The organism is Cedecea sp. AS113 (assembly GCF_037152415.1).
In the GTDB taxonomy this organism is placed as follows: Bacteria; Pseudomonadota; Gammaproteobacteria; order Enterobacterales; family Enterobacteriaceae; genus Cedecea.
In genome coordinates this window covers 1-57,671 of sequence record NZ_JBBCMI010000011.1, presented here as the reverse complement: position 1 = coordinate 57,671, position 57,671 = coordinate 1, and the positions used below count along the sequence as shown (strand labels likewise).

At 54.2% G+C, this 57,671-nt stretch carries 47 protein-coding genes, 1 tRNA gene and 2 pseudogenes (1 of these 50 running past the window's edge); 23 read left to right on the top strand and 27 right to left on the bottom strand.

Translation table 11 applies throughout. The features are described from left to right. The 6 genes from mukF to WFN87_RS14365 all read left to right on the top strand — a co-directional run. On the top strand, positions 1 to 597 hold the 3' portion of the coding sequence (gene mukF / locus WFN87_RS14390) for a chromosome partition protein MukF (protein WP_008461196.1). The gene continues 726 nt to the left of window position 1, outside the view; only the last 597 of its 1,323 coding nucleotides appear in the window; its start codon lies off the left edge, out of view; its stop codon occupies positions 595 to 597. Continuing rightward, positions 578 to 1,294, top strand: coding sequence for a chromosome partition protein MukE (mukE, locus tag WFN87_RS14385; protein ID WP_008461197.1), 717 nt, complete (start codon positions 578 to 580; stop codon positions 1,292 to 1,294). The genes mukF and mukE overlap by 20 nt, the downstream gene beginning before the upstream one ends. After that, positions 1,291 to 5,748: a chromosome partition protein MukB gene (gene mukB / locus WFN87_RS14380; protein WP_008461199.1), complete on the top strand. Its 4,458-nt coding sequence runs from the start codon at positions 1,291 to 1,293 to the stop codon at positions 5,746 to 5,748. Before mukE ends, mukB begins: the two co-directional genes overlap by 4 nt. 182 nt (positions 5,749 to 5,930) lie before the next feature. Then, entirely contained in the window at positions 5,931 to 7,769 is a 1,839-nt protein-coding gene (gene ldtD / locus WFN87_RS14375; protein WP_166995508.1) for a L,D-transpeptidase, read from the top strand. Positions 7,770 to 7,953: 184 nt separating this feature from the next. Further along, positions 7,954 to 8,502: a YcbK family protein gene (locus tag WFN87_RS14370; RefSeq protein WP_008461203.1), complete on the top strand. Its 549-nt coding sequence runs from the start codon at positions 7,954 to 7,956 to the stop codon at positions 8,500 to 8,502. Between the two features lie 39 nt (positions 8,503 to 8,541). Beyond that, positions 8,542 to 9,189 (top strand): MBL fold metallo-hydrolase, encoded by a 648-nt coding sequence (locus tag WFN87_RS14365; protein WP_008461206.1) that lies wholly within the window; start codon positions 8,542 to 8,544, stop codon positions 9,187 to 9,189. A gap of 57 nt (positions 9,190 to 9,246) precedes the next feature. On the opposite strand, the gene WFN87_RS14360 is transcribed toward WFN87_RS14365, so the two are convergent. The 5 genes from WFN87_RS14360 to WFN87_RS14340 form a co-directional block, all read right to left on the bottom strand. Beyond that, entirely contained in the window at positions 9,247 to 10,437 is a 1,191-nt protein-coding gene (locus WFN87_RS14360) for an amino acid aminotransferase (RefSeq protein WP_336983272.1), read from the bottom strand. 185 nt (positions 10,438 to 10,622) lie between these two features. After that, positions 10,623 to 11,717: a porin OmpF gene (gene ompF, locus WFN87_RS14355; protein WP_336983271.1), complete on the bottom strand. Its 1,095-nt coding sequence runs from the start codon at positions 11,715 to 11,717 to the stop codon at positions 10,623 to 10,625. Between the two features lie 596 nt (positions 11,718 to 12,313). Beyond that, positions 12,314 to 13,714: an asparagine--tRNA ligase gene (asnS, locus tag WFN87_RS14350; RefSeq protein WP_008461212.1), complete on the bottom strand. Its 1,401-nt coding sequence runs from the start codon at positions 13,712 to 13,714 to the stop codon at positions 12,314 to 12,316. A gap of 177 nt (positions 13,715 to 13,891) precedes the next feature. Continuing rightward, the gene (pncB, locus tag WFN87_RS14345) at positions 13,892 to 15,094 is read right to left on the bottom strand and encodes a nicotinate phosphoribosyltransferase (RefSeq protein WP_166875399.1); all 1,203 of its coding nucleotides are present in this window, start codon (positions 15,092 to 15,094) and stop codon (positions 13,892 to 13,894) included. A 263-nt stretch (positions 15,095 to 15,357) separates the two neighbouring features. Continuing rightward, positions 15,358 to 16,602 carry a hypothetical protein gene (locus tag WFN87_RS14340; RefSeq protein WP_336983270.1) on the bottom strand — a complete coding sequence of 415 codons (1,245 nt, stop codon included), beginning with the start codon at positions 16,600 to 16,602 and terminating at the stop codon, positions 15,358 to 15,360. 213 nt (positions 16,603 to 16,815) lie between these two features. Here WFN87_RS14340 and pepN point away from each other — a divergent pair, with 213 nt between their 5' ends. Next, positions 16,816 to 19,428 (top strand): aminopeptidase N, encoded by a 2,613-nt coding sequence (gene pepN / locus WFN87_RS14335; RefSeq protein WP_336708478.1) that lies wholly within the window; start codon positions 16,816 to 16,818, stop codon positions 19,426 to 19,428. Positions 19,429 to 19,465: 37 nt separating this feature from the next. Here pepN and ssuB read toward each other — a convergent pair whose 3' ends face one another. From ssuB to ssuE, 5 genes are read right to left on the bottom strand one after another with little or no spacing between them, the layout of a single operon-like run. Next, a complete protein-coding gene (gene ssuB, locus WFN87_RS14330) occupies positions 19,466 to 20,236 on the bottom strand; it encodes an aliphatic sulfonates ABC transporter ATP-binding protein (protein WP_166995518.1) in 771 nt (256 codons plus the stop codon). Next, entirely contained in the window at positions 20,233 to 21,024 is a 792-nt protein-coding gene (gene ssuC / locus WFN87_RS14325) for an aliphatic sulfonate ABC transporter permease SsuC (RefSeq protein ID WP_166995520.1), read from the bottom strand. Before ssuC ends, ssuB begins: the two co-directional genes overlap by 4 nt. Positions 21,025 to 21,033: 9 nt before the next feature. Then, complete coding sequence (gene ssuD / locus WFN87_RS14320) at positions 21,034 to 22,179, bottom strand: FMNH2-dependent alkanesulfonate monooxygenase (RefSeq protein ID WP_336983269.1); 1,146 nt, start codon at positions 22,177 to 22,179, stop codon at positions 21,034 to 21,036. Then, entirely contained in the window at positions 22,176 to 23,153 is a 978-nt protein-coding gene (locus tag WFN87_RS14315) for an aliphatic sulfonate ABC transporter substrate-binding protein (protein WP_166995524.1), read from the bottom strand. Before WFN87_RS14315 ends, ssuD begins: the two co-directional genes overlap by 4 nt. Next, on the bottom strand, positions 23,146 to 23,721 hold the full coding sequence (gene ssuE, locus WFN87_RS14310; protein WP_008461226.1) for an NADPH-dependent FMN reductase: 576 nt from the start codon (positions 23,719 to 23,721) through the stop codon (positions 23,146 to 23,148). Before ssuE ends, WFN87_RS14315 begins: the two co-directional genes overlap by 8 nt. A gap of 247 nt (positions 23,722 to 23,968) precedes the next feature. Between ssuE and pyrD the strand changes: the two genes are divergently transcribed. After that, positions 23,969 to 24,979 (top strand): quinone-dependent dihydroorotate dehydrogenase, encoded by a 1,011-nt coding sequence (gene pyrD, locus WFN87_RS14305; protein ID WP_213715925.1) that lies wholly within the window; start codon positions 23,969 to 23,971, stop codon positions 24,977 to 24,979. A gap of 153 nt (positions 24,980 to 25,132) precedes the next feature. After that, positions 25,133 to 25,675: a cell division protein ZapC gene (locus WFN87_RS14300; protein ID WP_336983268.1), complete on the top strand. Its 543-nt coding sequence runs from the start codon at positions 25,133 to 25,135 to the stop codon at positions 25,673 to 25,675. On the opposite strand, the gene WFN87_RS14295 is transcribed toward WFN87_RS14300, so the two are convergent. Further along, positions 25,672 to 26,787: a YcbX family protein gene (locus WFN87_RS14295; protein ID WP_336983267.1), complete on the bottom strand. Its 1,116-nt coding sequence runs from the start codon at positions 26,785 to 26,787 to the stop codon at positions 25,672 to 25,674. The genes WFN87_RS14300 and WFN87_RS14295 overlap by 4 nt on opposite strands. Positions 26,788 to 26,890: 103 nt before the next feature. Between WFN87_RS14295 and rlmKL the strand changes: the two genes are divergently transcribed. From rlmKL to rmf, 6 genes are all read left to right on the top strand, one after another. Next, complete coding sequence (gene rlmKL / locus WFN87_RS14290; RefSeq protein WP_336983266.1) at positions 26,891 to 29,014, top strand: bifunctional 23S rRNA (guanine(2069)-N(7))-methyltransferase RlmK/23S rRNA (guanine(2445)-N(2))-methyltransferase RlmL; 2,124 nt, start codon at positions 26,891 to 26,893, stop codon at positions 29,012 to 29,014. A 5-nt stretch (positions 29,015 to 29,019) separates the two neighbouring features. Then, complete coding sequence (locus WFN87_RS14285) at positions 29,020 to 30,927, top strand: ABC transporter ATP-binding protein (protein WP_008461239.1); 1,908 nt, start codon at positions 29,020 to 29,022, stop codon at positions 30,925 to 30,927. A 16-nt stretch (positions 30,928 to 30,943) separates the two neighbouring features. Beyond that, positions 30,944 to 32,212 (top strand): membrane integrity-associated transporter subunit PqiA, encoded by a 1,269-nt coding sequence (gene pqiA / locus WFN87_RS14280; RefSeq protein ID WP_008461241.1) that lies wholly within the window; start codon positions 30,944 to 30,946, stop codon positions 32,210 to 32,212. Further along, positions 32,202 to 33,842: an intermembrane transport protein PqiB gene (gene pqiB / locus WFN87_RS14275; RefSeq protein ID WP_008461242.1), complete on the top strand. Its 1,641-nt coding sequence runs from the start codon at positions 32,202 to 32,204 to the stop codon at positions 33,840 to 33,842. Before pqiA ends, pqiB begins: the two co-directional genes overlap by 11 nt. Then, a complete protein-coding gene (pqiC, locus tag WFN87_RS14270) occupies positions 33,839 to 34,405 on the top strand; it encodes a membrane integrity-associated transporter subunit PqiC (RefSeq protein ID WP_336983265.1) in 567 nt (188 codons plus the stop codon). Before pqiB ends, pqiC begins: the two co-directional genes overlap by 4 nt. Before the next feature lie 259 nt (positions 34,406 to 34,664). Further along, positions 34,665 to 34,832, top strand: coding sequence for a ribosome modulation factor (rmf, locus tag WFN87_RS14265; RefSeq protein ID WP_008461244.1), 168 nt, complete (start codon positions 34,665 to 34,667; stop codon positions 34,830 to 34,832). A 71-nt stretch (positions 34,833 to 34,903) separates the two neighbouring features. Here rmf and WFN87_RS14260 read toward each other — a convergent pair whose 3' ends face one another. The 5 genes from WFN87_RS14260 to WFN87_RS14240 all read right to left on the bottom strand — a co-directional run bounded on the left by WFN87_RS14260 (position 34,904) and on the right by WFN87_RS14240 (position 41,487). Next, positions 34,904 to 35,974 (bottom strand): ABC transporter ATP-binding protein, encoded by a 1,071-nt coding sequence (locus tag WFN87_RS14260; RefSeq protein ID WP_312744035.1) that lies wholly within the window; start codon positions 35,972 to 35,974, stop codon positions 34,904 to 34,906. After that, complete coding sequence (locus tag WFN87_RS14255; RefSeq protein ID WP_008461246.1) at positions 35,967 to 37,736, bottom strand: ABC transporter permease; 1,770 nt, start codon at positions 37,734 to 37,736, stop codon at positions 35,967 to 35,969. Before WFN87_RS14255 ends, WFN87_RS14260 begins: the two co-directional genes overlap by 8 nt. 88 nt (positions 37,737 to 37,824) lie before the next feature. After that, positions 37,825 to 38,913: an ABC transporter substrate-binding protein gene (locus WFN87_RS14250; RefSeq protein WP_166875364.1), complete on the bottom strand. Its 1,089-nt coding sequence runs from the start codon at positions 38,911 to 38,913 to the stop codon at positions 37,825 to 37,827. Between the two features lie 232 nt (positions 38,914 to 39,145). After that, on the bottom strand, positions 39,146 to 39,664 hold the full coding sequence (gene fabA / locus WFN87_RS14245) for a bifunctional 3-hydroxydecanoyl-ACP dehydratase/trans-2-decenoyl-ACP isomerase (RefSeq protein ID WP_008461248.1): 519 nt from the start codon (positions 39,662 to 39,664) through the stop codon (positions 39,146 to 39,148). Between the two features lie 68 nt (positions 39,665 to 39,732). Then, positions 39,733 to 41,487, bottom strand: coding sequence for a Lon protease family protein (locus tag WFN87_RS14240; protein ID WP_336983264.1), 1,755 nt, complete (start codon positions 41,485 to 41,487; stop codon positions 39,733 to 39,735). A 176-nt stretch (positions 41,488 to 41,663) separates the two neighbouring features. Here WFN87_RS14240 and matP point away from each other — a divergent pair, with 176 nt between their 5' ends. Then, on the top strand, positions 41,664 to 42,116 hold the full coding sequence (matP, locus tag WFN87_RS14235) for a macrodomain Ter protein MatP (protein ID WP_008461251.1): 453 nt from the start codon (positions 41,664 to 41,666) through the stop codon (positions 42,114 to 42,116). 92 nt (positions 42,117 to 42,208) lie between these two features. On the opposite strand, the gene ompA is transcribed toward matP, so the two are convergent. Both ompA and sulA read right to left on the bottom strand, forming a co-directional pair. Further along, positions 42,209 to 43,264, bottom strand: coding sequence for a porin OmpA (ompA, locus tag WFN87_RS14230; protein ID WP_336983263.1), 1,056 nt, complete (start codon positions 43,262 to 43,264; stop codon positions 42,209 to 42,211). 357 nt (positions 43,265 to 43,621) lie between these two features. Further along, positions 43,622 to 44,131, bottom strand: a complete 510-nt coding sequence (sulA, locus tag WFN87_RS14225; RefSeq protein ID WP_008461253.1) for an SOS-induced cell division inhibitor SulA — start codon at positions 44,129 to 44,131, stop codon at positions 43,622 to 43,624. A gap of 217 nt (positions 44,132 to 44,348) precedes the next feature. On the opposite strand from sulA, the gene WFN87_RS14220 reads away from it, so the two are divergent. After that, complete coding sequence (locus tag WFN87_RS14220) at positions 44,349 to 44,978, top strand: TfoX/Sxy family DNA transformation protein (protein WP_336983262.1); 630 nt, start codon at positions 44,349 to 44,351, stop codon at positions 44,976 to 44,978. Here WFN87_RS14220 and yccS read toward each other — a convergent pair. Together yccS and WFN87_RS14210 are read right to left on the bottom strand one after the other, a co-directional pair. Further along, positions 44,963 to 47,104 carry a YccS family putative transporter gene (yccS, locus tag WFN87_RS14215; protein WP_336983261.1) on the bottom strand — a complete coding sequence of 714 codons (2,142 nt, stop codon included), beginning with the start codon at positions 47,102 to 47,104 and terminating at the stop codon, positions 44,963 to 44,965. The two genes, WFN87_RS14220 and yccS, sit on opposite strands and share 16 nt — an antisense overlap. 9 nt (positions 47,105 to 47,113) lie before the next feature. Beyond that, positions 47,114 to 47,560, bottom strand: coding sequence for a YccF domain-containing protein (locus WFN87_RS14210; protein ID WP_008461256.1), 447 nt, complete (start codon positions 47,558 to 47,560; stop codon positions 47,114 to 47,116). Between the two features lie 130 nt (positions 47,561 to 47,690). Between WFN87_RS14210 and helD the strand changes: the two genes are divergently transcribed. Continuing rightward, positions 47,691 to 49,745 carry a DNA helicase IV gene (helD, locus tag WFN87_RS14205; RefSeq protein WP_336983260.1) on the top strand — a complete coding sequence of 685 codons (2,055 nt, stop codon included), beginning with the start codon at positions 47,691 to 47,693 and terminating at the stop codon, positions 49,743 to 49,745. Here the strand turns inward: helD and mgsA are convergent, their stop codons facing one another. Next, entirely contained in the window at positions 49,746 to 50,204 is a 459-nt protein-coding gene (gene mgsA, locus WFN87_RS14200) for a methylglyoxal synthase (RefSeq protein ID WP_008461260.1), read from the bottom strand. Between the two features lie 99 nt (positions 50,205 to 50,303). Further along, the gene (csgI, locus tag WFN87_RS14195; RefSeq protein ID WP_336983259.1) at positions 50,304 to 50,951 is read right to left on the bottom strand and encodes a curli synthesis inhibitor; all 648 of its coding nucleotides are present in this window, start codon (positions 50,949 to 50,951) and stop codon (positions 50,304 to 50,306) included. Between the two features lie 168 nt (positions 50,952 to 51,119). Here csgI and WFN87_RS14190 point away from each other — a divergent pair, with 168 nt between their 5' ends. Further along, a complete protein-coding gene (locus tag WFN87_RS14190; RefSeq protein WP_336983258.1) occupies positions 51,120 to 51,533 on the top strand; it encodes a CoA-binding protein in 414 nt (137 codons plus the stop codon). Between the two features lie 29 nt (positions 51,534 to 51,562). Here the strand turns inward: WFN87_RS14190 and hspQ are convergent, their stop codons facing one another. Together hspQ and rlmI are read right to left on the bottom strand one after the other, a co-directional pair. After that, entirely contained in the window at positions 51,563 to 51,880 is a 318-nt protein-coding gene (gene hspQ, locus WFN87_RS14185; protein ID WP_008461265.1) for a heat shock protein HspQ, read from the bottom strand. 61 nt (positions 51,881 to 51,941) lie between these two features. Next, positions 51,942 to 53,132: a 23S rRNA (cytosine(1962)-C(5))-methyltransferase RlmI gene (gene rlmI / locus WFN87_RS14180; protein WP_008461267.1), complete on the bottom strand. Its 1,191-nt coding sequence runs from the start codon at positions 53,130 to 53,132 to the stop codon at positions 51,942 to 51,944. A 161-nt stretch (positions 53,133 to 53,293) separates the two neighbouring features. Between rlmI and yccX the strand changes: the two genes are divergently transcribed. Further along, the gene (gene yccX, locus WFN87_RS14175) at positions 53,294 to 53,584 is read left to right on the top strand and encodes an acylphosphatase (protein WP_166995548.1); all 291 of its coding nucleotides are present in this window, start codon (positions 53,294 to 53,296) and stop codon (positions 53,582 to 53,584) included. Here yccX and tusE read toward each other — a convergent pair. Then, positions 53,581 to 53,910: a sulfurtransferase TusE gene (gene tusE, locus WFN87_RS14170; RefSeq protein WP_008461270.1), complete on the bottom strand. Its 330-nt coding sequence runs from the start codon at positions 53,908 to 53,910 to the stop codon at positions 53,581 to 53,583. The two genes, yccX and tusE, sit on opposite strands and share 4 nt — an antisense overlap. 136 nt (positions 53,911 to 54,046) lie before the next feature. Then, complete coding sequence (gene yccA / locus WFN87_RS14165; protein ID WP_039291604.1) at positions 54,047 to 54,706, bottom strand: FtsH protease modulator YccA; 660 nt, start codon at positions 54,704 to 54,706, stop codon at positions 54,047 to 54,049. 228 nt (positions 54,707 to 54,934) lie between these two features. On the opposite strand from yccA, the gene WFN87_RS14160 reads away from it, so the two are divergent. After that, a complete protein-coding gene (locus WFN87_RS14160) occupies positions 54,935 to 56,560 on the top strand; it encodes an ABC transporter substrate-binding protein (protein ID WP_336983257.1) in 1,626 nt (541 codons plus the stop codon). Positions 56,561 to 56,716: 156 nt separating this feature from the next. After that, positions 56,717 to 56,804, top strand: a tRNA-Ser gene (locus tag WFN87_RS14155). A gap of 97 nt (positions 56,805 to 56,901) precedes the next feature. On the opposite strand, the pseudogene WFN87_RS14150 reads toward WFN87_RS14155, so the two are convergent. After that, positions 56,902 to 57,162, bottom strand: a pseudogene (locus WFN87_RS14150) (integrase); the annotation flags it as partial. 205 nt (positions 57,163 to 57,367) lie between these two features. On the opposite strand from WFN87_RS14150, the pseudogene WFN87_RS14145 reads away from it, so the two are divergent. Beyond that, a pseudogene (locus WFN87_RS14145) lies at positions 57,368 to 57,671 on the top strand (hypothetical protein); the annotation flags it as partial.

Below are 57,671 nucleotides of genomic sequence, written 5' to 3'. Positions count from 1 at the left end.
CGCGACGATCTTCACTTTGTAGACCGCCTTGTGTTCGACCTGCAAAGCAAACTCGACCGCATTATCAGCTGGGGCCAGCAGGCTATTGACCTGTGGATTGGCTACGACCGCCACGTGCATAAATTTATCCGTACCGCTATCGATATGGATAAAAACCGCGTCTTTGCTCAGCGTCTGCGCCAGTCGGTGCAAAGCTACTTCGATGCGCCATGGGCGCTGACCTACTCCAGCGCCGATCGCCTGCTGGATATGCGTGACGAAGAGATGGCACTGCGGGATGAAGAGGTCACCGGCGAGTTGCCAAGTGAACTCGAGTTTGAAGAATTTAACGAAATTCGTGAACAGCTGGCGGCGCTGATTGAAGCGGCGCTGCAGGTCTACAAAACCCAACAAGCTCCTCTTGATTTGGGCGTTGTGGTACGTGACTACCTCGTGCAATACCCGCGCGCGCGTCACTTCGACGTGGCGCGTATTGTTGTAGACCAGGCGGTGCGTCTGGGCGTAGCGGAAGCGGATTTCACAGGATTGCCGGCTAAGTGGCAAACCATTAACGATTACGGAGCCAAGGTACAGGCGCATGTCATCAACAAATATTGAACAAGTGATGCCGGTTAAACTGGCACAGGCGCTGGCTAACCCTCTTTTTCCTGCGCTCGACAGCCAGCTGCGCGCCGGGCGTCATATTGGCCTCGAAGAGCTGGACAACCACGCCTTCTTGATGGATTTCCAGGAATATCTGGAAGAGTTTTACGCGCGCTATAACGTGGAACTCATCCGTGCGCCAGAAGGATTTTTCTATCTGCGTCCACGTTCCACCACGCTAATCCCTCGTTCTGTGCTCTCCGAGCTGGATATGATGGTAGGCAAAATTCTGTGCTACCTCTACCTCAGCCCGGAACGCCTGGCCAACGAAGGGATCTTCACCCAGCAGGAGCTTTATGACGAGCTGCTAACGCTGGCGGATGAAAACAAGCTGCTGAAGCTGGTGAACAACCGCTCCACCGGGTCCGACCTTGACCGACAAAAGCTGCAGGAGAAAGTGCGTGCTTCACTGACTCGCCTGCGCCGTCTCGGCATGATCTGGTTTATGGGCCACGACAGCAGTAAATTCCGCATCACCGAATCGGTCTTCCGCTTCGGCGCCGATGTGCGCACCGGCGATGACCCGCGCGAAGCTCAGCTGCGCATGATTCGCGACGGCGAAGCCATGGCGGTCGAAAGTCGCCTGCAGCTCAATGATGAGAGCGATGAGCCACAACCAGGACTGGATAACGCGGAGGATGAACAAGAATGATTGAACGCGGAAAATTTCGCTCGCTGACGCTGGTTAACTGGAACGGTTTCTTCGCGCGTACCTTCGATCTCGATGAGCTGGTCACCACGCTTTCCGGGGGCAACGGGGCGGGTAAGTCCACCACTATGGCGGCTTTCGTCACGGCGCTTATCCCGGACTTAACCTTGCTGCACTTCCGTAACACCACGGAGGCGGGGGCCACCTCAGGCTCTCGCGATAAAGGTCTTCACGGCAAGCTGAAAGCCGGCGTGTGTTACTCCACGCTGGACGTCATCAACTCGCGCCATCAGCGCGTTGTGGTGGGGGTTCGTCTGCAGCAGGTCGCAGGGCGCGACCGTAAAGTCGATATTAAACCCTTTGCAATTCAGGGCTTGCCAACCTCGATTCAGCCGACGCAGTTACTGACTGAAACGCTGAATGAACGTCAGGCTCGCGTACTCAGCCTGCAGGAGCTTAAGGATAAAGTTGAAGCCATTGAAGGCGTGCAGTTCAAACAGTTCAACTCCATTACCGACTACCACTCGCTGATGTTCGATCTGGGCATTGTTGCCCGTCGCCTGCGCAGCGCCGCAGACCGTAGCAAATACTATCGCCTGATTGAAGCCTCGCTGTACGGCGGTATTTCCAGCGCGATCACCCGTTCCCTGCGTGATTACCTGCTGCCGGAAAACGGCGGCGTGCGTAAAGCCTTCCAGGACATGGAAGCGGCGCTGCGTGAAAACCGCATGACGCTGGAAGCGATTCGCGTCACCCAGTCCGACCGTGATTTGTTTAAGCACTTAATCTCGGAAGCGACTGACTATGTGGCGGCAGACTACATGCGCCACGCCAACGAACGACGTATCCACCTGGATAAAGCGCTGGAATTTCGTCGCGAACTGTTGATTAGCCGCCAGCAGCTGGCCGCCGAACAATATAAGCACGTTGATATGGCGCGCGAGCTGGGTGAACACAGCGGTGCGGAAGGCGATCTGGAAACGGATTACCAGGCCGCAAGCGATCACCTGAATCTGGTGCAAACGGCGATTCGCCAGCAGGAAAAGATCGAGCGCTACGAAGCTGACCTCGACGAGCTGCAAATTCGTCTTGAAGAGCAAAATGAGATCGTTGCCGAAGCGCACGAGCAGCAGGAAGAAAACGAGGCCCGGGCCGAAGCCGCCGAGCTGGAAGTGGATGAGCTGAAGAGTCAGCTTGCCGATTATCAGCAGGCGCTGGATGTGCAGCAGACCCGTGCGATTCAGTATCAGCAGGCGCTTCAGGCGCTGGAGCGTGCTCGTGAGCTTTGCCATCTGCCGGATTTAACCGCCGACAGCGCAGATGAATGGCTGGACACTTTCAAAGCGAAAGAGATCGAGGCAACCGACAAGCTGCTGTCTCTTGAACAGAAAATGAGCGTAGCTCAGGCGGCGCATAGCCAGTTCGAACATGCTTACCAACTGGTAACGGCGATCAGTGGCCCGGTGAGCCGCAGCGAAGCCTGGGACACCGCGCGTGAATTACTGCGCGACAGTAGCAACCAGCGCCATCTGGCCGAACAGGTCCAGCCGCTGCGTATGCGCCTCAACGAGCTGGAACAGCGCCTGCGAGAACAGCAGGAAGCTGAGCGCTTGCTCGCTGACTTCTGTAAACGCCAGGGCAAACAGTTCGATCCGGAAGAGCTTGAAGCGCTGCATGAGGAGCTGGAAGAGCGCATCGGCGCGCTGCAGCAAACCGTAGCCGAAGCAAGCGAGCAGCGCATGGCGCTGCGTCAGGAACTGGAACAAATTCAGGCCAGCATCAAAACGCTGAACCTGCGCGCGCCAAGATGGATTGCGGCGCAAACCAGCCTGACTCAGCTGTGCGAGCAAAGCGGCGAGCAGTTCGAAGCCAGCCAGCAGGTGACTGAGTACATGCAGCAACTGCTGGAGCGCGAGCGCGAATCCACCGTTGAGCGTGACGAAGTCGGGGCGCGTAAACGTGCCGTAGATGACGAAATTGAACGCCTCAGCCAGCCTGGCGGTGCCGAAGACCCGCGCCTCAACGCGCTGGCCGAACGTTTTGGCGGCGTGCTGCTGTCTGAAATTTATGACGATATCGGTCTCGAAGATGCACCGTACTTCTCCGCGCTGTATGGTCCATCCCGTCACGCCATCGTGGTGCCCGATCTTTCTTTAGTACGCGAACAGCTGGAAAATCTGGAAGATTGCCCGGAAGACCTGTACCTGATTGAAGGGGACCCGTCTTCGTTCGATGACAGCGTGTTTACCGTTGAAGAGATGGGTACGGCGGTACTCGTCAAAACCGCTGAACGCCAGTGGCGCTATTCGCGTCTGCCGGAGCTGCCGCTGTTTGGCCGTGCCGCGCGTGAAAACCGCCTTGAAGCGCTGCATAACGAACGTGAGTCACTGGCCGAGCGCTTCGCCACGCTTTCTTTCGATGTGCAGAAAAACCAGCGCCTGCACCAGTCGTTTAGCCGCTTTATCGGCCAGCATCTGGGCGTGGCGTTTGAAGACGATCCTGAGGCGGAAATTCGCCACCTCAACAGCCGTCGCGGCGAGATTGAGCGGGCGATCAACAACCACGAAAATGACAATCAGCAGCAGCGCCAGCAGTTTGAGCAGGCAAAAGAGGGCGTGGCCCAGCTTAACCGCCTGTTGCCGCGCATTAGCCTGCTGAATGACGAAACGCTGGCCGATCGCTGCGATGAAATCCAGGAGCGCCTGGATGAAGCCGAAGAATCCGCTCGCTTTATTCACCAGCACGGCAACCAGTTAATCAAACTGGAAGGCGTTGCCAGCGTGCTGCAGAGCGACCCTGAACAGTTCGAGCAGCTTAAAGACGACTACGCTCACGCGCAGCAAATACAGCGTGATGCACGTCAGCGCGCGTTTGCGCTGACCGAAGTCGTGCAGCGTCGCGCCCACTTCAGCTACAGCGATTCTGCCGCTATGCTGGACGGCAACAGCGACCTGAATGAGAAGCTGCGCCAGCGTCTGGAACAGGCTGAAGTGGAGCGGACGCGTTCCCGTGAAGCGCTGCGCCAGCATGCCCAGCAGCTGGGTCAGTACAACCAGCTTCTGGCGTCGCTGAAAAGTTCGTTTGATACCAAAAAAGAACTGCTGACGGATCTGCATAAAGAGCTGCAGGATATCGGCGTTCGTGCAGATACCGGGGCTGAGGAAAGAGCACGCGCGCGCCGCGATGAGCTGCATACCGCGCTCAGCAACAACCGCTCGCGCCGTAATCAGCTTGAGAAGCAGCTGACTTACTGCGAAGCGGAGATGAACAACCTGACCCGCAAGCTGAAGCAGCTGGAGCGTAGTTACTTTGAAATGCGCGAGCAGGTTGTGACGGCGAAAGCAGGCTGGTGCGCGGTCATGCGTATGGTGAAAGACAACGGCGTTGAGCGCCGCCTGCATCGTCGTGAGCTGGCTTATCTCTCCGGGGACGATCTGCGCTCCATGTCGGATAAGGCGTTGGGTGCACTGCGCCTGGCGGTGGCCGACAACGAACATCTGCGTGACGTGCTTCGTCTGTCGGAAGATCCTAAGCGCCCTGAACGTAAGATTCAGTTCTTCGTCGCGGTTTATCAGCATCTGCGCGAGCGTATTCGCCAGGACATCATTCGTACCGACGATCCGGTTGAAGCCATCGAGCAGATGGAAATCGAACTGAGTCGCCTGACGGAAGAGCTGACTTCACGCGAGCAGAAACTGGCGATCAGCTCCCGCAGCGTGGCGAACATCATTCGCAAGACGATCCAGCGCGAGCAGAACCGTATTCGCATGCTCAACCAGGGCCTGCAAAGCGTCTCCTTCGGTCAGGTGAAGAGCGTTCGTCTGAACGTCAACGTGCGCGAGGCTCACGCAACGCTGCTGAACGTACTTTCCGAGCAGCATGAGCAGCATCAGGATCTGTTCAACAGCAATCGTCTGACCTTCTCCGAAGCGTTGGCGAAGCTTTATCAGCGCCTTAACCCGCAGATCGACATGGGCCAGCGCACGCCGCAGACCATCGGCGAAGAGCTGCTGGATTACCGTAACTACCTGGAAATGGAAGTTGAGGTAAACCGTGGTTCAGACGGCTGGCTGCGTGCAGAGAGCGGGGCGTTGTCCACCGGGGAAGCTATCGGGACCGGGATGTCTATCCTGGTGATGGTTGTTCAGAGCTGGGAAGATGAGTCGCAGCGCCTGCGTGGGAAAGACATTTCCCCTTGCCGCCTGCTGTTCCTGGACGAAGCTGCGCGACTGGATGCCAAGTCCATCGCCACGCTGTTTGAGCTGTGTGAACGTCTGGAAATGCAATTAATTATTGCGGCTCCAGAAAACATCAGCCCGGAAAAAGGCACCACCTATAAGCTGGTGCGTAAGGTCTTCCAGAACAGCGAGCACGTTCACGTTGTTGGCCTGCGTGGCTTTGCGGCTCCGGCGCTGCCAGAGCCGCAGCAGGGTTCGGAAACGGCTGACGCCTCGTAAACCAGCGCTACTGGATACGATATTATCAAGCGGGCTAAGGCCCGCTTTTTCTTTGTCGCGAACAGTCTTAATCTTTAATTTTCTTTACATTTTGTCAGGCAAATGGTTTTTACTGTTTATATACTAGTGGTGAATACTTCCCGCCTTTGACGGTGAGCACAGTAATAAACAGGGGGCAAGGGATGTTGCTTAGAAAAGCTAAAGATTTTCGATTATCGGCAGTCGGTTACTGCCTGGCGCTCAGTTTCGCTCCGCTGTTTGTGGCCAAGGCCGACGAGCCTGCCGTCGTTCCCTCCGACAGTTCTGCTTTCCAGACCGATCGGCCCACGGAACTCAATCAGCCTTTGGCGCAGTCTACGGCGACGGCCACGATGGCCGGAACTTTGCCAACAAACACCTCCACGATGTCGGCGGCACAAAGCCGGTCGCAGCTTATTGCGGGCCTGCCTGCGGGCTACACGCCGGTTTATCTCAACGCCCTGTCGGCCTTCTATGCTGCGCGTGACATGAAGCCGATGTGGGAAAACCGCGATGCGGTTAAAGCCTTTCAGCAACAGCTGGCGGAAGTGGCCATTGCCGGAATACAGCCGCAGTTTAACCAGTGGGTTGAGCTGTTGACCGATCCCGCAGTGACCGGTATGGCACGCGATGTGGTGCTTTCCGACGCCATGATGGGTTACCTGCAGTTCGTTTCGGGCATCCCGATTGACGGCAATCGCTGGCTTTATAGCAGCACGCCTTACAAGTTAAAAACGCCGCCCCTGTCGGTGATTAACCAGTGGCAGGTCGCCGTTGATCAGGGTTCTCTGGTGAACTTTATCGACAGCCTTGCGCCTCAGCATCCGCAGTATGCCCAGCTGCATCAGTCGCTGATTCATCTGTTGGCTGATACCCGTCCGTGGCCGCAGATGGCCGGCAAAGAGACCTTAAGACCAGGGCAGTGGAGTAACGATGTGGGGGCGCTGAGAGAAATTCTTGCCCGAACCGGCATGCTTCAGGACAAGCCATCGGGGGTGACCAGCGTGGCTGATGTCACCGTAAGCCCGTCCGCGATTAACGTCGAGGACGCGTCTCCTCAGGCTGGCAAGAAAAAATCTCAGGTTGCCGCCCGCGGCGTTTATAGCCGAGATCTGGTCGATGGCGTGAAACGCTTCCAGCAATGGCAAGGGTTAGGCTCGGACGGTGCGATTGGCCAACTGACGCGCGACTGGCTTAACGTCACGCCTCAGCAGCGTGCAGCCCTGGTAGCATTGAATATTCAACGTTTACGCCTGCTGCCGGACAAACTTGAAACCGGCATTATGGTGAACATTCCTAACTATTCGCTGGTGTATTACCTCAACGGCAATGAAGCCCTGGCTTCTCGCGTTATCGTTGGGCGTCCGGATCGTAAAACCCCGATGATGAGCAGCGCGCTGAACAACGTTGTGGTTAACCCACCGTGGAACGTGCCGCCAACGCTGGCGCGAAAAGATATTTTGCCAAAGGTTCGCCAGAATCCGGGTTACCTGGAACAGCACGGCTATAGCGTGATTCGCGGCTGGAGCAACAATGCGGAGATGATCGATCCGTGGCGCGTAGACTGGTCGACGATCACCGAGAATAATCTGCCGTTCCGCTTCCAGCAGAAGCCCGGCACGCAGAACTCGCTTGGGCGCTACAAGTTCAATATGCCGAGTTCTGACGCCATCTACCTGCACGACACGCCCAATCATAACCTCTTCCAGAAGGATGCAAGGGCGCTGAGTTCAGGCTGTGTACGCGTCAACAAGGCGTCTGAGCTGGCAAATATGCTGTTGCAGGATGCCGGATGGAATGATTCCCGTATATCCAGTACCTTGCAGGAAGGGAACACTAAATACGTCAATATCCGTCATAACATTCCGGTTAATCTGTACTATCTGACCGCTTTTGTCGGAAAAGATGGCCGCACCGAATTTCGTACAGATATTTACAATTATGATCTCACCGCGCGATCTGGCGCACAAAACCTCGCAAAAGCCGGGTTATTAATCCGCTAAACGCAACATTTCTAATGAATTAGTGGTCGTAGAAAATGTAAAACGCAGCCGGGCCCTCTGCAGGGCCCGCCGTTGCTGGGTTTTATCGTGCCTTGACTCCCCGGATTCGGGCAGCTATGGTGCGATGGCTGTGCGCAAAAGTGCATATTAAACCATCATTTTATTACCTGTAGACCTGGATATCATGGACAAATTTGACGCTAATCGCCGCAAGCTACTGGCTTTGGGGGGCGTGGCTTTCGGTGCCGCTCTCATGCCTTTGCCGTCGTTTGCCACCCTCTCGACACCACGCCCGCGTATTTTGACTCTCAATAACCTGCATACTGGAGAGTCACTGAAAGCTGAGTTTTTTGATGGCAGAGGCTATATTCAGGATGAATTAGCAAGACTTAATCATTTCTTCCGGGACTACCGGGCGAACAAGATTAAATCCATCGATCCTTCCCTGTTCGACCAACTCTATCGCCTGCAGGGGCTTTTGGGGACTAACAAACCGGTCCAGCTGGTTTCCGGCTACCGTTCCATCGACACCAATAATGAACTCCGTGCTCACAGCCGCGGTGTGGCGAAAAAAAGCTACCACACTAAAGGCCAGGCGATGGATTTCCATATTGAAGGCGTTTCGTTAAGCAATATTCGCAAAGCAGCATTATCTATGCGGGCAGGTGGTGTAGGATACTACCCCAGCAGCGACTTTGTGCATATTGATACCGGGCCGGTAAGGCACTGGTAAAACAACGGAATCCGGCTTTGTTGTCGGTAATGGAGCAGCATGAACTATCACATTATTCCGGTCACGGCTTTTGCCCAGAACTGTTCTCTTATTTGGTGCGAGGAAACGCAGCAGGCGGCGCTGGTGGATCCCGGCGGCGATGCGGCGCGCATTAAGCAAGAAGTGGCGCAAAAAGGCGTGCAGATTAGCCAAATTCTGTTGACGCATGGTCATCTCGATCACGTCGGCGCGGCGGCTGAGCTGGCGGCACATTACGGCGTGCCCGTTGTGGGGCCGGAAAAAGAAGATGAGTTCTGGCTGCAGGGACTGCCGCAGCAAAGCCGGATGTTTGGCCTCGACGAGTGTCAGCCTTTGACGCCGGACCGCTGGTTAAACGAAGGGGAATGTGTTTCCGTAGGGAATGTAACTTTACAGGTGTTGCATTGTCCGGGGCATACGCCTGGTCATATCGTTTTCTTCGATGCGGCCTCTCGTTTACTGGTTTCGGGCGATGTTATCTTTAAAGGCGGAGTGGGGCGCAGCGATTTCCCGCGTGGTGACCATGCGGCGTTGATTGATTCGATCAAACGTAAGCTGCTGCCGCTGGGGGATGATGTGACCTTTATTCCCGGCCACGGCCCAATGTCTACGCTGGGCTATGAACGCCTGCATAATCCGTTTTTGCAGGATGAGCAGCCGGTCTGGTAAAACGGGTTTCCAATAAACAAAGAGCCGCTTATGCGGCTCTTTTACTATGCGTGGTGATTACAGCACGGCAACGATGGCTTCGCACAGTGGCGCCATGTTATCCGGCGTCATGCCCGCCACGTTAACGCGGCCAGATGCGACGGCGTAAACGCCAAACTCTTCACGCAGGCGGAGAACCTGTTCTTTGGTCAGGCCGCTGAACGAGAACATCCCGTTCTGGTTAATGATGAAGCTGAAGTCGCGGTTGGCGCCTTTCTCCTGCAGGGTATTCACAAACAGCTGACGCATGCGGTGAATGCGCTGACGCATATCGGTCAACTCTTGTTCCCACATGGTACGCAGCGCGTCGTTGCTCAGAATAGTCGCCACAACGGAGGCACCGTGTGCCGGTGGGTTGGAGTAGTTGGCACGAATAACCGATTTCACCTGGCTGAATGAACGGTCAGCGGTGTCGGCATCGGCGGCAACCAGTGTGAATGCACCCACGCGTTCGTTATACAAACCGAAGTTCTTGGAGTAGGAGCTGGCCACCAGCAGTTCTTTGTGGCCGGCTGCGAAAAGACGCAGGCCTTCGGCATCTTCTTCCAGACCACGAGCAAAGCCCTGGTAAGCAAAGTCAAACAGCGGCAGCCAGCCTTTGGCCAGCGACATCTCCGCCAGCGTTTTCCACTGGTCGGCGGTAGGATCGATCCCGGTTGGGTTATGGCAGCAGCCGTGGAACAGCACCACGTCGCCGGCTTCCGCCGCCTGCAGGCTGGCCACCAGGCCATCAAAGTCCAGGCTGTGATTTTCCGCATCATAGTAGGCGTACTCTTTCACTTCCAGGCCAGCGGCGTTAAACACGCTTTTGTGGTTAGGCCAGCTTGGGTTACTCACCCAGACGCGTTTTGCTGAGGTGTTTTTCGCCAGGAAATCAGCGGCAACGCGCAGCGCACCGGTCCCGCCTGGGGTTTGCGCCGTACGGGCGCGTTTGTCGGCAATAAGCGCGTTGTTTTTACCGAACAGCAGCTCTTGCGTGCAGCGGCCAAACTCTGGAATACCATCAATGCCCAGATAGTTTTTGGTGGTCTCATTTTCCAGCAGATAAAGTTCAGCTTTCTTCACGCTGGTCAGGACAGGGGTTTTACCGGTTTCGTCCTTATAGACCCCGATGCCGAGGTTAATTTTGGTTGGACGGTCGTCGGCGCGAAACAGGTCAGCCAGACCAAGAATAGGATCGGCAGGGGCAGCGGTAATGTTCTCAAACATGACGGGTTCCATTAGTGATATCGGGGGAAATCGCTTTCAGGTTAACTGCAGTTTTACGAATTGCCAACCGTTTGCGACAAAAAGAGACGGTTAGCGATAACATCGGGTTTATTCTACTTTTTTGCCATAAAAAAACAGGGCCGAAGCCCTGTTTTTAAACATTTCAGACAAACAAATGGCTGAAATTAGAACTGGTAAACGATACCAACCGCAACGGTGTCGTCGTCGCTCAGGCCCAGCTTGTTGTTTTTGTCCAGCTGGTTAATCTGGTAGTCAACGTAGGTAGACATGTTTTTGTTGAAGTAGTAGGTTGCGCCGATATCAATGTAGTTGATGTAGTCTTCGCTGCCGATACCTTCAACATCTTTCGCTTTAGATTTGTAGTAAGCGATGGATGGACGCAGACCGAAATCGAACTGGTACTGTGCCACAACGGAGAAGTCCTGAGTTTTGTTCAGGTAGCCTTTTGTGCCGTTGATTTTCAGACGAGTTGCGTTGTGGGTTTCACCGTACAGCGCGGCCAGGTAGATGTTGTTCGCGTCATATTTCAGGCCGGTTGCCCACTGCTCAGCTTTACCGTTGCCGTTGCCGTATTTCAGGTTGTTCTGCGTTGCCAGACGGTTAGCCGCGCCGTATGCGCCGACAACACCGAAACCATCAGCGGTGTAGCTCGCGGAGGTCGCCCAGCCGTCACCGTTTGAACGGATGACATCGTCAGTGCTGTTGTTTCCACGATCGTTTTTACCCAGGTACTGAACGCCGAAGTCCAGACCGTCAACCAGGCCGAAGAAGCTGTGGTTACGGTAAGTGGCCAGGCCACCGTTACGACCGGAGAAGAAGTTGTCGCTTGCGCCAGTATCGCCACCGAACTCTGGCAGCATGTCGGTCACGCCGATTGCGTCGTAAACCAGGCCGTAGTTACGACCGTAGTCGAAGGAGCCTGCGTCACCGAATTTCAGACCTGCGAAGGCCAGACGGGTTTTATTACCAGCCTGAGAGTCAGAACCGCCCTCAGAGTTGCTGCCGCTGAATTGATATTCCCACTGGCCGTAACCGGTCAGCTGGCTGTTGATCTGGGTTTCGCCTTTGAAGCCCAGACGAGCGTAAGTCTGGTCACCGGTGCCATTTGGGCCGTCGGTTTTACCGAAATAGTGCAGACCTACAGCTTTGCCGTACAGGTCTACTTTATTGCCGTCTTTGTTATAGATTTCTGCAGCGTTAGCTGCACCGGCTACCAGCAGAGCAGGGATAACCACTGCCAGAATATTGCGCTTCATCATTATTTATTACCCTCATTGTGGTTTTTATGGACACCTGCCACTGCCGTCAATAATTCTTTACGGAACTATTGATGATAGTTTGGTGTCTTTCTGTATCTGTCTGGCATCTTTCCATCCATGAAACCGTTTCGCTAGCCTGAAAGTGCTACAAATGCGCACATTGAGTTTCAAAAAGAAAATATGTGTAACTAAGTATTAATTTCAGGGAACTTTGTGAACCATTTCAAATTTCATTCTTAGCGCAACAAAAATGCTTCGTTTGTTAACATATATATATGAATTACTTATGTTTAATCCGCATAAGCTTAATGGGTGGGGGTTTTTTGTTCACATTTGTTCATTTTTTGACTTGTTTTTGGATGTCCAGATGTCTGTGTGAAAAGTGAACGATTGTGCTATGCCCAGCACCGATTTGAAATGCGAGCAAACTTAAGCGCAATTTTTGTTAAAGAGTGTGAGATAGAAACAGTTGGTAACCGGGCAGTCGGGAATGGAGGTTGAAATTGACGTTTGCTTAATGAGCGTTGAAGAAAATAGACCTTTTATTCTCAAATGTAAAAAAGGCCAGCGAAAAGCTGGCCTTTGGTTTTGTTGGCTTAGAAGCTGGCGTTACGTGGGGTTCGTGGGAACGGAATCACGTCGCGCACGTTCTGAACGCCGGTAACATAGGCGATCAGACGCTCAAAGCCCAGGCCGAAACCGGAATGCGGCACGGTGCCGTAGCGGCGTAGGTCGCGGTACCACCAGTAATCTTCTTTATTCAGACCCATTTCAGCCATGCGCGCATCCAGCACATCCAGACGTTCTTCACGCTGGGAACCACCGATGATTTCACCGATGCCTGGCGCCAGGACGTCCATCGCGGCAACGGTCTTACCGTCCTCGTTAAGGCGCATATAGAAAGCTTTGATGTCTTTCGGGTAGTTTTTCACCACCACCGGTGCCTTGAAGTGCTGCTCGGCCAGGTAACGCTCGTGCTCGGAGGAGAGATCGACGCCCCAGTAAACCGGGTTTTCGAACTTATGCCCACAGTTCAGCAAGATGTCGACCGCATCGGTGTAGTTCACCTGCGCGAAGTCTGCGGAGATGAAACGTTCGAGACGCTCAATGGCCTCTTTGTCCACGCGCTCGGCAAAGAACTTCATGTCATCCATGCGTTCTTCCAGAACAGCCTTAAAGACGTACTTGAGCATCGCTTCGGCCAGACCGGCAACGTCGTCCAGATCGGCAAAGGCGACTTCCGGTTCCAGCATCCAGAATTCCGCCAGGTGGCGGCTGGTGTTGGAGTTTTCCGCGCGGAAGGTTGGCCCGAAGGTATAAACTTTGGACAGCGCGCTCGCGTAGGTTTCGCCGTTCAGCTGGCCGGAAACGGTCAGGAAGGCTTCTTTCCCGAAGAAGTCTTTATCAAAATCGACTTTGCCTTCTGCGGTGCGAGGCAGGTTTTCCAGATCCAGCGTTGAAACGCGGAACATCTCACCAGCACCTTCGGTGTCCGAAGCGGTGATCAGCGGAGTAGAGACCCAGAAATAACCGTTTTCATGGAAGAAGCGATGCAGCGCCTGAGCCAGCGTGTGACGAACGCGAGCCACGGCACCAATCATGTTGGTACGCGGACGCAGGTGAGCAACTTCGCGGAGGTATTCGATGCTGTGGCGTTTGGCCGCCATCGGGTAAGTATCCGGATCGTCAACCCAGCCGGTCACTTCAACTTTGGTAGCCTGAAGTTCGAATGCCTGGCCCTGGCCCTGAGACTCGACCACCTTGCCGGTCACAATCACGGAGCAGCCGGTGGTCAGGCGCAGCACGTCTTCATTGTAATTGGGCAGAGAATTATTAATGACGGCCTGTACAGGATCAAAGCAGGAACCGTCGTAGACGGCGAGGAAGGAGATACCAGCTTTTGAATCTCTTCGAGTACGTACCCACCCGCGCACGGTGACTTCGCTGTCAACGGCGGCACGGCCCTGGAGTACGTCGGCTACAGGCACAACGCTCATAGTTTTCTCTCTATTAAATGGTCAATGACAAAAAAAATAGTAACCCACAGATGGGGGTTATCTATGTTACCTGTCGCGCGCCATCAGACAAGCAGAATTCGCGTTGCTGATGAAGAAATAAAGGAATGAGAGAAGGGCGGTGAATAGCGAAGCGGCTATTCACCGATTATCGCTGAATCAGCTGGCTTTTTTAACCAGCGGAAGGTCAAAGGCTTTGCGCAGTGCCCGAACAAAGGCTTTGTCGTGGCATATGGTTTTTCCCGGGCTATCCGAAAGCTTAGCCACCGGCTTACCGTTGCACTCCACGAGCTTAATCACGATGTTCAGCGGCTTAACCTGCGGAATGTCGCAGGTCAGGCGGGTGCCGATACCAAAGCTGAGGTTAACCCGGGATGAGAAGCGGCGGTACAGCTCCACGGCTTTGTTTAAATCCAGGTTATCGGAAAATACCAACACTTTGCTTAACGGATCGATACCCAGCTTCTGGTAGTGGGCAATGGCTTTTTCTCCCCACTCAACCGGGTCACCTGAATCGTGGCGTAGCCCCTGGTAGCGCGTGGCAAACTCCTTGCCGAAATCACGCAGGAAGGCATCCATGGTGATGCAGTCAGTCAGGGCTATTCCTAGCTGGTCGGGATATTCGTCCAGCCAGGCCTGCAGCGCCGCGCGCTGGCTGTTAGCCAGGTCCGGGCTTATCTGCTGATGCGCCTGGAACCACTCGTGGGCCTGGGTGCCCATCGGCGTAAGATCAAGCCGGCGGGCCAGATCGTAGTTGCTGGTGCCGATAAACCACGGCTCCTGCTTGAGGCGCTCGACAATCGCCTGCTGCACTTCCCGAGAGAAACGGCGGCGGGTGCCGAAGTCCATCAGGCGGAAATGGGAAAGATCCAGCCCGGCGGTCAGCGTGTTAAATTCCTGCAGCTTAGTTTCCAGGTGATCCAGCGCCATTTTTGGCGTCACGCCGGGGGCGCGATGCTGGTGAACGACTTCACTGATTACCGCCAGCAGGGGAACTTCCCACATGATGACTTCCCGCCAGGGGCCGCTTAGGCGGATATCCAGGTGACCATGATTATTGGTCACCTGAACCTGAGCAGGGTCATAGCGGAAGTCACGCAGCCAGTCGAGGTAATCGGCTTTGAAAAAGGGCAGGCTTTTCAGCCAGTGAAATTCTTCGTCGCTGAGGCGCAGGTGCTGCATAGCCGCGACCTGCTCACGAATAGCCTCGGCATGAATGCCCAGCAGGTCGTCGCCGCGGCAGCGGAATTCCGCTGCGACATTTACGTCGTAATAGCGGTGATAAACCGCTTGCTGCATATGAAGCTTGTAGGCGTCAGTATCCAGAAGCGTTTGCAAAATCGGGGAAGCGTGTCGTGTCATGGCGCGTTTCAGCATCCTCTCACAGGAGCGTTTCCATCAGTCCGGGCAAATTAAGACGCGGGAGTATACCCTGATTATCTGTTTATTGAAGCAGGATCACAACAATAGGGGGGCAGCCTCTGGAGGGGTTTATGGCGTGATTAACGCCATAATACAGTTCAATGCATTGAATTAAATGGTGTTTAGAGTACTAAACAAAACGTGCGACATCCTTTTCTCGGTGAAATCACCGGCGGCGAATGGCCGCCGATGTTGACTGGCAGCTAACGAATGCGAAGACTGCCGTTCTCCGCTTTTTCACGCAGAGTGTGATTCAGCGATTGAAGTTGCTCGAGCGTCATCCTGCCCATATTCGTTGTGCCCGACCCCAGCAGCGCGTGACTGAATCTGGCGAGTGCGGATGCATCCAGATACAGCGCCTTCAGCCCGTGCTGTTTTTTTTCATTCGGGGTTGGGTTGATACGAATCAGCGCGTCTTTCGGTAACGCGACGTTTTGTACCTTACAGGCAAGCGTGAGCGTGGCAAGATCGGCCAGGGATTTCACTTCAATTTCTTTGAGCTTGCCGCCGTTAGCTGTCCCGCTCAGGGGATGGTTTTCAGCCTGGTAGTTAAACATCGAGGCGGTGTTGCTCAACGAATTATGGATGGTATGGGTTTTCAGGTTGTTCACTTTACTGAAGCCAAACACCAGCGGCAGGGTTTGCCCATCGTTGAGCAGATTCAGGAACGGTAATTTTCCGCCGATCATTTCATTTTCAATGCGCTTAAAGGCGCTACCGATCAGTTTCCGCGTTTGTTCCCCGGAAGGCGGGTGGCTGTTATCCACGAATTTGATATGCGCCGGGACGCCGGTTTGCTGCAGGATTTGCTCCGGCGTTTCCTTTTTTAGGCGATAGCCGTTATTCGACAAAAGACGCACCAGGCTGTCATACACCGCCTCTTCCAGATTATTGCTGCTTTTTAGCGTCAGCGTTGAGGCCGGGAAATGGCTGGCAGAAGAAGCATGATTGATGGCTTTGCTCAGCACGTACAGGTTCGAGCGCGTCTCCACCGTGGTGGGCTTGATGCCCAGTCCTTTGGCGTACACGCGCGGTTTCTGGCGAAGATTCTCACGCGTTTCAAATTTGTTGCTCGACTCCCGAGTTCGATCTGAGAAAAACACTTTTCCCTCCAGCGACTGTGAACCGCCTTTAGGATCGTTCACGCCGCCTTTCAGCGCGCCGCTGCGCAATATTTCAAAGCCCCAGGGAGAGCCATGAAAAGCTTCCGGCTTGATATAGCCCGACGGCGCACTGGGATTCAGCGAAGCCAAAAGGCTGTGGTAAAGCCGCGCCCGCGTAGCGCCGTCAATATCACGGCGGTTAGCCAGCGCATCCAGCGGTGAGTTTCCGTGCTGGTCCAGAGCGACGGGTTTATAACCCTGCTGCCTTAGCTTCTGGATGGTAGCAATATCGTTTTGGGCAACGGCCTGATGAAAAGCCATAGGGCCGGAAGGAGGAATACGCATATTAAGTTCTCTCAGGAGGAAGGGGCTGCATTGAGTGGCGTAGGAAAAGGAAGAGTTCCGTGCCGGAAGGTGCAGGAGAGAAGCGTAATACCGCATAAAGCGGTAAAAAATTTGGGCTATCGGCCGCCAAAGATGAAGATTCTGCGTAGCAACATTCCGGCAACAGGAATAGACTGAAGTTCGTTATCTTACGGACGATGTATAAGGTTTTTTATGACACAACAGCCACAAGCCAAATATCGCCACGACTATCGCGCGGCGGATTATACGATAACCGATATCGATTTGACCTTTGACCTTGATGCCGCAAAAACTCAGGTCACCGCAGTCAGCAAAATTGTCCGTCAGGGCGAAGCGGGCGCTCCGCTGCATCTTGATGGTGAAGACCTCACGCTGGTTTCCATTGCCGTAAACGGTAGCGCCTGGCCGCACTATCGCCAGGAAGATGGCGCGCTCATTCTGGAGCAGGTTCCTGACGCCTTCACGCTGACGATTGTGAACGAAATTAGCCCGGCAACCAACACCGCGCTTGAAGGGCTGTATCAATCCGGGGAAGCGTTATGTACCCAATGTGAAGCTGAAGGCTTCCACCACATCACCTGGTACCTGGACCGCCCGGACGTCCTGGCGCGCTTCACGACCAAAGTCATCGCCGACAAAAACAAATATCCGTATCTGCTGGCTAACGGCAACCGCATTGCCGAAGGCGAGCTGGAAAATGGCCGTCACTGGGTGCAGTGGCAGGATCCGTTCCCAAAACCTTGCTACCTGTTTGCGCTGGTGGCGGGTGATTTTGACGTCCTGCGCGACAGCTTCAAAACCCGTTCCGGCCGTAACGTTGCGCTGGAGCTGTTTGTTGACCGCGGGAATCTGGATCGCGCTGACTGGGCGATGACCTCGCTGAAGGCGTCCATGAAGTGGGATGAAACCCGTTTTGGCCTGGAGTATGACCTCGACATCTATATGATCGTCGCCGTCGACTTCTTCAATATGGGGGCGATGGAAAACAAAGGGCTGAATATCTTCAACTCGAAGTATGTCCTGGCCCGCGCCGAAACTGCGACTGACAAAGACTATCTCGACATTGAACGCGTCATCGGCCACGAGTATTTCCACAACTGGACCGGTAACCGCGTCACCTGCCGCGACTGGTTCCAGCTGAGCCTGAAAGAGGGGTTAACCGTCTTCCGTGACCAGGAGTTCAGCTCCGACCTGGGGTCTCGCGCAGTTAACCGTATTCAGAACGTGCGTACCATGCGCGCGATGCAGTTCGCCGAAGACGCCAGCCCGATGGCGCACCCGATCCGCCCGGACAAAGTTATCGAAATGAATAACTTCTATACCCTGACGGTGTATGAGAAGGGCTCAGAAGTGATTCGTATGCTGCACACGCTGCTGGGCGAAGAAAACTTCCAGAAGGGCATGCAGCTTTACTTTGAACGCCATGACGGCAGCGCGGCGACCTGCGATGACTTCGTGCAGGCGATGGAAGATGCGTCCAACGTTGACCTGTCTCATTTCCGCCGCTGGTACAGCCAGGCCGGGACGCCGGTTGTCACCGTGCGTGACGACTACAACCCGGAAACTGAGCACTACACGCTGACTATCAGCCAGATGACGCCGCCGACCGCTGAACAGCAGGAAAAACACCCGCTGCATATCCCGTTTGATATCGAGCTTTACGATAACGAAGGGAAGGTCATTCCGCTGCAGAAGGACGGTCACCCGGTGCACCACGTGCTGAACGTGACCCAGGCCGAACAGACCTTTGTTTTCGACAATGTCTACTTCCAGCCGGTGCCGTCTTTGCTGCGCGAATTCTCTGCGCCGGTGAAGCTCGAGTACAAATGGAGCGACCAGCAACTGACGTTCCTGATGCGCCACGCGCGGAACGACTTCTCCCGTTGGGATGCGGCGCAAAGCCTGCTGGCAAACTACATCAAGATCAACGTGAACCGCAGCCAGCAAGGGCAGCCGCTTTCTCTGCCGCTGCACGTGGCTGACGCATTCCGCGCCATTCTGCTGGATGAGAAGATCGATCCGGCGCTTGCCGCGGAGATCCTGACGCTGCCTTCGCAGAATGAAATTGCCGAGCTGTTCCAGACCATCGATCCTATCGCCATTGCTGAAGTTCACGGGGCGCTGACCCGCACCCTCGCAGCAGAGCTGGCCGACGAGTTCCTGGCTATCTATAACGCCAATAAGCTCGACAGCTATCGCGTGGATCACGGTGATATCGGCAAGCGCGCGCTGCGCAACACTTGCCTGCGCTATCTGGCGTTTGGTGACGTTGAACTTGCTGAGCAACTGGTACGCGAGCAGTATCAGCAGGCGGACAATATGACCGATTCTATTGCCGCACTGTCCGCCGCGGTGGCCGCGCAGTTGCCATGCCGTGAAGCGCTGCTGGCTGAGTACGATGAGAAATGGCACAAAGATGGCCTGGTCATGGATAAGTGGTTTGTGCTGCAGGCGACCAGCCCGGGCAGCAACACGCTGGCGAAGGTTCGCGAGCTGCTGAACCACCGTTCTTTCAGCCTGGGCAACCCGAACCGCGTACGTTCTCTGATTGGCGCGTTTGCTTCAGCCAACCCGGCCGCGTTCCACGCCAAAGACGGCAGCGGCTACCAGTTTATGGTCGAGATGCTGACCGAGCTCAACAGCCGCAACCCGCAAATTGCCTCTCGTCTGGTAGAGCCGCTGATTCGCCTGAAGCGTTATGACGCCGAACGTCAGGCTAAGATGCGTGCCGCGCTGGAGCAGTTGAAAGGGTTGGAAAACCTGTCCGGGGATCTGTTCGAGAAGATTGCCAAAGCGCTGGCGTAATCTTTGCCCCTATCCCTTTCAGGGATAGGGTATTAAATCAGCCGGTGCGCACCTGGCGCGCCGGCTCCTCAGAACCTCGTTTCATCACTCTGGCAAGCACTTCAGCCTCCAGCTCCGCTAGCTTCACCGATCCCAGGCGGCGCGGACGCGGTAAATCAACCGTCAGGTCCAGGCCAATTTTCCCCTCTTCTATAAGCAACACGCGGTCGGCCATGGCGACGGCTTCGCTGACATCATGGGTGACCAAAAGCACGGTAAAGCCATGTTCCTGCCACAAAGAAACAATCAGCTCCTGCATCTCAATACGCGTCAGGGCATCCAGCGCGCCCAGCGGTTCGTCGAGCAACAGCAGGCGCGGGCGATGGATGAGCGCCCTTGCCAATGCCACGCGTTGCTTTTGCCCGCCGGAAAGTGCCGCTGGCCACTCATTGGCCCGATTTTCAAGCCCAACGGCGGTGAGCGCCTGAAGAGCTGCGTCTCGCCAGTTATTTTTCAGCCCGAGCCCGACGTTATCTATCACCGTTTTCCACGGCAGCAGCCTGTCGTCCTGAAACATCAGCCGCGTATCATCCTGGCTGTCCCGCAGCGGTGCACTGCCTGCGAATAGCGCGCCGTGATTGGGTGTTTCCAGCCCGGCAAGCAGGCGCAGTAGGGTACTTTTGCCGCCGCCGCTGCGGCCGACCACCGCCACGAACTGCCCGGCGGGGATACGCAGCTCAAGCTGATTGAGAATGCTTTTATCGCCGTAGCGTTTGCTGACGCCGTTGAGCCACAGCGGCGTGCCCTGGTTCAGACGAGCAGTTGTCATACCGTCTCCTCCTTTAATTGATAAGCCGGATGCCAGCGTAACCAGACGCGTTCCAGCAGGCGGGCGCTGACATCGGCGAGTTTGCCCAGCAGCGCATACAGCACGATGGCCACCACCACCACGTCGGTTTGCAGGAACTCCCTGGCATTCATCGCCAGATAGCCAATCCCTGAATTTGCCGAGATCGTTTCGGCGACAATAAGCGTCAGCCACATCAGGCCTAAGGCAAAACGTACGCCGACCATAATGGACGGCAACGCACCCGGCAGAATGACGTGCACGAACAGGCTAAACCCGGAAAGGCCGTAGCTGCGCGCCATTTCCAGCAGGCCACGATCGATATTGCGGATGCCGTGCCAGGTATTGATGTAAATAGGAAACAGCGTCCCGAGCGCCACCAGAAAGATCTTGGCCGTCTCATCGATACCAAACCACAGGATCACCAGCGGGATCAGCGCCAGATGTGGAACGTTGCGCAGCATCTGAATAGAGCTGTCCAGCAGGCGTTCGCCCCATCGCGACAGGCCGCTAATCAGACCTAAGATCAGGCCCAGCGATCCGCCGATGCTGAAACCAATCACGGCACGCCAGGAGCTGATAGCCAGATGCTGCCAGAGTTCACCGCTGGCTGAGAGGCTCCAGAAAGCCAGCACGACGCCCTCGGGAGAGGGCAAAATACGGGTGGAAAGCCAGCCTGCAGACGAAGCTAATTGCCAGAGAAGCACAATCGCCACCGGCAGCGCCCAGGGGGCCAGGCGCAGCAAGACTCTGTGCACGGACGCTTGCATGGTGCCTCCCTAGCTCTGCGCCACTTTACGCGGGATAAAATCGTTGGCGATAACTTCTCCTTTTTCCTGAACCTGTCGCGGCTGAGGAATTTCTGGGATCGCCACGTCAAGGTGAGGGAACAGCAGTTCGCCCGCGCGGTAGGCTTCTTCCAGATGTGGATAGCCGGAAAGAATAAAGCTGTCGATGCCCAGGTTGGCGTACTCGTTTATGCGGGCCGCGACCGTTGGCCCATCGCCCACCAGCGCGGTGCCAGCCCCACCGCGAACCAGACCGACACCGGCCCAAAGATTAGGGCTGATCTCCAGCTTGTCTCGCTTACCGCCGTGCAGGGCGGCCATGCGCTGTTGCCCGACGGAGTCGCTGCGGGCAAAAGCGGCCTGTGCCTTGGCGATGGTGATGTCATCGAGGTGAGAAATAAGCCGGTTTGCCGCCTGCCACGCTTCTTCGTTGGTTTCGCGCACAATAACGTGCAGGCGAATACCAAAGCGAACTTGCCGCCCCCGCGCTTCAGCTTTCGCCCGAACTTGCTCGATCTTTTCTTTTACCAAATGTGGAGGTTCGCCCCAGGTCAGGTAAAGGTCAACCTGCTCGGCCGCAAGATCCTGAGCGGCATCGGACGATCCGCCAAAATAAAGCGGTGGGCGAGGTTGCTGTACCGGGGGATAAAGCAGCTTCGCGCCTTTGACCTGGATGTGTTTGCCGTCATAGTCGACGGTTTCGCCTTCGAGGACGCGCCGCCAGATATGCGTAAACTCTGCGGAGGCCTCATAGCGCTCTTCATGGTTTAGAAAAACGCCTTCCGCAGCCAGTTCTTCAGCGTCGCCCCCGGTCACCAGGTTAAACAATGCTCGCCCGTTGGAAAGGCGATCCAGCGTGGCGGCCTGGCGAGCGGCAAGAGTAGGGGAGACAACGCTCGGGCGCAGTGCGACCAGGAACTTAAGCCGTTGAGTGACCGGGATCATTGAGGCCGCCACCAGCCAGGCATCCTCGCAGGAACGCCCGGTCGGGATCAGCACGCCGGTGAAGCCGATGCGGTCTGCAGCCTGAGCTATTTGCTGCAGGTAGCCATAGTCGACCGGACGTGCGCCCGTGTCGCTGCCAAGATAGTGCCCATCCCCGTGGGTAGGTAAGAACCAGAACAGATTCAGACTCATGACTTAGCTCCTTGTGTCTTGCCGGCGGGTTGCCAGATGCGGGTTCGGATATCGACTTTCTTTGGAACAAGGCGATTTTCATAAAACAGGTCGGCGGTATTTTGCTGTTTGGCGGCAGTCGCTTCGTTGACCGGCGTAATTTCTGAAGGAGGGCGATGGTCAAAGTAAGTGGCAATGACGGCTTCAGGCAGGCCCATCGTTTTAGCGAGAAGCGCTACGCTTGCTGCCCGCTGCGTGCGGGTGAGCGCGTCGGCATCGCTAAAGGTTTTCAGTACCTGTTGAAGAAACGGGCCGTTCGCTTCTGCATAAGGACGGGAAGCTAAATAGAACGACCCGGTTTGATTCAGCTCGCTGCCGTCCGTTAAGACGCGAACGCCGCCGTTTAACAGCGCTGCCGAATAGTACGGATCCCAGATAGCCCAGGCATCGACGTTCCCTTGCTGAAAGGCCGCGCGGGCATCGGCGGGGGTCAGGTAAGCGGGTTGAATATCGGAAAACTTCAGTCCGGCTTGCTGCAACGCGCGCAGCACCAGGTTGTGTGAGCTGGAGCCTTTCTGGAAGGCAATCTTATGGCCTTTTAAATCCGCCACGGTTTTCAGGGGGCTATTTTCGGGGACCAGAATCACCTCTGCTTTCGGTTTGGGCGGCTCGGCACCTACATACAGCAGATCCGCTCCGGCGGCCTGCGCGAAAATAGGCGGGATATCGCCCGTGCTGCCCAAATCGATGCTGCCGACGTTCAGTGCCTCCAGCATTTGTGGCCCGGCGGGAAACTCAATCCACGAGACTTTGGTATTCGGGTATTGCTTCTCCAGGAGCTGGTGGCTTTTGGCTAACACCATACTGACGGAGCCTTTTTGGTAACCAATGCGCAGCTGTTCCGGGCCGCTGTCCGAGGCGTTGCTATAGGTTGAAAAAGCAAGCAGGCCGGCAAAAGCGAGCCACGGAGAGCGGCGTTTAAGCAAATTAAACATGGCTCACCCCTCGGGCGTTAAACGGCGAAGGTACCGCAAAGTCACGGCGGTGGAGCGCCTGCCAGAAGGTTTCCAGCGCTTCGTCCAGACGTTTTTGTAGGTTAGGCGTGAACTGAGGTTTGTGCTGGTAATCGGCTATCTGGCCGTCGTCGGCGAAAACGCCGTGCAGGATCTCCTGTGCTTTGAGCGCATTCAGCACCGGTTTAAGGGCATAGTCCACGGCGAGCATATGCGCCACGGTACCGCCGGTGGCGAGAGGCAGAACAACCTTCTTCTCTAAGGCGCGTTCGGGGAGCAAATCGAGCAGCGTTTTTAGCGCGCCTGAAAACGAGGCTTTGTAAACCGGGGTGGCGATAATCAGGCCGTCGGCAGTGCTGAGTTGTTCGGTGAGCGCCAGCAGCGCCGGGCTGTCGAACCTTGCATAGAGCAAGTCTTCAGGCGCGAAGTTCTGTAAGTGCCAGTGATAAACTTCAACATCAAGGGCGCTCAGCTTCTCCCGCGCATACTCCAGCAGCGAGCTGGAACGGGACGGGTAGCGAGGGCTTCCGGCCAGGGTAATCACACGCATCACGACTCCTTATAACTAATTGTTTGCTTTTATCTAACATTGATAACAATTAGCGTGATACTCGCAGAGATGATTTCCGTGGCTAAGTGATTTTTCCGGGATAGATTTGCGAAAAAGCGCATATTGCGCGCCGGGAAAGAAAACGTTTGCCTCTATTCAGGCTTTTTTGCGACAGGTCAATTCCAATCATCCCCCGGATCGTGAATAATAACGCCCCGGTCTGCACACCGGGAATCCAGGAGAGTTCATGTACTACCCCTTCGTTCGTAAAGCCCTTTTTCAGCTCGATCCAGAGCGCGCTCATGAGTTAACTTTTCAGCAATTACGCTTTGTCACCGGAACGCCGCTTGAGTGGCTGGTGCGTCAGAACGTGCCGTCAAAACCTGTGACCTGCATGGGGTTAACGTTCAAGAATCCGCTCGGCTTAGCCGCGGGCCTGGATAAAAACGGGGAATGTATCGATGCCTTCGGTGCGATGGGCTTTGGCTCCATTGAGATTGGCACCGTGACGCCGCGTCCGCAGCCGGGGAACGACAAGCCACGTATCTTCCGTTTGGTGGAAGCCGAAGGGCTGATTAACCGAATGGGGTTTAATAATCTCGGGGTGGATAACCTGGTCGAAAACGTAAAAAAAGCGCATTTCGACGGCGTGCTCGGGATTAATATCGGCAAGAACAAAGATACCCCCGTTGAACAGGGGAAAGACGATTATCTGATCTGCATGGATAAAATTTATCCATATGCTGGCTATATTGCGATCAATATCTCATCACCGAATACGCCAGGGCTGCGTACTTTGCAATATGGTGAAGCGTTGGACGATCTTTTAAGCGCCATTAAAAATAAGCAACAAGCGCTGCAAGAGATCCACCATAAATATGTTCCCGTGGCGGTGAAGATCGCGCCGGATCTTTCTGAAGAAGAATTGATCCAGGTGGCAGACAGTTTAGTTCGCCATAATATTGACGGGGTCATTGCAACCAATACTACTTTAGACCGCAGCCTTGTTCAGGGCATGAAACACTGCGATGAAACCGGGGGCTTAAGCGGGCGTCCTGTACAATTAAAAAGCACGGAAATTATTCGCCGCCTGTCTCAGGAATTAAATGGCCGCCTGCCGATTATTGGCGTAGGAGGGATTGATTCCGTGGTTGCCGCTCGCGAGAAGATGGCGGCTGGCGCTTCGTTGGTTCAAATATACTCAGGCTTCATTTTTAAAGGCCCACCGCTGATTAAAGAAATCGTTACCCATCTCTGATCATTTACCTTTTACAGACAACCAGGGCTTTATTTTCGGTCCTGGTTGTTTTATATTCCGCTACTGTTGCTTATTTAAACATATTGGTCTTTTATTAATATGGTAAGAATTTGAGTGGCAATTCAGCAGCGGGATAAATGAAGGGTAAGCATTATGCGAATAAAACCGGATGATAACTGGCGTTGGTATTTCGATGAAAAGCACGATCGAATGATGCTCGATTTGGCCAATGGTATGCTTTTCCGTTCGCGCTTTCCCCGTAAAATGCTAACCCCGGATGCCTTTGAAAATTCAGGTTTTTGTGTTGATGATGCGGCGCTTTATTTCTCTTTTGAAGAAAAATGCCGTGATTTACCGTTAGGGAAAGAGCAGCGCGCCGAGCTGGTGCTCAACGCCCTGGTAGCGATTCGCTTCCTCAAACCGCAGATGCCAAAAAGCTGGCATTTTGTCTCCCACGGCGACGGCTGGCAGCCAGAAGTAGGGGAAGGGGCCTGCGTGTGGCTAAGCGAGAATATGCAGCAGGTGAACCTGCTGGTGGTGGAAACCGGCGACAATGCCGCACTTTGCCTGCTTGCTCAGCAGGGGCTCACGTTAGCTGGCCGCACGATGCAGCTTGGGGATGCCATTAAAGTGATGAATGACCGGCTGAAACCGCAGCCTTTAAGCAGCGGCCTCAGTCTCGATCAGGCCGTTTAGCGCGACGCCACGCTCACATTCCCTGTAGGCACGCAGCTGCAGCATAAAATGGTGCCGTCCGCGCCAATGGCGCCTTTCTTCAGTGCTTTCACTTCGCCATCCAGCAACCTAACCCGACAGCTTCCGCATATCCCGGCCCGGCAGGAATAGGGGACGCGAATCCCTTTGTTTTCCAGCTGTTCCAAAAGAATCTGTTGGTTATTGCCCTGGAACGTCGTGCCTTCCCAGTCGATGCTGACGCTGCTTTCAGGCTGGCTCTGAGGTTCGAGGCTTTCCACCACTTCGCCGGGGCCATAAACATTCGCCGGCCTGTGGGCCAGCACCTCCAGCTCGTCGCCCACGCGAATAACTCCGCTGTTACGGGCAATCAAATTCTGACCAAAATCGACTGCGCCGCTATTATCCTGCGCGGTGCGGAACCCCTGCAGCGTTTTGAGCGGTTCTCCACTCGGATGTTTCAGGCCGCGTTCCGGGCTAACCGTCGTAAAAATACAGCGGCTGCAGGGTTTAGCCACGTCGAAAGTGACCCCGCCAATACGCACGACTTTCCAGGTATCCTCCGCCCACGCAGAGGCACCGGTCACCACGATATTCGGGCGAAACTGGGTCATTTTAACGCTGGCGGGGCAGCGGTTTTGCAGGTCGCGCAGCGAAGCTTCGTTGGTCAGCAAATAAGGGAAACCGTCGGCAAAAGAGAGCGGCACTTCTTCGTGGCGTTTCACCCGGCGGGTGGGCTGCTCACCAACCCAGCGCAGCTGCACCGGGCGAGAGAAGAACCCGCTCAGCCACTGATTAATTTCATCGGGCGCAATGAGCGCGGTAAAGTGCGTGCCCCAGACTTCTGTCGGCTCTGGCGTTGCGGCGAAATCAGCAAAGCGAATGCTGGCCGAGCTGCCGTCCGGGGCGGATAAATAAAGGCCGTCATGCACGAATGCGGGAGTGAACAGCACCATCTGCGGATGCTGGCGGGCGGTAATAAAGGTGCCATCCAGCTCGGTAATCATAAAGATGCGATCAAAGGCCAGGCCGCTGATGGTTGCCTGCGCGTGGGAGAGCGCCAGGCCGCGCATAGATTTTACCGGGTGAATAAAGAGTTGAGACAAAGTAATCACGGCGCCCTCCGTGGGAAGTAAATATAAGAGGGCAACTTTATGACATGCGTTGCGGATTAGCTATAATGCGCCACAATTTTCTTTTTACCTGATAAGTGACGATATGAATTCTCTGTTTGCCAGTACGGCGCGTGGGCTTGAAGAGCTGTTAAAAACTGAACTAGAAAACCTGGGGGCCCAGGGCTGCCAGGTGGTTCAGGGCGGCGTACATTTCCAGGGGGATACTCGTCTACTCTATCAAAGCCTGATGTGGAGCCGCCTGGCTTCGCGCATTTTGCTGCCGCTCAGCGAATGTAAAGTCTACAGCGACCTTGATCTTTATCTCGGCGTGATGGCGATCGACTGGCCGGTGCTGTTCGGGCCGGGCGCAACCTTTGCCGTGCATTTTAGCGGCCTGAACGAAACCATTCGCAACAGCCAGTACGGGGCGCTGAAGGTAAAGGATGCGATCGTTGACTCCTTTACACGTAAAAACCTGCCGCGTCCGGATGTCGATCGCGAGCAGCCGGATCTGCGCATTAACGTCTGGCTGAATAAAGATACCGCCAGCATCGCCCTGGATCTCAGCGGCGAAGGCCTGCACCAGCGCGGCTACCGCGATGCAACCGGTGCGGCCCCTATTAAAGAGACGCTGGCAGCGGCTATCGTGATGCGCTCCGGCTGGCAGCACGGCACGCCGCTGTTGGATCCGATGTGCGGCTCCGGCACCTTGCTGATTGAAGGGGCGATGATCGCCACCGATCGTGCGCCGGGCCTGCACCGTAAGCATTGGGGCTTCCTGAACTGGGCGAAGCATGATGCCGATGTCTGGAAAGAGGTGGTAACCGAAGCCCAGGTTCGCGCCCGTCGCGGCCTGACTGAATATCAGTCTCGCTTCTATGGTTCTGATAACGACAGTCGCGTGATTGAACGCGCCCGTGCCAACGCCCGCCGTGCGGGTCTGGCTGACGTGATCAGCTTCGACGTTAAGGATGTGGCGAACCTGGTCAATCCGCTGCCGGAAGGCCCGGCGGGGACGGTTATCAGCAACCCGCCATACGGCGAACGTCTGGAAAGCGAGCCGGCGCTGATTGCCCTGCACAGCCTGCTGGGTCGCCACCTGAAAAACCAGTTTGGCGGCTGGCATCTGTCGCTGTTCAGCGCCTCCCCTGAACTGCTGAGCTGCCTGCAGCTGCGCGCTGACCGCCAGTTTAAAGCCAAAAACGGCCCACTGGATTGCGTACAGAAAAACTATCAGCTGGCGGCAAATCCTGCCGGCGTTGCCGCGGCCAGCGGCCAGATTGCCGAAGATTACGCCAACCGCCTGCGTAAAAACGTCAAGAAGCTCGACAAGTGGGCGCGTCAGGAAGGCATCGAATGCTATCGCCTGTACGATGGCGATCTGCCTGATTACAACGTGGCGGTTGACCGTTACGGCGACTGGGTTGTGGTGCAGGAGTACGCGCCCCCGAAAACCATCGATCCAAACAAAGCCCGCCAGCGTCTGTTTGACGTCATCGCGGCAACGCTTGCTGTGCTTGAGCTGCCGACGAACAAGCTGGTGTTAAAAACTCGCGAACGTCAGAAAGGGAAAAGCCAGTACCAGAAGATGGGCGAAAAGGGTGATTTCATGGAAGTGAGCGAATATGACGCTCGCCTGTGGGTCAACTTGACCGACTATCTGGATACCGGCCTGTTCCTCGACCACCGCATTGCCCGCCGCATGCTGGGGCAGATGAGCAAAGGCAAAGACTTCCTGAACCTTTTTGCTTATACCGGTACTGCAACGGTACACGCGGGGCTGGGTGGGGCGAAAAGCACTACTACGGTAGATATGTCCCGTACCTATCTTGAATGGGCAGAGCGCAACCTGCGCCTGAACGGCTTGACCGGCCGCGCCCATCGGCTGGTGCAGGCTGATTGCCTGGGCTGGCTGCGCGACAGCGACGAACAGTTCGACCTGATCTTTATTGACCCGCCGACGTTCTCTAACTCCAAGCGTATGGAAGACTCTTTCGACGTGCAGCGTGACCACCTTGCGCTGATGAAAGATCTGAAGCGCCTGCTGCGTCGCGGCGGTACCATTATGTTCTCAAACAATAAACGTGGCTTCAAAATGGACTTCGCCGGCCTGGCGGAGCTGGGCCTGGTTGCACAGGAAATTACACAAAAAACGCAGTCGCAGGACTTTGCGCGCAACCGCCAGATCCATAACTGCTGGTTAGTCACTCACGAATCCCGGGATTAATAGTCATGTCATTAATTAGTATGCACGGTGCCTGGCTGTCGTTTAGCGACGCACCGCTGTTAGATAACACCGAATTACACATCGAAGAAAACGAACGCGTCTGTCTGGTCGGCCGTAACGGCGCGGGCAAATCAACGCTGATGAAGATCCTCAACCGCGAAGTCCCGCTGGACGATGGCCGCATGGTTTATGAGCAGGATCTGATCGTCGCTCGCCTGCAGCAGGACCCGCCGCGTAACGTTGCGGGTACGGTGTATGACTTTGTAGCGGAAGGGGTGGAAGAGCAGGCGGAATACCTGAAGGCCTACCATGATATCTCCCACAAAGTAATGAGCGATCCGAGCGAGAAGAACCTCAACGAGATGGCTCGCATTCAGGAGATCCTCGATCATCAGGGCCTGTGGCAGCTTGATAGCCGTATTAACGAAGTGCTGGAGCAGCTTGGTCTTGAAGCGGATACCGAGCTGTCTGCGCTGTCCGGCGGCTGGCTGCGTAAAGCCGCGCTGGGGCGTGCGCTGGTCAGCTCTCCGCGCGTATTGCTGCTGGACGAACCGACTAACCACCTCGATATCGAAACCATCGACTGGCTGGAAGGCTTCCTGAAAGAGTTCCAGGGCAGCATTATCTTTATCTCCCACGACCGTTCGTTTATCCGCAATATGGCCACCCGCATTGTCGATCTCGATCGCGGCAAGCTGGTGTCTTACCCAGGCGATTACGATCAGTATCTGCTGGCGAAAGAAGAAGCCCTGCGCGTGGAAGAGTTACAGAACGCCGAGTTTGACCGCAAGCTGGCGCAGGAAGAAGTGTGGATCCGCCAGGGCATCAAAGCGCGTCGCACCCGTAACGAAGGGCGCGTTCGTGCCCTGAAAGCGATGCGCCGTGAACGCGGTGAACGCCGTGAAGTGATGGGCAGCGCGAAGATGCAGGTGGAAGAAGCGAGTCGCTCAGGCAAAATTGTCTTCGAGATGGAAGACGTTAACTATCAGGTTGCCGGTAAAACGCTGGTGCGTGATTTTTCCGCTCAGGTGCTGCGTGGCGATAAAATTGCGCTGGTAGGGCCGAACGGCTGTGGCAAAACCACGCTGCTGAAGCTGATGCTGAGCCAGCTTCAGGCCGACAGCGGCCGCGTACACTGCGGCACCAAGCTGGAAGTGGCCTACTTCGATCAGCACCGTGCCGAGCTGGATCCTGACCGTACCGTGATGGATAACCTGGCGGAAGGTAAGCAGGAAGTGATGGTGAACGGCAAGCCGCGCCATGTGCTGGGTTACCTGCAGGACTTCCTGTTCCATCCCAAACGCGCGATGACGCCGGTGCGTGCGCTTTCCGGTGGGGAACGCAACCGTCTGCTGCTGGCGCGTTTGTTCTTAAAACCTAGCAACCTGCTGATCCTCGATGAACCAACCAACGATCTGGACGTCGAAACCCTGGAGCTGCTGGAAGAGCTGATTGATGGTTACCAGGGCACCGTGATGCTGGTCAGCCACGATCGTCAGTTTGTCGACAATACCGTGACCGAGTGCTGGATCTTCGAAGGCCAGGGCAAAATTGGTCGCTATGTCGGTGGCTACCATGATGCCAAAGGCCAGCAAGGTTCCGCTCAGCCGCTGCGTCAGGCTGCTGCGGCTAAATCCGAGAAGGTCGAATCGCAAAAAGCAGAACCTGTTAAACGTGCCAATAGCAAACTAAGCTATAACCTGCAGCGCGAATTAGAGCAGTTGCCTCAACGGCTTGAGCAGCTTGAAGCCGATTTAGGCACGCTGCAGGCGAAGGTCGCTGATGCTGATTTCTTCAACCAGCCGCACGATGTGACCCAAAAAGTCCTGGCGGAAATGGCCGCGGCGGAACAGGCTCTGGAAGAAGCATTTGAACGCTGGGAGTACCTGGAAGCGCTGAAAAACGGCTCGTAATCTAAGGAGAGTTACGATGTGTGCCACGCACCACCATCGCTCGCATATTTTGTGTCGACAATGTGATTTGCTGGTGGCGCTGCCCGCCCTGCAGGATGGCCACAAAGCCTCCTGCCCGCGCTGTGGCACTCCGTTAGTCACGCAGTGGTTTTTGCCGCGTCAGCGGCCAACGGCTTACGCTTTGGCGGGGCTGTTTATGCTGCTGCTGGCTAACCTGTTTCCTTTCATCAATATGAAGGTGGCCGGGATCAGTAGCGAAGTCACGCTGATGCAAATTCCCGGCGTGATGTTTTCCGAGGATTACGCCAGCCTCGGCACCTTCTTTCTGCTTTTTGTTCAGGCGGTGCCGGCTTTTTGCCTGATAACCATCCTGCTGTTGGTCAACCAGGCAAAATTGCCTTTTGGGCTTAAACGCTGGCTGGCGCGAGTGCTGTTCCAGTTGAAAAGCTGGGGCATGGCGGAAATCTTCCTCGCCGGGGTATTGGTTAGCTTCGTGAAGCTGATGGCCTATGGGGACATTGGCGTGGGCAGCAGCTTTATTCCCTGGTGCCTGTTCTGCATTTTGCAGCTTCGAGCCTTCCAGTGCGTGGACCGGCGCTGGCTTTGGGATGATATTGCGCCCATGCCGCCAGTGCACCATCCGTTAAAAGTTGGCGTGTCGGGGATTAAGCAGGGGCTGCGCTCCTGTTCCTGCTGCACGGCTATCGTTGAGGCGGATACGCTGGTCTGCCCTCGCTGCGGGACACACGGGCACGTTCGGCGCAGGCACAGTCTGCAGTGGACGCTGGCGCTGCTGATCACCTCCATTATGCTTTATCTGCCGGCGAACATTTTGCCGATCATGGTCACCGAAATGCTGGGCAGCAAATATCCTTCCACCATTTTGGCCGGGGTGATCCTGCTCTGGAGTGAGGGATCTTATCCGGTGGCAATGGTGATTTTTATCGCCAGTATCATGGTGCCTACGCTAAAAATGATCGCCATCGCCTGGCTGTGCTGGGATGCAAAAGGGCATGGCAGGCGTGACAGCGAGCGAATGCACCTGATTTATGAAGTTGTTGAGTTTGTCGGCCGCTGGTCGATGATCGACGTATTTGTGATTGCCGTTCTCTCCGCGCTGGTGCGCATGGGTGGGCTGATGAATATCTACCCGGCTATGGGGGCGTTAATGTTTGCCTGTGTAGTGATTTTGACAATGTTTGCTGCGATGACCTTTGACCCTCGCCTGTCCTGGGATCGCGCTGACGATGTAACTGATGAGGAGTCTTCCGAACATGGAAAATAAGCACGGCGAGGCGAAAGTGCAGAAGGTAAAAAACTGGTCGCCGGTTTGGATCTTTCCCATCGTAACGGCGCTGATTGGCGCCTGGATCCTGTTTTATCACTACAGTCATCAGGGGCCGGAAGTGACCCTGATCACCGCCAACGCAGAAGGGATTGAGGGCGGTAAAACCACCATCAAAAGCCGCAGCGTAGACGTTGGGGTAGTGGAGAGTGCACAGCTAACGGACGATCTACACCATGTAGAAATTAAGGCGCGGCTAAATTCCGGGATGGAGAAGCTGCTGCACAAAGATTCCGTGTTCTGGGTGGTAAAACCGCAGGTGGGGCGCGAAGGGATCTCAGGGCTCGGCACGCTGCTGTCCGGCGCCTATATTGAGCTGCAGCCGGGGACCAAAGGCGAGCAGCCCGAGAATTATGCTCTGCTGGATGCGCCGCCGCTGGCGCCACCTGATGCCAAAGGCATTCGCATTACGCTCGACAGTAAAAAAGCGGGCCAGCTTACCCCAGGGGATCCGGTGCTGTTCCGCGGCTACCGCGTAGGCTCGGTGGAAACCAGCACCTTTGATACCAATAAGCGAGCGATTAGCTACCAGCTGTTTATTGCGGCACCAAACGACAGGCTGATTACCAGCAACGTCCGTTTCTGGAAAGACAGCGGCATCGCCGTGGATATGTCCGCACAGGGGATGCGCGTGGAGATGGGGTCGTTAACCACGCTGTTTAGTGGGGGCGTCAGCTTCGACGTGCCTGAAGGCTGGGAGTGGGGCAAGCCGGTTGAAACGGGCGCTGACTTCCAGCTGTTTGACGATCAGAAAAGCATTCAGGATTCGCTGTATACCAACCATATCGATTACCTGATGTTCTTCAAAGATTCTGTTCGTGGTCTGCAGCCAGGTGCGCCGGTGGAATTCCGCGGCATTCGCCTGGGGACGGTGGCACAGGTTCCGTTCTTCAACGAAAAAATGCGCCAAAGCCTGAATGACGATTTCCGCATTCCGGTGCTGATCCGCATCGAGCCAGAACGTTTGAAAAATATGCTCGAAGATGGCGCGGATATCTCGACCAACCTGCAGGTATTGATCAAGCGCGGGCTGCGTGCCTCGATGAAAACCGGGAGCCTGGTGACCGGAGCGCTGTTTATCGATCTCGATTTCTATCCGAAAGAGAAAGCGCTGGGCGATCTGCCTCAAATCGCGGGCTACCCGCTTATTCCAACGGTGAGCGGTGGCCTGGCGCAAATTCAGCAAAAACTGCTGGAGACGCTGGATAAAATCAACAACCTGCCGATTAACCCGATGCTGGAACAGGCCACGAATACGCTGGCTGAAAGCCAGAAAACGATGCGCCACCTGCAGCAGACGCTGGACAATCTGAACAAGATTACTTCCAGTCAGTCGATGCAGCAGCTACCGGAAGATATGCAGAAAACGCTTCGCGAGCTGAACCGCAGTATGCAGGGCTTCCAGCCGGGCTCTGCGGCCTATAACAAGATGGTGGCGGATATGCAGCGTCTTGATCAGGTGCTGCGCGAGCTGCAGCCGGTATTGCGTACGCTGAACGACAAGAGCAACTCGCTGATATTTGAAGCGAAGGATAAAAAGGATCCGCAGCCGAAGAGGGCACAACCATGAAAAAGTGGCTCACGCTAGCCGCCGTCTTAGCGCTTTCCGCCTGTAGCGGGAGCGACAATGGCAAAACGTACTATCAGCTGCCGCAAACTTCACAGCCTGCTATGCAGGCCGTGAGCCAGCCTGGAAGCCACTTGCTGTGGGTCGATCAGGTCACCGTGCCTGATTTCCTCGCCGGCACAGGGGTGGTTTACCAGACGACCGATGTGCAGTATGTCATCGCCACCAGCAACCTTTGGGCCAGCCCGCTTGACCAGCAGCTGCGCAATGCGCTGGTCAGTAATCTCAGCAGCGCATTGCCAGGCTGGGTGGTTGCCTCCCAGCCGCTAGGCCACGATCAGGATGCGTTGAGCGTCAATGTAACCGGCTTCCACGGCCGCTATGATGGCAAGGTCATTGTCAGCGGAGAGTGGCTCCTGAAGCGTCAGGGCGAAATTATTAAGCGCCCGTTCCATATCGAACTGAAGCAACAGGATGACGGCTACGATGCCATGGTGAAAACCCTGGCTCAGGGCTGGCAGCAGGAAGCGAAGAGTATTGCTTCGGCGCTCACACGCCATAATTGATAGGTAAAATGATTGGTACAAAAAAGCTGCGATTTTCACCTTCGGGTGGTCGCAGCTTTTCTTTTTTGCTGAACCGGTTAGCGACAGGCGCGCCTCAGTTTTTGTCGAAAAGATAACCAGAATATCGCGGAAATGTGACATTGGCGTGAATTTTGCGCATTGACGCTCACTGAATTTCGCGTTATTGCTTATCCGTGGTTGCACATTTTGTAATCACTGTTTTCTTTTCCACCAGACAATGTAATGAGGGAAACGAGGCATGAAGAGACAAAAACGAGATCGCCTGGAACGGGCACATCAACGTGGTTATCAGGCAGGTATCGCCGGACGCTCAAAAGAGATTTGTCCATATCAGACTCTGAATCAGAGGTCCTACTGGATGGGAGGCTGGCGAGAAGCCATGGAAGACAGGGCGGTTACTGCGTAATCACTGTCTCTTTAGAAAAAGAAACCTCCGCATCGCGGAGGTTTCGCCTTTTTGGACCGGTGTAACATCGATCAGGGTTTAGGGAAAATCCAGACGTGCTGCTCTGGCAACTGGAGATGATGCGGCTGAGCATCACGCATATCATTGCCGTAGGCGCGAATCACGAAATCATCTCCAGAGGTTCGGAAGAGATATTCCCAGCGATCGCCGAGGTACATGCTGGTTAACAGCGGCAGCGTCATGCCGTTTTCCCCGGGCAGATCGGCAATCCGTACGCGCTCCACGCGAATCACCGCCGTCCCTTCCTGCCCGGCCACGACGCCAGCCCCAGCTTTGCCCCAGAGCGCCCAGCCGCTGCCCTCAATGCGTGCTTTACCGTCGCGAACCTCAGTCACTTTACCGTTCAGGCGGTTATTGCTGCCCATAAACTCGGCGGTGAACAGCGTTTGCGGTGAGCCATACATCTCTTGCGGGGTGCCCTGCTGCTCAATTTTGCCGTTATTCAGCAGCAGAATACGGTCAGAAATGGCCATCGCTTCGTTCTGATCGTGGGTGACCATTAACGCCGACAGCCCTAGCTTGATAATCAGTTCTCTCAGGAAGACGCGGGCTTCTTCGCGCAGCTTCGCATCCAGGTTGGAAAGCGGTTCATCAAGCAAAATCACCGGCGGGTTATAAACCAGCGCCCGGCCAATCGCGACGCGCTGCTGCTGCCCACCGGATAGCTGATAAGGGTGGCGCTGGCCGAGGTGCCCAAGCCCCAACTGATCCAAAACGGCCTGTACGCGCTGGTTGATTTCCGCCGTCGCCACTTTACGCAGCTTGAGCGGGTAAGCGACGTTTTCAAAGACGGTTTTATGCGGCCACAGGGCATAAGACTGGAAGACCAGGCCAAGATTACGTTCTTCGGCCGGGATCTCTTTGCGGGATGCGCCGTCGTAAACGTTGCTTTTGCCGATAACAATTGTGCCCTGGGTGGGTTTTTCCAGTCCGGCGACGGCGCGCAGCAGCGTTGTTTTGCCGCTGCCGGAAGGGCCAAGCAAAGACACGACTTCGCCGCGCTTCAGCTCCATGGAAACGCCTTTCAGCACGGGGTTGTCGCCGTAGGTTAAGTGCAGGTTCTCGACCGATAACTCAATCATGTAATTTCACTCCAAAACGAAGGGCAATGCCGAGCCCTAACACCACGAACAGAATATTAATAAAGGAAAGTGCGGCGACAATATCGATGGCGCCCGCGGCCCACAGCGAAACCAGCATGGAACCGATGGTTTCCGTACCGGGGGAAAGCAGGTAGACGCCGGTAGAATATTCACGCTCAAAGATCAGGAACATCAGCAGCCAGGAGCCAATCAGGCCGTAGCGCGACAGCGGGATGGTGACGTGGCGGGTAATTTGCCCACGGCTTGCCCCGGTGCTGCGGGCGGCCTCTTCCAGTTCCGGCCCAACCTGCAGCAGGGTAGACGAGATAAGGCGCAGGCCATAGGCCATCCACACGACGGTATAGGCCAGCCAGACGCTGAATATTGTGCTGCGCAGCGAGCGTAGCCAGACGATAAGGTTATCCCGCAGCCACTGGGACCACGGCATACCGGAAAGCCAGCCGGACTTCAGCGCGTTATCCAGCCACATCGGCAGGAATAAAAACACCCACAGGAAGGCCAGACCGGCCAGCAGGCCAGGCACGGCACGAGGTACCAGCACGCTGTAGTCCAGGAAGCGGGTCACGTTGTCTGGTTTTCTGTGCATGGCGATGCCGATAAACAGGTAGCAAACCACCGCCAGCGCGCCGCCGATGACCCCTATCGCCATTGAGTTGACGATGGCCCGCAGCAGGTTGGGCTGTTCCCAGATAGTGCGGAAGGTATTGAGCGACAGTTCATCCCACAGTGAAACGCCCACGCCCCAGTTGGAGATAAAGGACCGCAGGATAACGCCAATCAGCGGCACCCCGATGGTAACGGTCAGCCAGAACGCCACGACGGCGCCTGCGACCCAGCGCCATTTACCCAGCGGCAGGGCTCGCGCCTGAGAGGCTTTGCCTTTGACGGTGACAAAGCGGTTTGCCGTGCGCATCAGTCGGCGCTGCAGCATGACCAGCGGGATAGTGATACAAATCAGCACGACAGCGACGGCAGCCATCAGATGATAGGACGGCGTCCCGAGCTTATTGGTGAGCTTGTAGAGATACGTTGCCAGCACCATGTTGCCTTCCGGGTCGCCCAGCACGAGCATCAGACCGAAAACTTCCAGCCCGAGGAAGAACAGCAGCACGGTGGCATATAGCATTGCCGGACGCACCATCGGCAGGCTGACGGCTGTCATCACCTGAAGCGGCGTTGCACCTGCGGTGCGAGCCGCTTCCTCTACGTCGGAACCTACGCTGCGCAGGGCCGATGAGATGTAGAGATAGGCGTGGGGCACATGCGTCAGGCCTGCGATCACCACGATGCTCGACATGTCGTAGATATTCCACGGCACGAAACCAAGCAGCGACTGCGCCCACAGGGAGAAGAAGCCAACCGGGCCTGCGGCCACCACATAGCCAAATCCCAATACCATCGGCGACACAAAAATAGGCACCAGAATCAGCGGCTCGATGATGCGTCTGCCCGGCAGGTCAGTACGCACCATCAGGAAAGCCAGAATGCCGCCCAGCGGGATGGCAATCACCACCAGGCCAAAGGCCAGAATAAAGCCGCTCTTCAGCGCCAGGTAAAAATCGGAGTCGGTGAAGATAAATTCAAAAGATTCGAGGCTCCACTCCTTCGACGGGGAGAAGAAGGGGGCCGAGAGAAAACTCTGTATAACGATAAACGACAGCGGAATATAGATAACCAGCGCAGTTATCAGCACCACAATGCCGCGCGGCAGGCTTTGCCACTTTCTGCGTAATGCATCCATGTAACGATCCCTCAGGTCAGTTAGCCTGAATAGCCTAATGTGTTCGGGTTAAGCGAGGCGCAGCCGGACGGCACGCCTCATCAAAGGATTATTTCGCGGCGGCTTCGCGCCACTGCTTGATGTAGTCCAGGCGTTTTTTCTGCTGCAGGTATTCCAGCAGGGTTTCATCCACCGGAATCGGCTTCAGGGCGTTGCCGAGTTTTTTGGTCATGCCGTCGATGTCGTTGTCACCGTCGATATCATTGCGGATGGAAGGAATATCCGCCTGATTAGCGAGGATGTTTTGCCCCTTTTCAGACAGCACGTAGTCAATCCACAGCTTCGCCGCGTTGCTGTTTTTCGCTTCATTGCTGATAAAGGAGACGCGTGACAGCACCAGGGTGTAGTCCTTCGGATAAGCGATACCGAGGGAGGTGTCCGTTTTGGCACGGGCTTCGGCGTAAGAGCCCAGAATGTTGAAGCCAATCAGGTTTTCACCCGAGGAGACTCGCTCCATCATGGTGCCGGTTGAGGACTGAACCGAAAGGCCGCCTTTGGCTACATCGGCGAGCGTTTGGAAGTAATTTGGATCGGCCTTGTGATCCTGTACCGAAAGCATAAAACCGAGACCGGATTTTTCAATATCGTAAGTGGTGACTTTTTTGCTGAATTTTTCGGGCTGGCTGGCGATAAGTTTGGCCAACGCTGCATGGCTGTCAGGCACTTCATTGGCTGGGATCAGGCGTTTGTTATAGATAAAAATGACCGGCTCATAGGTGGTACCGTAGGCCTTGTCTTTCCAGACTGCCCACTTCGGCAACTGGCCTTGCTCCGGGGATTTGTATTCCTGGGCATAGTCGGTGGCGAGCTTTAATGCCGTGTCCATGGAAGAACTCCAGACCACGTCACCGCTGGTACCGCCGGCGGCCTGTTCGCTGATATAACGGTTGTACAGCTCGGTGCTGTTCATGTCGTTATATTCTACTTTGATGCCCGGATATGCGGCCTCAAAGCCCTGAATAAGCGGGGCCGCGGTTTTGGTGTCGGTGGTGGAGTAGAGCACCACTTTGCCTTCTTTGGTCGCGGCATCGATGATTTTTTGATAATCCGCCGGATAGCCCTGAGGCACAGCAGAAAATGCAGAGGTAGAGAGCAGCACGGCAGAAGCAAGGCAAGATATACGTAACTTATTCGACATTATTGTTAACCTCTAGTTACATTTGAGAAACTAAAAATCAACATAACGCATAACGTTTTCCAGGCAAGAGGGGGCGTTTTTTATCTTCACGATTTGTGATTTCGAACGTTGTTTAAGCAATTAACGCCATAAAAACCACGGCAAGAAAGCGTCATTCAGGCGGGCGATAGAAACAAAAAAGCACCCACTGCGAGCAATGGATGCTTTCGAGGTAAAGCCAGATGAAACGGTATTAGAAAGCAGACGTGTCTTTGAAAAGACCCACTTTCAGGTCGGTTGCGGTGTAGATCACACGGCCATCAACCAGTACTTCACCGTCAGCCAGGCCCATGATCAGGCGGCGATTCACAACGCGTTTGAAGTGAATGCGGTAGGTAACTTTCTTCGCGGTAGGGAGAACCTGACCGGTAAATTTCACTTCGCCCACGCCCAGCGCGCGGCCTTTGCCTTCGCCACCGAGCCAGCCGAGGTAGAAACCAACCAGCTGCCACATGGCATCAAGCCCCAGACAGCCAGGCATCACCGGGTCACCAATAAAGTGGCAACCAAAGAACCACAGGTCAGGGTTAATATCCAGCTCGGCTTCCACGTAACCTTTATCAAAGTTACCGCCGTCCTCGGTCATCTTGACTACGCGGTCCATCATCAGCATGGAAGGTGCAGGCAGCTGCGGGCCTTCAGCCCCAAACAGTTCGCCACGCCCTGAGGCAAGAAGATCTTCTTTCGTATAGGATTCGCGTTTATCTACCATGTCTACAGTAAGCCTTTTTATAATGAAGCACGCAGGTTAGCTAACACGTGTACGCTCAACAAGTCCGATCAGTTGTGGTTGAACCAGTTGAGCCAGCGTAGCGGCCACGGAAAGCGCTGGCGAACATCCGGCGCCGAGGCCTGAGCAATACGCTCCTGCACCGCACGCATCAGGGTGTTTTGCCCTTCGCCATCCCACGGGAGATTGGTCAATAACGGCAGGGCATCAGCCACGTCGTCAATTGCCCAAATCGAGAATTTATTTTGCTCGACGGCCTCCAGTACATCTTTATGCAGCGACAGGTGACGTACGTTCGCCAGAGGAATAATAACACCCTGGGCACCGCTAAACTCACGCTGCTGACAAATGCGGAAGAAACCTTCCACTTTTTCATTCAGCCCGCCAACGGGCTGTACACGGCCGAACTGATCCACAGAGCCGGTGATCGCAATGTGCTGATAAATAGGGACGTTAGCCAGGGCACTTATCAGGGCGCAAAGCTCAGCCATGGAGGCGCTGTCGCCGTCAACTTCGCTGTAGGACTGCTCGAAGGTAAGGGACGCCGAAAACGGGATTTGCTGGTCAAGCTGCAGCTCTGACATCAGAAATGCCTGCATGATCATCATCCCTTTGGCGTGAATGTTACCGCCGAGTTCTGCCTTGCGCTCTACGTCCGTAAACTCCCCATCACCGACGTGAACCACGCAACTGATACGGGAAGGTTCACCAAACGCCCGTGGATGACCCGGGAATTCAATGACCGACAGCGCGTTAATCTGGCCGATCATTTCGCCCTCGGTTTCAATCAGGATTTGCTCCATCAGGATTTCATCCTGCATGCGCTCGGCCAGGAAACCTTCGCGCCATTCACGCTGTTCAAGCATTTGTTGGAGCTGTTCGGCGTTAAAGCTGTCTGCTTCGGTAAACGGCGCGACTTCACGCAGCTGGCGTGAAATCCAGGAAGGGCAGAGTGGCAGCATTTCCTGATCGCCCGTGTAGCGGACGGCCTCACGAATCAGCGGTTGCCAGGCATCGGCTGCAGGTGCTGGCAATGACTTCTCAGCGGCTATGGCATAGATCCACTGACACCAAAGCGCCATTTCATCGGCAGAAGCAATTTGCAGATTGTCTTCAAATTCACTGTAGATAGCGGCTGCAGCCAGATCCATCTCCATTTCCTGGAAATCTGCCAGCGAGTCGCGCTCGCCAACCAGGACCAGTTTGAAATCCAACGCTAATGACGGAATTTTTACCGGCAGCGGACGAGTTTCGTCAGGTGAAATCCAGTCGAAACGCCCCTGGGTCATGATTTGTTTCAGGCGTAGCCACAGCAGCGGCTGGGCAAGGACGCTACGCATCGACAGCACCAGGACGCCGCCGTTCACTCGATGGATCAGGCCGGGCTCCAACGACACCTCGCCCGCAAACTGCCGCACGCAGCCGAACAGTTGCTCCGGTTCAACCCAGTCAGCGGCAATAACTTCTCCGCTGGACGCAAAGTTATCGTCAGCGTTCCCGGCCGGGCGCAGGGTGACCCGATTACCTTCAATGAGATAATGTCCGCCGATGATTTCTTCGGCTTCATCATGGGATGCTTCAACGGCCGCGGCGATAAGATCCAGATACTCTTGTTCTTCCGGGGCTTTTATCAGCATTAGATCGACGGAAGAAACGGAAAGGTTGAGTTGCTCAATCCCGTAAACTAAACGAGGTTGAACCGCAGAAAGAGGGGCGGAGTCGGTATCATAAGGCTGTGCAAAAATTTCCTGATAGCTTTCGGTATCAGGCACCAGGGCACGCCAGTCAAGTCGATTAGTCGTCAAAGTCGCTATATTTTTTAATGAGATGTCAAAGGCGCGATTATACAAGAATCGCTCGGGTAGCACACGGATAAAGCAGTAACACAGTTTTATCCCTCTCACAGCTTTGATTTTCAGTTCAGCGAATGGCGGAAAAACTGTTATTCTGAACTAAGTTACACGGTCACACTGAGATCACAATGAAATATCAACAGTTGGAAAATCTCGAGAGCGGCTGGAAGTGGAAGTATCTGGTTAAGAAGCATCGCGAAGGGGAATTAATCACGCGATACATTGAGGCCAGTGCAGCCCAAGAGGCGGTAGAGCAGCTCCTGACGCTGGAGAATGTGCCGGTTCTGGTTCAGAGCTGGATTGATCAGCATATGAACCCCGCGCTGCATAACCGCATGAAGCAAACGATTCGTGCACGGCGTAAAAGGCATTTTAACGCTGAGCACCAGCATACCCGCAAGAAATCCATCGATCTGGAATATCTTGTCTGGCAACGTCTGGCCGGGCTTGCTCAACGTCGCGGCAATACGCTTTCGGAAACGGTTGTTCAGCTGATTGAAGATGCGGAGCGCAAAGAGAAGGTGGAAAGCAAGATGTCGACGCTTAAGCAGGATCTGCAGGCTATGCTCGGTAAAAAATAAAGCACTGAAAGCGTTACACGACCTCGCCATCGCGAAGTCTCAGACAATAAAAAACCCCGCCATGGCGGGGTTTTTGTTCAAGGAAGGGTAACTTATGCCGCAGGCTGAGTTACAACTTCTTTGATACCTTTAACTTCGATCTCAACGCGACGATCTGGAGCCAGGCAGTCGATCAGTTTAGCTTTAGGCGCTACTTTGTCACAGGTGTTGCCGGTAACTGGGTTAGCTTTGCCCATGCCACGTGGAGAGATTTTGTTCGCTGGGATACCTTTAGAGATCAGGTAATCAACAACGCTCTGTGCACGTTTTTCAGACAGTTTCAGGTTGTACTGCTCGGAACCGATACGGTCGGTATAGCCCAGAACAACAACGGAACCATCTTTAGGATCCAGGTTGCTCAGCTGGGTGTACAGCTGATCCAGTGCCTGCTGACCTTCTGGCTTCAGAGTTGCTTTGTTGAAGTTGAACAGAACGTCAGACTTCAGAGTGAAGTGTTTGGTCTGTACTTCTGGAGCTGGAGCTGGAGCCGGAGCTACAACTGGTGCAGCTTCTTCCTGCTGGCCAAAGCGGTAGGAAACACCTACGCTCAGCATGCCGTTATCAGGACGAACGCCAACGGTCTGTGCATCACCGATGTTGTTAACCCACTGGTATTCCAGACGGGTAGCGATGTCACGGGTAACTGCCCACTCAACACCACCAGCGAATACTGGGGAAACACCGGTGTCGTGGTTTTTACCAGCGATGGTGTTTGTAGAGTCTGCACGCCATACCATGCCGCCCAGACGGGTGTAGATGTCCAGGTCGTCAGTGATTGGGTAACCCAGTTTGGTGGTCAACTGTACGCCCTGAGCTTTGAAGGCACCGCTAGTTACGCTACCTTTGTAAGGCATACGGCCAAGCCAGTCGTAACCCATTTCAAAACCAACGTACGGGTTAACCTGATAACCACCGAAGGCACCAGCGCCCAGCTGGCTTTCGTGGGTGTTACCGTTGTTTTGCAGGGCCTTGTTATACCAGCCGGTATCGTGGAACTGAGACCAGCCCAGTTTACCACCTGCATACCAGGTGTTATCTTTCGGTGCGGCCTGCGCTACGGTAGCGAAGCCAGCCAGTGCCACTGCAATCGCGATAGCTGTCTTTTTCATTTTTTGCGCCTCATTATCATCCAAAAGGCCATGAGCTCTAAACCAATTTAAAGCCCAGGGTTAAATCCTTCGCCCGGGTTTACGCTCAATTGTTACTCTACCGATATATCGGTGTTATGAAGAGCAACCCTGGCGAGGTAAAGTCTACAACGTAGTTGGAAAGTTACAAGTGTGAAGTCCGTCAGGCATATGAAAAAAAACGACTTGCATACATATTTTTTTACAGAATGGACTGTTTTTTGAGCGGCGCACCTATCCAATAAACCCCGTCAAACCGCCATATGACGGGACTTTTTGAATCATGACAGCGGATTATATGGCATACGTAAAAAATTCCAGGATTTCTCCTAAATTTACTTAATGATACAAACTAGAATGAATTTTTAGGCCATTTCGTGGTCTTGAACCGGATGTTCCTGTGCTGGTTGGACGCATAATAAAGCCCATCGCATTGCCAGCTTCGGCTGCTATTGTCAGCCGTAAATGTTCTTCATCTGTTAATTCTTCCGTAAGCCAGCCGATGACTACGCTGTAATTTCCCGTCTGCAAAGCTTTCACCATGGCATCAACGGTGCAGAGAGGATCTAACTGATTTGCCTGCATCACTTTTGCCAGCGGCAGCCCAGCCGCCTGCAGCCATGTACGGCTGAGTTTTTGCTGCGGCGTTAGCCATAGCTGCCAGCGGGATTGTTGTCCCAACTGCTGTAATAAAGGTAGCAGAATAAACTGCGTAACCCATGGGCTCTCTTCGCTGTAGACCACTTCACTGATTAACCCCTGTACGCTGTTATCAGAGAGAGACTGCGCCGGGGTGTGCGCAGTAACTGCAACATGACGAAAGTGAGTTTGAGCGTTATGTGAGTGCATAGTGAGTCCCGCCTAATGGGTTACTGTATACATATACAGTAATGTCTGTGCGAACAAAGATCAACCGGAATTTCGGAAAGTGTCTCGCATTTTCCGTACGCAAAAGCGACACCGATGAAATTGTCGTTGCCATTAGCTTTAACCTTACTTATTTTCAGGGATTAAGAGGGTTAGTAACTAAAGCAGCTATTTACCAGTTGATATATAAGGACATATTATGAAAAAGGTGACATTTCTTAGAATTCATAAATCACGGAAATATCTTTCGTCACTGGGTAAAATCGGCTACAGACCGTTATTTGGCGGTTATAGTCTGACCGTCGACGGTGTGGTTTTTGCTATGGTGGCGGAAGGTGAGCTTTACCTGCGAGCTTGTGAACAGTGCGCGGAATATTTCATCCAAAAGTCGGCCCCACCGCTGATGTACAGTAAACGGGGGCTCCCAGTCGCACTGAATTACTATCGTGTCGATGAAGAGCTTTGGGAAAATCCCGATAAACTCGTCCAGCTCTCTTCCCTGGCTTTACGAAGCGCCCAACGGGAGAAGACACAAATTAAGATACGTTCTCGCCGCCTTAAGGATCTCCCCAATCTTTCCCTGAATATTGAAGTTATGCTTCGTGAGGTGGGCATTAATGATCCACATACGCTTCAACTCTTTGGGGCAAAACGGTCATGGCTAAAATTACGCAGTACCCGGAAAACGGTAGGTATTAAAGTACTGCTCGCGCTTGCAGGCGCTATTCGTGGTGTTCATGAGGCTGTACTGCCTGCTGATGTTCGCAAAGAATTGACGGACTGGTGGCGCCGCTATGAGCAGCGGCGCCAGCCTTATTCTGAGCACTGAGAGATTTGTTGCTGAAGACGAGAGATCTCTGGCAGAAGCGCAATTAATAACCCAATTTGTTGCAGCACCAGGGGTTCTTTTGTGTCTGCCCGAGTCTCAAGCTGCGAGATGCGGGCGGAGAGCCCTGTAAGGGCAGCCTGAACGCGTCCTTCATCGACAGGCAAGTGATGCAGTGCGTCATCAACGTAGCAGACGGCGTCATCAAGCAACATTAACGTATCGCCGTGGTTGAGTTTTTCCCTGTGCGCACCTAATGCAGAGATATAGCTGTTAAACGAGTGGTTCAGGCAAAGCAGACGGAACGCCGCTTCCCGCATCTCAGCGGAGACTCGAGGCTCGGAAGACATATTTGAAACCACGGAGGCCAGCTCGGCGTCTCTGTTATGGGCATCCCGCCGGGCAATGCGATATTCCAGGCGGTTATCACGTCCCTGATGGTACTGCTCAAGAATGGCATCGAGATAGCGACAATTGGCGTTGAACGCACGTTCAACGACTCGTGAAAGCCGGCGGAATTGCCAGTCAGGCCAGATGAAACTCACCGCCGCCCAGGCTATTGCGCAGCCTAAGAGGGTATCAATCACGCGCGGGAGAGCGACTTCAAAACCTTCTCCTAGCAGATTAAAACACAGTAATACCAGCAGAGTAATAAACATGGTGGCGTGGGCGTATTGCACATTGCGGAAAGCGAAGAACAGCACGCCAGTAATGACGATCAGTATCAACTGGCCTTCGAGAGACGGGACAAGCCAAAGTAAAGGCAGGCCAACGGCCACCCCAACCAGCGTGCCGATGATACGCAGGGCTAAGCGTCGCCGGGTTGCACTGTAGTTGGGCTGGCAGACAAACAAGCTGGTCAGAAGTATCCAGTAACCATGCTGCAAACCCGTAAACTGAATAAACGCATAGCCCACACAAAGCACCAGGGACATACGCACCGCGTGACGAAAGAGTGCGGATTCAGGCGTGAGGTTAAGCTTCAGCCGCTGCCAGATATCATCGAAGCCGGTCAGCTTGTCGTCGGCCAGACGATTCTCGGGATCGTTCTGCGGCTCAGCTATCGCCTGTTCTGATTCAATGTTTGCCAGTTGCGCATCAATTGCCCTCAAGTTTGTAATCAGAAAGCCTAACGCTTTTATCTCAGACGTTGTTGCATGGCTGGCACGAATTCGGTCCAGAGCGGAGTCCAGATGAGTAAATGCGCGTTCAAACCGTGGGTCGTGCTGATAAGGGACTCGCAGCAGGATTGATCGAGAGAGCTGCTGGCAGGCATGAGATTGCATCGTTAGCAGACGCTGAAAGCGGAACATCACGTCGCTATAGCGAAACTTATCGCGTAAGGCCTGGTACTGAATATGAGACGAGCTCGCCCGCTCGTGAATATCCTGGGCTACGAAATAATAGTGAAGTGTTCGACGAGTCCCTCTCTGCCCCCGATCGCCGCGGAGGCGAGTCAGTAATGAGCTTTTCGTCTGGTTTAGCGTGGTGACTAACTGGCTGTTAGCCATGGCCAACTGGAGCATTGGAGCCTGGCTTTCTTCTTCGATATCAGGATCAAACAGTGCGGCTTTAATTTCCAGAAAGTTAGCGAGGCTTTCATAACAGCGTGCCAGGTTGTCCTGCAGGGGCCGAATCGGGAAAATTAAATGGCCTGCTAAGGTCAGCAGGTTATACCAGACGGCGCCGGCTAAAAGGAACAGTGGTTGCTGATACCAGTGCTCGTAGAGGGAAATACCGAGCATCGTGTAGATAGCAATCAGTAATGCACCAAAGGCAATGGTGGCATAGCGTTGGCCCAGACCTCCAAGGAGGATAAATCCGCTGGTGGAGACCGTTAAGCCCACTGCAAACAGCCACGGCCAGGGAAAGAGCAGCTCAACAGACGCTGAAGCAATGAAAAAGCTGACTAAAGTGATCACTAAATTTCGTAGCCTACCACTTACCCGGTCGTCGAGATCGGCCAGGGCGGCAGCCACAACGCCAAGCGTGAGGGGGATCGTCAGCTTGACTTCACCGAGCCACCACGGCAGTGCCGCAGTGCCTGCAAGGGCAATAAATATGCGCAAGTTGTAAAGCCAGGCGCTGTTCCAGGTGTAACGACGTACCAGTGGGCTTAGGGTCAGCACAACGGCTCCTTACTGGAAACGGCGACGTGCATTGGATTCGCGTGCTGCTCTTGCCACTTCGACTGGAACAACCCGGCGACCAACGGGCCATAACGCAATGGCAGCAATCTTGAAGTTCGCAATTCCTACAGGGATCCCAATTACGGTAATACACTGCGCGATGCCCGCCATGATATGCATAATGCACAGCCACCAGCCGAAGAAGATCAGCCAGAGAACATTCAACAGGGTCCCCCCCGTATTTAGCAGCGTATTTTTACCCTGTGGATTAAGCTCATCCACATGAATGGCTTCATTGCCGTAGGGCACAAAGGAAAGCTTGGTGATTTCCCAGCAGGAGCGAGTCAGTGGCAGGGTGAAAATCAGCACAATACTCACCAGCGTGGCAAATAGCCAGGAGAGGGTGGTCAAGAACCCACCCAGCACGAAGTTCAGAACATTAAGTACGGTACGCATAGTGACGCTTCCCTGACAGAAAAATAAAGAGTGATTAACCGCAGAAATTATAACGCGTTTTTACTCTGGAGCGTCATTCCATCGGCAGTTAAACTTGAGCCATAACTCTTACATTGGATCGGGCAACGTAATGGAACTCAAAGCAACTTCTCTTGGCAAGCATTTAGCTCAGCACCCATATAACCGGGTCAAACTGCTGCCTGCCGGCGTTGAGGTTAAAGGCGAACGCCACGAATATCTTATTCCATTCAATCAGTTAATCGCGATTAACTGTAAGCGTGGCCTGGTTTGGGGAGAGCTTGAATTCGTTCTTCCAGATGACAAAGTGGTTCGCCTGCACGGTACCGAATGGGCGGAGACCCAGCGCTTTTTCCATCATCTGAGTTCGCTCTGGCTCAACTGGAGCACGGAGATGAGTGAAGTTGCTGCCGAAGTATTAACCGCTCAGCGAGAGGAGATTGCGCAGCGCACTCGTAAGGAGGTGTGGTTCCGGAGAAGTGATATGCAGGCGTTACAGGATAACCTCCGCGCAGCTATTTCAGCCCTCCCGCTACCGCATGCCCGACTTGGTGAATTCGAAAATTGCCGGGAAGCGTGGGCCATATGTAAAGCCTGGCTTGAACAGGGTGAAGAGCGCCGACACCAGCGTAATAGCGCTTATACCGAACGGATGCTGGAAAAATATGCCGCTTTCTTTGAGCAGGTTGAAAGTTCGCCGCTGAATCCGTCTCAGGCCAGGGCGGTGGTGAATGGAGAAGATTCGCTCCTGGTGCTGGCTGGGGCCGGTAGCGGCAAAACCTCCGTTCTTGTGGCGCGTGCCGGATGGTTGTTACAGCGCGGTGAAGCAACAGAGGAGCAAATCCTGCTGTTAGCCTTTGGCCGTCAGGCCGCGCAGGAAATGGATGAGCGTATAGCCAGCCGCCTTAATACCGAAGCGATTTCTGCCAGAACTTTCCATTCACTGGCGCTACACATTATTCAACAGGGGAGCAAAAAAGCCCCTCGAGTCAGTGAACTTGAGAGCGACACAGCGGCTCGCCATCAGTTGCTGATCGACAGCTGGCAGCAGCAATGCCGGGAAAAGAAGGCAATGGCCAAAGGCTGGCGGCAATGGCTTAGCGAAGAGCTTGAGTGGGATGTTCCAGAAGGTGAATACTGGCAGGACAAACGCCTGGCGAAGCGGCTTGCCAGCCGGCTCGACCGCTGGCTCGGCCTGATGCGGATGCACGGAGGTTCACAGGCTGAAATGATAGACAGCGCGCCAGAAGAGGTCAGAGAACTCTTCACTAAACGTATTAAGCTGATGGCGCCATTGTTAAAAAGCTGGAAAGCTGCCCTGAAAGCCGAAGAGGCGGTAGATTTCTCCGGGCTGATTCATCAGGCAATTAATGCACTCGAAAAGGGACGTTTTATCAGCCCGTGGAAGCATATCCTTGTCGACGAGTTTCAGGACATTTCCCCCCAGCGGGCCGCCTTACTGGCTGCTTTAAGACGGCAGAATTCCCATACTTCGCTTTATGCCGTGGGAGATGACTGGCAGGCAATCTATCGATTTAGCGGAGCAGAAATGACGCTCACCACGGCATTTAGCCACCATTTTGGGGAGGGTGACAGCTGCGCTCTGGATACTACGTATCGTTTTAACGACCGAATCGGCGAGATTGCTAACGGTTTTGTACAGCAAAATCCGTATCAACTGCGTAAGCCGCTCAATAGCCTCTCTAAAGGGGACAAAAAAGCGGTAACTCTGCTTGCCGATGACAGGCTCGATGATTTGCTGGACAAGCTTAGTGGGTACGCCTTGCCCGAACAGCGAATTTTGGTGCTGGCGCGGTATCACTATTTGCGTCCGGAAAGTCTGGAAAAAGCCTCCACGCGATGGCCTAAGCTCAACATCGATTTTATGACTATCCACGCCAGCAAAGGGCAGCAGGCGGACTATGTGATCATTCTTGGTTTGCAGGAAGGAAAAGAAGGTTTTCCGGCACCCGCGCGGGAGTCAATCATGGAGCAGGCGCTCCTGCCACAGCCGGAGGATTTTCCGGACGCAGAGGAGCGGCGTTTACTTTATGTCGCGCTGACGCGAGCACGTCATCGGGTCTGGCTTATGTTCAACAAGCAGGAACCTTCTGTCTTTGTTGAGGCACTTAAGCGGCTGGGTGTGCCTGCGGCTAATCGCCCGTGATTATTTCAGGCGTTCATTCAGATAGCGTTGGTAATCCGGAATAAGAATATCCACGCTCTCATTGAAGCCCGGAGAGTGAATAATAAAGTCTGCGGTAGAAAGGTTGGTGGCGACCGGGATATTCCAGACGGTCGCCAGGCGCAGCAGGGCCTTAACGTCGGGATCGTGAGGAACGGCATTGAGCGGGTCCCAGAAGAAAATCAGGACATCAATTTTACCTTCGGAAATTAACGCGCCTACCTGTTGGTCGCCCCCCATTGGGCCACTGAGCATGGCGTTGACTTCAAGCCCTGTTGCTCGCTGAATTAAATTACCCGTTGTCCCGGTGGCATAGAGAGTGTGGTTGGCAAGCGTTGCTTTGTGGCGCTGTACCCACTTCAAAAGCGCGTCCTTACAGTGATCGTGGGCAACCAGTGCGATATGTTTTTTTACCGCAAGGGTGCGGGTTGTTAGTTCCATTCTCTTTTCCTGGGTAGTTTTAGGCTGCTAACAGATTACTAAAAGCGTCCGGGGCTGCAAGAGCAGAACGTCAAAAAAGCGAGGTATCTCGAGGCATTGCTATGGGTTGTGGGTCTCATTTGCCCAGCGTAGAAAACGCGCCCGTGTCGGATTATCGGCCTGGCTGAACCAGTATCTCAGCCGTTGCTCTGTTAGCACTTCAGACTGCGCCGGTGGAAGATCTGGATTAGCCTGGGCAAATTGCAGAATACCTTCGTTGGCCATGCGGTTTGCGAATCCGGGCATTGAAGCTTTTTTTCCTGATTTGTTATAGCGCTGTGTCTCTTCTTCATAATCCGTTCCGGTTGGATCGGGTTTTATCTCCAAAATATCGGTTCGGATGGGAATGGAATGCCCCTGTCCGTCCTGCAGCTTAATTTGAAAGACGGCTCCAGAATGATTGGGATCTTTTAGCGGTAGAACAATATTGACCTGATCTATCTCTTTGGTGTCAAAACTGATCACCGTCGGGGGGGAAACCCCAGAAGATCGGCTGCGTGCGTTGTTTATTTTTTTTTCAACGCGCAGAACCAACTGATGAGGCCCATTATCTATTTCGATGCTGTCCGCCCCTTTAAGGAGCGAGCTGGAAACTCTTTTACCATCCAGAACCAGTAAATCCACATCGGCGGAAAGGCGCAGCGTGGTTCCCCATACCAGGGTTGGCAGCATCAATATTAGCCCTGCAAGTGGCAGACCTGCTCTCATTTCACTCTCCCTGGTGAACATGCTGAGTGGATATTTCAAAGTTTTTCCTGAGACCTGTTTATTAACATATAGACATATTTTCATAAATTGCGCGCCTGAGTATCCAGTAGAAAGATGGCTGGGTGACGGGGTTTGGCATACACTTCAGACAACATCTTAGGGGGCGCTATGAAACAAAGTGATATCGAAAATATCCTGAAAACCACCCGTACCATTGCGCTGGTGGGGGCCAGCGACAAGCCCGAACGTCCGAGTTATCGGGTGATGGATTACCTGCTCAAACAAGGTTATGAGGTTATTCCTGTGTCGCCGAAGGTCGCGGGTAAAACGCTGTTAGGGCAGCAGGGCTATGCCACGCTTGCGGACGTACCGAAGAAAATTGATATGGTCGATGTGTTCCGTAATTCTGAGGCCGCCTGGGGCGTAGCGCAGGATGCCATCGCCGTGGGAGCGAAAACGCTATGGATGCAGCTTGGCGTGATTAATGAGCAGGCTGCGGTGCTGGCACAGAATGCGGGATTAAGCGTTGTCATGGATAAATGCCCGGCGATTGAAATCCCTCGCCTTGGGCTGGCGAAATAAGAAAAACCCCGCATCGGCGGGGTTTTTAATCAGTTACGCAGGCGTGGGGCCTGAAGCTGTTGGCGTATCGAGGCAGCCAGTTCGTCCATTGACGGCTGTTCAGGGTGCTCGTCGTCATCTTCAGAACTGAGCTGAGCTTCGGCGAGATAGGTATGAATCGCCTGGCCATCCTCATCTTCCATGACAACGTGGTACCACGGCGCCGCGCGGAGTGCGCTATTGTCGGCCAGATCGTCTTCCTGCGGCTCATCGAGCGAATACTCGGGGTCAATGTCGACCACTACGCCCAGATAGCCCAGTAAAGAATGGCGAACCTGCTGGCCAATACCGAATTTGCTGGCAATCATAGTCACCTCCCGGGAACATTACTCTGCATACGAATATGCGGGCAATTTCCGCCTTTTCAAGCTACATGACTCGACAGGCAAACCCTTTCAGATACAGCCCTTCTGGGTAGGTTGCGATCACCGGGTGATCGGCCGCCTGGCGGAACTGTTCTATAAATTGTACATCACGCCCGGCATCTACGGCGGCATCGGCGATGATTTTCTGGAATAAATCTGTGGTCATCAGCCCGGAGCAGGAGAAAGTCATCAGAATGCCGCCAGGGTTCAGTAACTGAATCGCTAACATGTTGATGTCTTTATAGCCCCGGCAGGCGCCCGCCAGCTGGTTTTTGTTTTCAACAAATTTAGGCGGGTCCATGACGATGACGTCGAATTTCTCGCCCTGGTCGCGATATTTGCGCAGCAGTTTGAACACATCGTCACGAAGAAACTCGGCTTTGCTGAGATCAAGCTTGTTCAGCTCTACGTTTTTTCTGGCGATATCCAGCGCATCCTGAGAGGTATCCACGCTTACCACCTGGCTGCAGTTACCCATCAACGCGGAAACGGCAAAACCACCGGTGTAGGAGAAGCAGTTCAGGACGCGTTTATTATCAACGTAGCGGCGAGTGGCGAAACGGCTGTCGCGCTGATCGAGGTAATAGCCCGTTTTATGCCCGCCCTGAATGTCTACCAGCAGCTTCATACCGTGTTCTTCGATAGGCAGCAGGGCAGGAGGCAGTTCACCGCTGACCGGCCCCTGAGTCAAAGCCATGCCTTCTTTCTTACGCACGGTCACATCGGAGCGATCGTAAACAGAGCATTCAGGGTAGAGAGACTGCAGGGCGGCAACGAGGGCCGGGCGCTGATATTCTGCGCCGGCAGACAACAGCTGCAGCACCAGGAAGTTGCCAAAACGATCGATAGTCACGCCCGGTAAACCGTCAGATTCACCGGCGATCAGTCGGTAGCTGTCCAGCCCATCACGCTTAGCCAGCCAGTCTCTCCACTGCTGGGCCTGCTGCAGGCGGCGAGTAAAGAAGGCGATATCGATACTTTCAGCCTGATCAAAGGTCCAGACGCGGGCGCGGATTTGCGATTCAGGGGAATATGCCGCTCGGGCTAGCCATTTGCCCTGGCTGTCCACCACATCAACCGTTTCACCGAGACTGGCCTTGCCTTCCAGGCGTGCAACAGCCCCAGAGAAAACCCATGGATGACGGCGCAATAACGACTTCTCACGCCCTTTGGCTAACACTAAACGTACGCTCATAATTTATTTGCTGCTTCGCTAAGAAATGGGCGCCATTTTCCGGTTTAGGGCCGCTAATTGCAATTTATTCACGTGAAAGCCTCACAGAGTGGGTTACTGCCAAAGAAAAAAACACGGGGTTTGTTAGACTTAGAACTGTTTTGAGCGTTCAGGCGGAGGCAATGATGAGTTCAGACAAACAGTGCGTGAAGTGTTGGGTACACGGCATGGTTCAGGGCGTGGGCTTTCGTTACAGCACTCAGCGTGAGGGGGAAAAGCTTGGCTTAACCGGCTATGCCCGTAACCTGGATGATGGCAGCGTGGAGGTGGTGGCCTGCGGAGAGGCGGGGCAGGTTGAAAAGCTACTGGCGTGGCTAAAAGCCGGCGGGCCACGTAGCGCCAGGGTTGATAAAGTTCTGACTGAACCGTATCAACCCGAACGCGAATGGATCAACTTTGGTATCCGCTACTAGATACACTTCACCGGTTTTGGCAGGCCAGCGATTTTTGTGGCCTGTTTGGCCGGGCCTTTCGGGAACAGGCGATAAAGATAGCGGCTGTTGCCTTTCTCTTCGCCGAACTTGTTCGCCATAGCCTTAACCAGCATGCGAATGGCCGGGGAGGTATTAAACTCCAGATAAAACTCGCGTACGAAGCGAACCACTTCCCAGTGCTCTACCGCCAGGGTAATGCCTTCTTTGGCGGCAATCTCTTCCGCCAGCGGCTCGCTCCACTCCTGGCTATTTTTCAGGTAGCCATCGGCATCTGTCTCTATTTCTCTGCCTTCAAAGGTCAACATAGTTATCCGCTATTTACGTCAAATCGGGCGAAGTGTAGCAAATTTTCTCTGTGGGCTTAAGGGCGGAATGCTGCAGGATTGAGGGCAAAAAAAAGAGAATGCACAAGGCATTCTCTTTTAGGGATTACGGCATCAGTTAGTCGCGGCTGGCAAAACCAAGGATGCTCAGCAGGCTAACGAAGATGTTGTAAAGAGAAACATACAGGCTTACGGTCGCGCGGATGTAGTTTGTTTCGCCGCCGCGGATAATGTTGCTGGTCTCAAACAGGATGGCGCCAGAAGAGATCAGGATAAACACCGCGCTAATCGCCAGGTGCAGAGCCGGGAGCTGCAGGAAGATGTTTGCCACCATACCAATCAGCACAACCACCACGCCCGCCATCAGCATGCCGCCGAGGAAGGACATGTCTTTACGTGTTGTCAGCACATAAGCAGAGCAGCTAAAGAAGACCAGTGCGGTACCACCCAGCGCCAGGCCAATAACATCACCCATGCCTGCGGACAGATACGCATTCAGCATTGGCCCCAGGATATAGCCCAGGAAGCCGGTAAAGGCGAATGCAGACAAAATGCCCACTGGTTTATCCGCAGTTTTGTAGGTCAGGAACATCAGGCCGTACATGCCGACCAGCGTCAGAATCAGCCCTGGAGAAGGCAGCATCAGTACGGTGCTGGCGGTTGCCGTCAACGCGGAAAATGCCAGCGTTAAACTCAGCAGGAAATAGGTATTACGTAGCACCTTGTGGGTGCTGAGCAGTGACGAACGGTCACGCGAGGAGGTAATAATGCGATCCATTCTAAACTCTCTCTTTTTTACAGGTGTTTTATGGTCATGAGCATAATGCCCGCCTTTATTAGACAAAAGCCTTTTTACCCATCTTTACCTCGTGCAGTTTATCACATTGTAAAAAATTAATGCCATAACACCCACTTATAGGTGGCTGAAAAATATTGCTTTATTACCTAAAGCCGACTAAGAGTGTTAGCCGTACCGTCGTTAAATAACATTAATAAGGCGTAGGTCATGAAAGCAAACAACAACACATTCTCAAAATCATTGGTTGCTCTGGGTCTGCTCAGCGCTATTTCCAGCGCATGGGCAGCAGACGTTCCGCCAGGAACCGAGCTTGCAGCCAAACAGGAGCTGGTACGTAACAACGGCAGTGAACCGGCATCGCTGGATCCCCACAAAGTGGAGAGCGACGTTGAAAGTAATATTATCGGCGACTTTTTTGACGGCCTGATTCGCGTCAAAAACGATGGTTCTATCGAACCTCATCTGGCCGAAAAATGGGATAACCAGGACAACAAAGTCTGGACATTCCATCTGCGTCCGGGGATTAAGTGGTCCAACGGTGAACCTATCACTGCGCAGGACGTGGTCTGGAGCTGGAAGCGTTTAGTCGATCCTAAAACGGGCTCCCCTTACGCAACTTATCCCGGCACGATGCATATCGAAAATGCCAATGACATTGCCGAAGGCAAAAAGCCGGTCGATAGCCTGGGTGTGAAGGCGCTGGATGCCAACACCGTTCAGGTGACGCTGGACCAGCCAACGTCGGCCTTCCTGCTGATGCTTGGCCATACGTCTATGGTACCGGTGAGCGAAGCTGCGGTAGAAAAATTTGGGGATAAATGGACCCAGCCGGCCAACTTCGTGAGCAGCGGTCCGTATAAGCTGTCGCAGTGGGTGGTGAACGAGAAAGTCGTCGGCGAGCGTAATAAGCAGTACTGGGACGATGCTCATACGGTGATTAATAAGGTGACTTATCTGCCTGTGACTTCCGGTACAGCAGATATAAACCGCTATAAAGCGGGTGAGATCGACATCACCTATACCGTGCCGGAAACGCTGTTTGCCTCACTGAAAAAATCGATTCCGGACCAGGTCCATATCACGCCTTATCTGTCCACTTACTATTATGAATTCAATACCACCAAAGCGCCGTTTAACGACCCACGCGTTCGTCTGGCATTAAACCTGGCGCTGGATAAAGATATCATCGCCGGTAAGGTGTTAGGGCAGGGGCAAAAGCCTGCGTGGCTGGTAAGCCAACCTAAAATTGGCGGGATAACGCTTAAGCCTGCGGAGTACGGTAGCTGGAGCCACGATAAGCGTGTCGCTGAGGCGAAGAAATTGCTGGCAGAGGCGGGCTTTAACGAATCTCATCCGCTGCAGTTCAACCTGCTTTATAACACCTCGGAATCTCACCAGCGCATTGCCATTGCGGCCAGTTCAATGTGGAAGAAGAACATCGGCGTCGAGGCGAAGCTCCAAAACCAGGAATGGAAAACCATGCTGGATACCAAACGTACCGGCAATTATGACCTGGTGCGCTACGGCTGGATTGCCGACTACGATGATGCGGCGACCTACCTGAATAACTTCCGTACCGGCGATAGCCAGAACAGTTCCAAATACAGCAATCCTGCCTACGATGAGATCATCGCTAAGGCTTCACAGGCCACCACCCAGGAAGAACGTGCGAAGTACTATCAGCAGGCCGAAGATATTCTTGCGAAAGACGTCCCGACCATCCCTGTCTACCACTATGTGAAGGTTCAACTGGTGAAACCTTACGTAGGAGGTTATGCACCGAGCACGCTGGGCAAATATTTAACCCAGGATCTCTACATCAAAAAGCACTAATGCTGGCGCTGCCCTCTCCGGAGGGCAGAAAAGCGGCTTGAAACTGAGCATGTTGCTGCTGTTTCAGGCAAATAACACAAATATGATGAAATTTCAGGCGATTGAACAAAATCGTGCTTTACATGAAGTATGGGTATGTTTATAGTTCGCCTCGTTGGAAGTGTGGCCGAGCGGTTGAAGGCACCGGTCTTGAAAACCGGCGACCCGAAAGGGTTCCAGAGTTCGAATCTCTGCGCTTCCGCCAACATTCGAAGGGGTTGCCGAAAGGCGACCCCTTTTGTTTTTGGGGTGTTGGTATAGTGTTGGTATATTCACTTGGTATATTCTTGTTCTTAGCCCTCTCATTTTCTCTCTGTTTTGCTCAGTACCGGTGCTGCGAGTGTTGGTGAAATTTTCACTTTTCGGTCATACGTCGTCACCTGACTTTCCGTTTTATGGCCTGAGAAGAGTTGTTTGTCTCTGCTGCTCCCTTCGTAATCTGAAATAGCCTTGGCCTTAATGTCGTGGAATATTCCAGGCACAGCGTGGCCAAGTTTTAAAGCTGCTGCTTTCTTTGCCTTATTCCACCAGGTGTTGAACGTTTTCTTATTCATGGCGCCCCCTGATGGCCCTACATATGAGATATAAATTTTTCCTTTTGGCTATCCTGTGCATCAGTCTGGCAGGCTGCACGACACTTTATTACCGATAGCCATTATGAGAAAGCTAATACCTGCTGTTGTGCTGCTACTCAGTGGCTGCATAAATGTCTATGGGCCAGTAAAGCCAGGCGCTCAGGGAGACTCTACTCAACCAAAAGCTCCGGGTATGGATGATGCGGCATCGATCGTTAAAATTGGTAACCGTAAACCGCAAGAACTTTTCAATGCAGTAACAGCTTACTATCAGCAAAAAAGGCTTAACCCGACGGTGCAGGACAACACCACCGGTATAGTAGCGGCTGTTAGTAGTGATGAGGGAGTAGTAAGTACCTATCTGGACTGTTCCGCGCTTCCGCAAACACAAAATATACAGGAGCAATCAAGAATTGTGACCCAGATATGGAGTGCAGGAGAAGGTAGCAATGTGAGCGTGGTTGTTACAGGAGTTGTGGGTTTAGTCACTTCGGATG

Coding starts and splice junctions, on each gene's coding strand:
- rmf (WP_008461244.1), top strand. CDS start 34,665: ATGAAGAGACAAAAACGAGATCGCCTGGAACGGGCACATCAACGTGGT.
- WFN87_RS14250 (WP_166875364.1), bottom strand. CDS start 38,913: ATGTCGAATAAGTTACGTATATCTTGCCTTGCTTCTGCCGTGCTGCTC.
- ssuB (WP_166995518.1), bottom strand. CDS start 20,236: ATGACAACTGCTCGTCTGAACCAGGGCACGCCGCTGTGGCTCAACGGC.
- ldtD (WP_166995508.1), top strand. CDS start 5,931: ATGTTGCTTAGAAAAGCTAAAGATTTTCGATTATCGGCAGTCGGTTAC.
- asnS (WP_008461212.1), bottom strand. CDS start 13,714: ATGAGCGTTGTGCCTGTAGCCGACGTACTCCAGGGCCGTGCCGCCGTT.
- WFN87_RS14285 (WP_008461239.1), top strand. CDS start 29,020: ATGTCATTAATTAGTATGCACGGTGCCTGGCTGTCGTTTAGCGACGCA.
- pncB (WP_166875399.1), bottom strand. CDS start 15,094: ATGACACGACACGCTTCCCCGATTTTGCAAACGCTTCTGGATACTGAC.
- WFN87_RS14260 (WP_312744035.1), bottom strand. CDS start 35,974: ATGATTGAGTTATCGGTCGAGAACCTGCACTTAACCTACGGCGACAAC.
- pyrD (WP_213715925.1), top strand. CDS start 23,969: ATGTACTACCCCTTCGTTCGTAAAGCCCTTTTTCAGCTCGATCCAGAG.
- pqiA (WP_008461241.1), top strand. CDS start 30,944: ATGTGTGCCACGCACCACCATCGCTCGCATATTTTGTGTCGACAATGT.
- WFN87_RS14210 (WP_008461256.1), bottom strand. CDS start 47,560: ATGCGTACCGTACTTAATGTTCTGAACTTCGTGCTGGGTGGGTTCTTG.
- WFN87_RS14370 (WP_008461203.1), top strand. CDS start 7,954: ATGGACAAATTTGACGCTAATCGCCGCAAGCTACTGGCTTTGGGGGGC.
- fabA (WP_008461248.1), bottom strand. CDS start 39,664: ATGGTAGATAAACGCGAATCCTATACGAAAGAAGATCTTCTTGCCTCA.
- WFN87_RS14365 (WP_008461206.1), top strand. CDS start 8,542: ATGAACTATCACATTATTCCGGTCACGGCTTTTGCCCAGAACTGTTCT.
- mukB (WP_008461199.1), top strand. CDS start 1,291: ATGATTGAACGCGGAAAATTTCGCTCGCTGACGCTGGTTAACTGGAAC.
- hspQ (WP_008461265.1), bottom strand. CDS start 51,880: ATGATTGCCAGCAAATTCGGTATTGGCCAGCAGGTTCGCCATTCTTTA.
- WFN87_RS14360 (WP_336983272.1), bottom strand. CDS start 10,437: ATGTTTGAGAACATTACCGCTGCCCCTGCCGATCCTATTCTTGGTCTG.
- ompA (WP_336983263.1), bottom strand. CDS start 43,264: ATGAAAAAGACAGCTATCGCGATTGCAGTGGCACTGGCTGGCTTCGCT.
- yccA (WP_039291604.1), bottom strand. CDS start 54,706: ATGGATCGCATTATTACCTCCTCGCGTGACCGTTCGTCACTGCTCAGC.
- ompF (WP_336983271.1), bottom strand. CDS start 11,717: ATGATGAAGCGCAATATTCTGGCAGTGGTTATCCCTGCTCTGCTGGTA.
- sulA (WP_008461253.1), bottom strand. CDS start 44,131: ATGCACTCACATAACGCTCAAACTCACTTTCGTCATGTTGCAGTTACT.
- WFN87_RS14300 (WP_336983268.1), top strand. CDS start 25,133: ATGCGAATAAAACCGGATGATAACTGGCGTTGGTATTTCGATGAAAAG.
- ssuC (WP_166995520.1), bottom strand. CDS start 21,024: ATGCAAGCGTCCGTGCACAGAGTCTTGCTGCGCCTGGCCCCCTGGGCG.
- matP (WP_008461251.1), top strand. CDS start 41,664: ATGAAATATCAACAGTTGGAAAATCTCGAGAGCGGCTGGAAGTGGAAG.
- ssuD (WP_336983269.1), bottom strand. CDS start 22,179: ATGAGTCTGAATCTGTTCTGGTTCTTACCTACCCACGGGGATGGGCAC.
- WFN87_RS14340 (WP_336983270.1), bottom strand. CDS start 16,602: ATGCGTATTCCTCCTTCCGGCCCTATGGCTTTTCATCAGGCCGTTGCC.
- pqiC (WP_336983265.1), top strand. CDS start 33,839: ATGAAAAAGTGGCTCACGCTAGCCGCCGTCTTAGCGCTTTCCGCCTGT.
- pepN (WP_336708478.1), top strand. CDS start 16,816: ATGACACAACAGCCACAAGCCAAATATCGCCACGACTATCGCGCGGCG.
- rlmKL (WP_336983266.1), top strand. CDS start 26,891: ATGAATTCTCTGTTTGCCAGTACGGCGCGTGGGCTTGAAGAGCTGTTA.
- WFN87_RS14315 (WP_166995524.1), bottom strand. CDS start 23,153: ATGTTTAATTTGCTTAAACGCCGCTCTCCGTGGCTCGCTTTTGCCGGC.
- pqiB (WP_008461242.1), top strand. CDS start 32,202: ATGGAAAATAAGCACGGCGAGGCGAAAGTGCAGAAGGTAAAAAACTGG.
- mukE (WP_008461197.1), top strand. CDS start 578: ATGTCATCAACAAATATTGAACAAGTGATGCCGGTTAAACTGGCACAG.
- WFN87_RS14190 (WP_336983258.1), top strand. CDS start 51,120: ATGAAACAAAGTGATATCGAAAATATCCTGAAAACCACCCGTACCATT.
- tusE (WP_008461270.1), bottom strand. CDS start 53,910: ATGTTGACCTTTGAAGGCAGAGAAATAGAGACAGATGCCGATGGCTAC.
- rlmI (WP_008461267.1), bottom strand. CDS start 53,132: ATGAGCGTACGTTTAGTGTTAGCCAAAGGGCGTGAGAAGTCGTTATTG.
- yccX (WP_166995548.1), top strand. CDS start 53,294: ATGATGAGTTCAGACAAACAGTGCGTGAAGTGTTGGGTACACGGCATG.
- mgsA (WP_008461260.1), bottom strand. CDS start 50,204: ATGGAACTAACAACCCGCACCCTTGCGGTAAAAAAACATATCGCACTG.
- WFN87_RS14255 (WP_008461246.1), bottom strand. CDS start 37,736: ATGGATGCATTACGCAGAAAGTGGCAAAGCCTGCCGCGCGGCATTGTG.
- csgI (WP_336983259.1), bottom strand. CDS start 50,951: ATGAGAGCAGGTCTGCCACTTGCAGGGCTAATATTGATGCTGCCAACC.
- ssuE (WP_008461226.1), bottom strand. CDS start 23,721: ATGCGTGTGATTACCCTGGCCGGAAGCCCTCGCTACCCGTCCCGTTCC.
- helD (WP_336983260.1), top strand. CDS start 47,691: ATGGAACTCAAAGCAACTTCTCTTGGCAAGCATTTAGCTCAGCACCCA.
- WFN87_RS14220 (WP_336983262.1), top strand. CDS start 44,349: ATGAAAAAGGTGACATTTCTTAGAATTCATAAATCACGGAAATATCTT.
- WFN87_RS14160 (WP_336983257.1), top strand. CDS start 54,935: ATGAAAGCAAACAACAACACATTCTCAAAATCATTGGTTGCTCTGGGT.